The organism is Brucella tritici (assembly GCF_008932295.1).
GTDB classification, from domain to species: Bacteria; Pseudomonadota; Alphaproteobacteria; order Rhizobiales; family Rhizobiaceae; genus Brucella; species Brucella tritici.
On sequence record NZ_WBWA01000005.1, the window covers coordinates 170,938 to 222,912 of the forward strand.

Consider the following 51,975-nt stretch of genomic DNA (forward strand, 5'->3'; position numbering starts at 1 on the left):
ATGTTCCGGCCTGACTTAACAATAGGACATTTGCAAATATGCGCCGCTGGAAACAGGACGGGCGATAAAGCAAAGCACAATAGGCAATATGCGGTTCGGTTGGGATAGTCCGATATGAAGCTCTGAAAAAGCGCCGCTCTATAAGGCTAGTCCCCGGCAAGCGCCGGATGTTTCGAGATAAACCATTCAAAGAATTTTCAATGTGAAAAGGCCGGAATTGCTGAAAAAGCTTTCCGGCTTTTTCCGTTGCGACGGCTTGGCAGATAAGGCCGGGCTTTTTCAACGGAAAGGCAAGGCAATGGATTTTGAAACTGCTATGGAAAGTAACGTCTCAATCAATGCAGCAATAGCCGAATTGGCACGGCACGGACACAAGGCAATCGACTTTGACGATTGCGAGCTATTCGATTGTGTATCGGGCGAAACAATCGCCGTTATCAACGGCGGATGCATTGCAGGCAATGCCGTTCTGGCATGGCTTGGCTACTGAATTGCAGCATAAAGGGCAGGGAAAGCCTGCCTTTTGTGAAGCTATTCGGCTTCGATCCCCGCAATTATGCGACAAATGGAAAAGGAAATTCATCATGGCAAATTTCAAGGTTCTCAAAGGTAACGCGCTAGGTAAAGCTATCGAAGGCCGTGGCGAAGCCATTGCCACGTTCACGGAAAAAGAGCACCAGCTTGCCTATTCGGCTATCGCTCATTTGGAAGAACACAACGATGCAAAGTATGTGAACGCGCTTTATGCCGTCACGCCGGTTAACTACCGTGCCGGATTGCGTGCATGGGTAGGCGCTTTTGCAAAGGCGAAGTTTGAAAAGGAATCGCAGACGTTCGTCTATGCGAAGGGCAAGGAATCGAACCTTGAAAAGGCGCTGGAAATTGCTCCGGCGAACTATGCCAAGGAAGCCAACGCCGGCGCGGGCAAGGCGGCTAAGTCGCTTATGGAACGTGTGGAGTCTGCCGCGAAAAAGGTTATCGAGGATGAATCGGCAAGCCGTGACGACAAGGCTTTCGCTCGCGCCTTGAATAACTTCCTTGCCATGCACAAGCGTGCCCTGACGCAGCCAAAGGCGGAAAAGCCTGCGAAGCCTGCCCCACGCCTTATCAAGGCGAAGCCGGAAGCAACGGCGGAAGCGAAGGCCGCTTAATCTGAAAAATCGACAGGGCCGGGTCCGAATAGGGCCCGGCTTTTCCGTGAACCCCTGCAAGGGCGCTTTCGCGCGCCTTTTCACGGCTTCACGCCGAATGCAGACGCCTAGCAGTCTATGTGCCGCCCGTCATTCGCCGGAAAGGTTCGACCTCCGATATGGTGCAATCCTCTTTTGCACGGGTATGTCACGGAATGCATAGGCGCGATGATATGAGCGGAAAACAGATAGGCCATAGAGCCGATGGCACCGCAAAATGATCTAGCCGCTAGGCGTCTGCGCCCACGCAATCATGCGCTCATGGAGAAATTGTCATGCTTTCACGCCCGGAATCCGTCCGGCGGCAGGCTGATTATGCGCCTTTCCGCCACCCACATTTTGAGACTGCCAAGGCCGCACAACGTGCCGCCTTCCTGCGCGAGCTCGAAGAGTCGGTCAAGCGGTCTGACGCCATGCGCGCACGCCTTTCAACCGCTCGCGTCTTGGAGTCAATGCAATGAAAACCATTCTCGCCGCACTCGCCTTCCTGCCTGTTTCGCTCCCGCATGATACGGCGCCTATTCCGCGCCCCGACATGCCTGCGCAATATGTCGTGGTCGCGTTCGACAAGGGCTTCACAACGGCAACTGTCATCGAAGAATTTCGCGACATTGACGACCTCGAAGCATGTGTCGACGTCGCGCAGTCGTCCGGTGAAGGCCAATGGACTTCATGCGTTCCCGTAACAGGCGAGGCGGAAGCGTATGCACTCGCCGAACCCACGGACTCCATCGCCTGCCTTTTGGCCGCAATCCAGCCCACTGACGCGAACCTCGAAGCGTGCACCGGCATTCCTGTAGCGGAGTCGATCAATGAATAGCGTTTCAACCTGTCATCTCCCACTCGCCGCGCCGGGACTTATCAGCTTCCGGTGCCGGTCGCCTTTTGGCTGGATCATGATCGGCGCGCACGACCCTGACGACGCCATGTCTCAAGCCCGACGTTCCAGCGAGTCCGCAAGCCGTGACACGCTGCAAATATGGAACGGCTCCCGCTATGTGCCGGTGTAACGCCATGCCGCGCCATTGGGAAACACACCTATACACCTACGCCGTCGCCTACCAGCAAGGCGACAAGATCAAGCCTGAAAACCTTGCCGGTATGCGCCGCAAGGCGCTTTTGCACGGCCATACAGAAGGCCAATGCCTGCGAGTCGAGCAAGATCCCGGCCTTTACATTCGCACCGGACGCCTAAGCCCGGTCTAACCAGCACCCCGCACCCTGCAACTATGCACGAAAGGAAACGCGCCATGAGCAACCCCGCTCAAGCCGCCCTGTCACGCGCCGTCAACCGCGCAATCGCCAATGGCTCGCCTGTTGTCGTGAACGTCCCGCCGCGTATTGCGCCTGGATACCGCGCCTTTACCGGCCATGTTTTCACGGCAACGCAAGCGGCGGCTTACAACGCCGCGCTTGACCGATTCGAGCGGTCGCCGAATGAGGCGAACCAGAATGGCGCGCACAATCTTTTCTATTCCATCGCCTTGACCGGAAAGGAAGCATGACCGTGCGCAAACTGAAAGCATTTCTGCTTGGGATGCGGGAGTTCCGCCTGTCCATTACATGGGCTGACCCCGCTCGCACCGACGACTGCGACTATACCGGGCTTGACGAATCCTACGACAGAGGCCGGGAATTTGCGCACCGTCTGACCCTGCGCGCCTTCGACGGCTGACTACACCTTTCACCACCCGCAAACATGCGAAAAGAGGAGATCCGCGCCATGAAAGCGCCCGTTGCATACACATACGTCATATTGAACGAACGTCGCCGCTCGACGGCCCGCTGGTCGCTGGCAATCCAGTTCCCAAACGGAATCCTTGAGCGCCTCACGACATACAAAAGTCGTTACCGCGCCGTGTCCGCCGCAAAGACTCTCGCCGTCGGCTCCTGCCGCATAGAGGTGCGCGCGTGAAAGATGCACTCCGCGAACTGGCTGACTTCCTTTGTTACGACGTCATGCCTGCCGTGGTCGTTACGGCCTTCATGCTTGTTTTCTGGGCTGTCGCGATAGCGATCCTGCCACAATAGTTTGGCCTCTGCCCCCGAGGCTGACTTCCGATCCCTCAAAACCGGAGGTGTCCCATGCGCCGGGCTTTTAAAGCCGGCTGACTCAACTCGGCGGGAAATCCGCGTGACCGCCCGCCCTCGTAACCGGCGCGCACCCCCTCGCAATCATGCAACAGAGAAAATTATGTCTTTTGAGACCGTCTTTATCGCCATCGGCTTGATTTATATCGCCGCTTCGCTCGTCGCCTACCGCCTTTTGTTGCGGAGCAGGTAAAGCTTTCACCCGCAACCATGCATATGAGGAGATCAACATGAATGCCGCCCTGCCGCTCATTGTGAGCCTGAATTGCGGGTGTTTCTTCCGTGGCCGGTTCCTGATCGAGACGCCCGAATGCGAAGAGCATCGCAAGCTCGAAAGCCTCGACGACATCGACGACGAACCCGCCGAGTTCAAGTTCGACCAGTTGTCCGACCGAGCGAAAGAACGCGCTCGCGACAATTATCGCGAAGGCTACCCCGATCATGACTGGTGGGACTCCGTCTATGACGACGCGGTCACCATCGCCGAAATGATGGGCATAGAGATAGATGGCACCGCGCGGCAACCATCAATACAGTTCTCCGGCTTCTGGTCGCAAGGTGACGGCGCGTCGTTTTCAGGGCGCTGGACCCCATCGGCCGATCCGCTCGCCTCGCTCAACAAGGTGATGGAATACGCGCCACTGGACAAGGAACTGCATTCACTCGCCTTCGATCTGGCGTTGCTTTCCGAAGGATGCCGCGATCTCATTCCCAATGCCTATGTCCGCGTCACCAACTCTGGATATTATTCACACTCCGGCAGCACGCATTTCGACATTGACCTGCCGCTCCCCGACAACATCGACGAGGACAACGAACTGCAAGTCATGGTCTATGAAGCCTTGCTCAAGGCTCGCGATCTGGACTTCGACTCATTCGAGGACCGCATAAAGGCAAGCCTGCGCGGATTCATGGACTGGATATACGACCAGCTCGAAGCCGAGCACAACTATCTCACGTCCGACGAAGTGGTCGATGAGGCGCTAGCCGACAGACTATTCGACGAGGATGGCAACGAAATTTAACCCGCCAATTATGGCACCACAACGGAGACTTCCATGAACATCATGACCAATCCTCAATCCGTTTCCTCGGTCCTCGCCAGCCGCGCGATGATTGTTTCCCTGTCCATCTCGCAATGGTCAGGCCGTCGCCTTGACCGGCAGATCACCGACGAGGTCAACCAGAACCACGGCGCTGCCGCCGACGCTGGCCGGTACAACAAGCTACTCCTCCCGAAGGAAGCATTGGCGGAAATCGTATCCATCGTCGGAGAAACCCGCTCGGACTTCCTCAAGCGCACATTGCCTTGGATGGACAATGGCAGCCGCATCATGGCGAGCGATGCATACTTGCAGCATATGTCATGGGTGCGTGGTCAGGTCGCCAAGTTCGACCGGGCCGTCGACAAATTCCTCGCTGACTACCCGCAATATGTGGCCGATGCCCGTGTCCGCCTGAACGGCATGTTCAAGGACGACGACTACCCCGACGCTCACATCTTGCGCAGCAAGTTCGGCGTTGCCTGCAAGGTTCTGCCAGTCCCCACCTCGGAAGACTTCCGCGTCCAGATGTCCGAAGCCCAGGCAGACCGCATCCGCGAGGAAATCGAGCAGCAAGTCTCCGACGCCACCACGGAAGCGGTGCGCGATGTTTACCGCCGCGTGGCAGACGTCACCGGCCGCATGGTCGAACGGCTCAACGCCTACAAGCCAGCCGGTCGTCCGGGTGACAAGACGGAAGGCGTGTTTCGCGACAGCCTTGTCGAGAATGTGCGCGATCTGATTAGCATTCTGCCTGCGCTCAACATCACTGGTGACCGCGAACTGTCCGCCATGGTCGAACGGCTCAAGCCACTGGCCGAGCACGATGCGTCCACCTTGCGCGATAAGCCGGAGGTCCGCCGCGACGTGGCCGATGAGGCTCAGAAGATCCTCGACAGCGTGTCGGGCTTTCTCGCATGAGTGAACGCAATCACCCATCGCCTGTTCGATTTCTCCTCATCCCGGTACTCGGCGACATCAAAGAGGAACGGTTTACGGTTGCGCGGGCCACGGTTGTTCCTCGCGCCAAACTCTTGGAGCATGTGCGCACGTTCTTCGACGAGCCTATCGAACGCGTCAATGTTCTCTACGGCCACGAATACCGCGATATGTTTGTCGGCGAGACCAGCTCGATCAACGGCCGCCATATCCGCAACGTCAGAGCGACTGACATCTACCGCAACAATGCCTTGTCCAATGGGTGGGAGGCTTCTGAATCCAACCTGCCTTACATCTGTGGCCCGGCCGTTCTGTTCCCGGACTATCAGGTGTGGAAATAACCACCAGCAATCATGCGAGAAAGGAAATGCCATGTTCATCGTAGCGTGGTCCATCAATCACGGCGGCAATAACATCGAAGATCATTGGATCGTCGCCGAGACACGCGAGCAAGCAGACGCCGAAGCGGCAAAGCTGCAAAAGATCGACAACCTGCACTGTTGGGCCGTCTCTGAAATCAAAGCAGGCTCCGAGCCTCACTGGCTCTCGTAACTCTCAACATCCCGCCAAGCATGGCAAACACGGAGAACTTCTATGAACCTCAAGTCCGCAACGACTCTGCTCAACCACTTCATTGACGCCGACATCCCGGCATTCATGTGGGGCCCTCCCGGCGTCGGCAAGTCCGCTTCGCTGCGCCAGATTGTGACCGAGCGCAAATGGGGAATGGTAGACTTCCGCGCTTCGACCCGTGACTCGGTGGCGTTGATGGGCCTGCCTGATATTTCCGGCGAGACCACCCGCTGGAAAGTGCCGGACGAGTTCCCGCAGACCGAACGTGACGGTGAGGAAGGCATCTTGTTCCTCGACGAGCTGAACGCCGCGCCACCTTCGATGATGGCGGCAATGTTCGGTCTGGTCCTTGACCGCAAGGTCGGCGACTACGTGCTGCCCAAGGGCTGGCGCGTGGTTGCGGCTGGCAATCGTCAGGCCGACCGTGCTGCGGCACAGCGTATGCCTACCGCTCTCGCTAACCGCTTCGCTCACATCGACGTCGATGCAGATACGAGCGCCGGTCATGACAATGTCCACGTCGAATACTTCAATCAGATCGGCGTTGACCCGCAGCTCATCGCCTTCCTTCGGTTCCGTCCTGCACTGATCCATTCGATGCCGAAGAATGATGAACGTGCATTTCCGACTCCGCGGTCATGGGAACAGGCGGCGAAGATCCTGAATCTTCCGACGGCACTCCGCCTGCAGGGTGTATCCGCTATCGTCGGTGAAGGCGCTGCGGCTGAACTGGAAGGATTCCTTCGTGTTTACCAGAACTTGCCTTCGCTAGATCTGGTACTCGCCAATCCGAACAGCGCGCCTATCCCGGAAGACCCGGCGGCTCGCTTTGCAATCTCCGCTGGCCTTGCCCGTAAGGTTGATGAGCGGTCTTTCGACAACGGCATGGCTTACATGCAGCGCTTGCCTCGTGAGTTCGAGATTATGATGTGCGTCGATGCAGTGCGTCGTGAGAAGAAGCTCTCTCACACCCAAGCCTTCGTCGATTGGGCGCACCGTAATCAGGACTTGACCCTTGGCTAGGGGTGGCATTCATTGGATTGCCGGGCCTGTCTCCTACAATACGACGGATACAGGGATGCATCCTGACCGCACCTTCCAGACATTAAAGTGGGGTTTCATCGGAGGCGATGCCTCTGGTGAACTTCGCCGCTGGAATCTGCTCTTCAGCATCGAGACAAGGAAGTTCTCGAGCACATCCCTGTCGATTCCTCAGTGGGAGAAGGCGCACGCAAAAGATCTGGCGGACTTCTACCGCCCGATCGCAATCCTCCGTCACATGCTTCCGAAAGGCAGCATTGCCCTAGCCATGAAGGCGATGCTGAAACAGGAGGACATCGCCGATGCCATTGCCCTTTCAATCACGGGAGGTCAGTCTCATGGCGATCATTCGTAAGGTTTTCGGTCCTTTCAACCCAGAGCACATACATCCGGGCACGCAGGCTGAGGAGTTGCGGTGGCATTTCATCGGCATCAAGGACGACAAGACGACAGCACACTGGACATTGGTCTTTGACCCTCGCAAGCGAACTTATCGGGTCAACAACAACACCAGCAGCGGCGGCTTGATTGGCCGCAGCCGAAAGGTATTGATCGCCCAAAAGATAGATCCGGGTGTCAATTGTGAGACTGCTCACCCCGACGCCTGGCTCGACGACTCTCCAGTCATGGAGGGCACCATCACCAGCATCCTGAAATCGAAACTCTCACCAGAGGATATTGCCAGGGCGACCGCGCTGGTAATCGCAAGGAGATGAATCGTGCTGACTACCGACGTCATCATGAACAACTTCAGGAAGAGCGACCACGCTGACAATCGCTGGAGCTTTGCTCCGCTTCCCGAAACCGTTCTCAACACGCACCTTTACTACCTTTCGTTCATCAAGCAGGAGCGGCGGTTCATGCTGTCTCGAAAGCAGATCGTGCCCTTCATCCCGATCGAAGATGACGAACTCCTGCAGGCGTTCAAGGCGACACTGCATGCAGACGAAGTGGCTGCGTGCATGAGATCCACTCTCGATCAGGGCGTCGACCCGGATGACATTCCATTCTGATACACGGAGGCCAACATGAAAACCGAAGACAAGATCCTCGCCGCTCAGACGGCCCTGCTGTGGGACCACCCATTCTTTGGCGTCCTCATGCTCCAGCTCAAGAAGGTGCAGGTGGATGACCCGAAAAAGGTCGATACGATGGCGACCGATGGCCACCACCTCTACTACCACCCGCCGTTCGTCGACGAGCTGAAGAAAGACGAGCTGGTTTTCGTGCTGGCCCACGAGGTAATGCACAACGCCTTGGAGCACCACATCCGACGCCAGTCCCGTAAGCCGGGCCGCTGGAACGATGCCTGCGACTACGCCATTAACGGCGAGCTGGTCGAATGCAAGGTCGGCAAGATGCCAGAGCGCGGCCTGCTCGAGGCGCGCTTCACCGGTCTTTCAGCCGAGGAGATCTACCGTATCCTCGACGACGAGAACAACGGCGACGACTCCGCTGAAGGGCAGGGCGATACCGGTGGTTGCGGTGGAACGATGGATGGCTGCGCACAGCACGACGAGGCAGCCAAGGCCGAGCTGCGTGCCGAGATGCAAACGCAGATCAGGCAGGCTGCCATGACCGCCAAGGCTGCGCAGGCTGGTAAACTTCCGGCTGGCGTGCAGCGTATCATCGACGAGCTGCTCATGCCGAAGGTCGACTGGCGGGCTGTTCTCCGCCGCTTCATCGACGAGTCCAGCACCCGTGACTTTTCCTGGGCGAAGCCGAACCGTCGTCTTCTGCCTCTCGGTCTCGTTACGCCCGGCACTGTTGCTGATGGCGTCAGTCACATTGTGATTGCGGTCGACACTTCCGGCTCGATCGATGACGAGATCCTCCGTGACTTCGCCGCTGAGATTAACGGAGCCTTCGGAGAGGGCGCAGTTGACCGGCTCACCGTCATCTATGCAGACGCCACAGTGAACCACGTCGAAGAGTTTGAGACCGGCGACGAGCTGCGGCTGCATCCTGCAGGCGGTGGCGGTACTGCCTTTAGCGATACTTTCCGGCTCATCAATGCAGAGTACCCGGACGCAAAAGCAACGATTTACCTCACTGATTTGTACGTCGGTGATTTCGGTGAGGAGCCTCCGCACCCTGTTCTATGGGGAGTCTATGGTCGCAACCGTGACTTCGGTTCGCTGTCGGTCCCCTTCGGTGAGTGTATCAACATCAGCATCTAAACCCGACCACCCCGCCGCGCATGGCAATAAGGAGATGAAAGATGAAGTGCCCGAAATGGATGAAGCGAGCGGACTTTGTCCGTATTCGGGAAATGGACGTTGAGGACGCCGAGGCTGCGCTTGCGAAGCTTTACGACGCGGAAAGAGAGCGCAAACGAGCGTGGCGTTTAGCCAACAAGGAAAAGGCTGCGGAAATGGCCCGCAATTGGAGGAGGAATAATCCAACGAAGGCGCGAGCCGGTTACAAGCGACAGCGAGAGGCCATTAAAGCCGACCCGGAACGCCGCGCCCATTACGCCGAGGTCCGTCAAGCGTGGCTAAAGCGCGGCGGTCAAAAGAGTTACCCAAAGCAGAGAGAGCGAGAACGGCAATACGATGCCGATCGCTATCAACGTGGCAAGACGAAAAGACTTGCACAAAATAAGCCGGGCGAATTGCGGAAGCTCATACAGCAACTTTTGCCGGGTTACCTCATTCCAGCGGCCCGGATGGACGTCATTAATTCGGTGATGGAACTCGCGCTCGCTAATCGAGTGCGACACGACAGACTTGCGGAACACGTCAAGGCGTGTGTCACGGCCTACAACCGCCAGTTCGACCATTTCAAGAACGTTTCTATCGACGCCCCGATCGCTGGCACGGACAGCCTTACAAGAGCTGATATGATCGATAGCGAAGCGTTCCATTTTTAACCACCACCCGGCATGAAAGGATAATTCCGTGCCCCACACACAAGGACCGTGGGCGGTCGACGACTGCCCGCTCGACATCGAACATGCCTGCACCATGCTCAAGGTCGATGCCAATACGCCACGAGAATGGGTGGGTATCTGCACCCCTCGCGATGCGGACGGCAACTACGAGCACGTTGCTTACTGCCACATATCGAATGCTCCGGTGATCGCAGCCTCCACAGTGATGCTGGATATCCTGCGCCGCAATCTCAATGCGTGGGAAGACGAAGAGGATTCCGTGCAGGAAGAGCACGAGGAACTGATCGTCGATCTACGCAAGTTTCTGGAGGGTTTTTAACATGGCCGATATGTCTGACGTGATCAGCTTCATCGAAGGCTTCGATGGCGACGAACTTCAGCGAGGCATCCCAGAGCTGGTCGCCACCGCCAAGAAGGCTGACGAGACGCTGCGCAACATCATCGCATCGTCCGATGCTGGTGACCACGGCTCACTCATGAATGCGATCCTCGACGCTAAGAAGCTCGTTACCGACAAGGAAAAATGCCCGGACTGTAATGGCCTCGGTGCGTTTCCTGAAACGGGCTTCGATTGCGGGCGTTGCTATGGTGGCGGAACAATCAAGGCAGAGGGCCAGTGATATGCAGGAACATTCTTTCTGCGACAACTGCCTTCGCCCCACCAAGGTCGCCTGCCTCGACGGCAAGCCGACGTTGACCAGATGGCTGAGGATTATCCGGTTCTTCCGCGGTCAGGCCTTCATGCTCCGGTATGCAGCTGACCGCGGATACGACTTCGACAGGTTGGAGTGCGGGGATTGCTACGGCCCCGGCTACCTCATCGCCGAGGAGGTGTGACATGCCTAGCTATCTCGTCACATGGGAGATCGACATCGACGCCGAGACCGCACATGACGCGGCTCGGCAGGCACATGAGATCGTCCGTAGGCCGGATACATCGGCCAATGTCTACAAGGTCATCGAGCACGACGGCAACGGCGATGCAGTGACCGTCGACCTCGAAGATGAACCCGCCATTCATGGCACCACAGGAAATTGATTATGCCCGACATTACAAATGCAGACTGCGCCGCATGGGCAGCGAATGCTATCGATGCCTTTACTGCTGAATGCCGGATGGACGGCGAAGACAGCGATTAGCCGCCAAGGCTGTATGCACCAAGGACTAACCCGCAACTTTGCACCCACTGGAGAACGATATGTTCAAGCCGCTTCTCGCGGCGACGGCTGACGTCGCCCTTTTGAAATTTCCTTACTACGCCACCCCGAAGATCGACGGTATCCGCTGCCTGATTATGCGGGATGGCGCGGTGACACGTTCGCTGAAACCCATACCGAACGAGCACATCCGCACCATCTTATCCAGCCCCGTCCTCGTCGGGCTCGACGGTGAGATACTCACCTTCACTGACGGCAAGCGCGACGACTTCAACACCGTGCAATCCAAGGTGATGCGGAAGGATGGTGAGCCCGAGTTCAAATTGGTTGCCTTCGACAAATTCTCCGAGCCGGATGAAGCGTACAGCAAGCGCATCATCGACATGGCTGCGATCTATCACTCGAATATGTCTCCACTCCTGCCTGACACGATCACTTCGCTGGAGGAGCTTGACGCTTACGAGCAGCGCTGCGTTGACGAAGAGGGGTGGGAAGGCGTGATGCTTCGCAAGCCGAACAGCATCTATAAGTTCGGCCGGTCGACCACCCGTGAAGGAATCCTTCTCAAGGTCAAGCGGTTCTACGACGACGAAGCGGTCATCCTCGGCACCGTCGAGCAGATGGAGAATGGCAACGAAGCCACCGTCAACGCACTCGGCCACACCGAACGCTCCAGCCACAAGGCTGGCATGATCCCGAAGGGAACCCTTGGTGCGCTGGCCTGCGAATGGCAAGGCGTCCGCTTTGAACTCGGCACTGGCTTCAGCCAGGCACAGCGTGACCAGCTCTGGGCAGAACGTGACAGCCTCATTGGTCTGAAGGTTACCTTCAAATTTCAAGGCGTCGGAACTCACGGGGCACCACGATTTCCGGTCTTCCTCGGTATTCGCCGAGACATTTAACCTCGCAAGTATGCAAAAGGATAAGGCTATGACACCCGAGAGGCCCGACGAGCTTTTTAATTGCTGCACTGATTACAAAGAGCCGGACTGGTCGCAGTTCACTCACCTCGAACTTGCCGGCTGCGTCAATGAGAACGATCCCGATGCCGGCGAAACCTGCATCAACGGGAACCAACCTTCGCAAGAAGCGGAGTTCTTCACGGTCTACGGCCGTGACAAGGAGGGGCTGGCTGAGGCCATTACAGATATTGACGATGCCCTGTCCGCGCTTCAGGTGGCAGCCGCACTTTCTTATAAATCAAAGTTGGCATGCCATGTTGCACCGTCATTGATGTGATGCCATGCCGGATTTCATCGTTCAGATCAGCCTGAAGTGTGTCGTTGAAGCCGACAACCCTGGCCGCGCTGCATCAGATATGGCGGAGAGACTGCGAAAACTTCTTGAAACTCACGACCCTATGATGTTGAGTTCCATGCAGCGGGAAGTGATCGCGTATCAGGTTATCCAATTCCCCACGAAGTATTAGCGGGCAAGGGAGGCTCGAATGGAAGAAGGCTTTTTCAATTCATCATTCAACATCTTCGCTGTTGGAATCATTCTCTTCTTCTATTTCATGCCGACGATCTTTGCTTTTCGCCACAGACGACCAGACTCGTGGGCTATATTGATTATCAATACAGCTTTCGGGTGGACTCTTATCGGCTGGATTGGCTCGATGTTCTGGTCGTTGGCTCCTGTCCATCGGCAGTAATACACCCCTCATAAACACACCAAAGGCCGGGTCATTCGCCCGGCCTTTTCTTTTCTACCCCCTCGCAATCATGCGACCCCACGGAGATCTATATCATGAGCAATATCGACAACGTCACCGCCACTGTTTCGACCGCTTCTCTGGACTACTCGGTTTTCAGGAAGGCTATTGAGAACGCCTGCAAGATCGTCGAACGTCGCAACATCATCCCCGTTCTCGATACCGTCCTCATCAAGGCGACGACGAACGGCGTCTATGTTCTCGGCACTGACCTTGACATCTGCACCACGACCTTTGTGCCGGGCAATGTATCCAAGGATTTCACTGCTCTGGTCGATGCTCACAAGCTCAAAGCCACAATGGATAAGGTGAAGGATGCTCCGGCCATCAACTTCGCCATGTCACAGAAGAAGCTCACCGCCAACATCGGGAAGCTGAACCTGACATTGAATCAGGACATCCCGGTCGAAGATTTCCCCGAAAGCCACGCCTTCCGGGACCGATTGAACGAGTCAAACCATACGTTCACGCTGCCGTCAGCCACGCTGCTCAAAATTCTCAACAAGGTCCAGTTCGCTATCTCCACGGAAGAGACGCGGTACTATCTCAACGGCGTGTACATGCACGTCATCGAGAACTCGTACCACATCACCTTCGTCGCCACGGACGGCCACCGGCTGGCTCGATATGAGATGCCTGTGCCAGAAGGTGCAAGCGGCATCCCCGCTGTCATCATCCCTCGCAAGACAATTACTGAACTGATGCGGCTCCTCAAGCGCAAGGGCTGCCCAGAAGAAACGATGGTCACGGTTTGCAAGACCGGCGTTCGGTTCACTGTCGGCGAGGACGAGACCGTGGATAGCAAGGTCATCGACGGACAATTCCCGGATTACACCCGCGTCATCCCTATGAACAACGATCACCACGCCACGATCTATCCGGCTTCCTTCATTGACGGCGTCAAGCAGGCCAGTGCGGTTCTCCCTTCAAAGGGCGGCTCGGTCTCGGTCAACTTCTTGCCGGGGATAGCCTCTCTCACCTGTCGTGATGTCGACTTCGGTGAAGCATCCGTCGATGTCTCGATTGAGAACGAGCAGTCGCTGGAGATCGGGTTCAACGCCCAATACCTGATCGACATCCTTTCTCACGTCGATGGTGAAGCGAAGTTCATGCTCATGGGTGCTGGAGATCCTGTCGTCATTCGCAACTCGGACGATGATTGCCTGACCTTCGTTCAGATGCCGACGCGCATTTAACTATCCCGCCGAAAATGGCAACCACGGAGACAAGATATGAACGCAATCGTTCCTCGCGACACGGTCGAGCAGATTGTCAAGTACCGCAACACCGCGCTGGATATGTTCAGCGAAGCCCACAAGATCATCACAGCGGCGCACGACGCTGAGAAGGAAGCCATTGACATGGCGCGTCGGGCCTTCCCCGGCACCAATGCCTACAATGCAGCGCATGAGACGGCATCGAAGATCGCTATGCACCCTATCGCCAAGCTTCCCTTCGACGATTATATGAAGGAGAAGCGCCGGGTCATCGACCTGAATGTGTGGGCGTGGATCATCGAGCGTACCGACCTTGAGCACCTGATGGACAAGGAAGCCAAGGAGCAGCTCAAGGCTCAGATGGGCCACATCATCGAAGAGCCGACCGAGCCGGGCCAAATCCTCACCGAGGACGAGGCTGCCAAGGGTATGCCTCCCGTCACCGTCGAGAACGTGGTCGCCACGCTCGAGGGCTTTATGCTCAGCGCCGAGACAATCTTCCGGCGCGGCATGGCGAACGCCTTCGCCAAGCTAGACCGCCGCTTCCGCTCGCATGACGGGTTCAAGGTTGGTTCCCGCATGATTCTGTCCCGCTGCTTCAACGAATATGGCAGCTGGAACTGGAACCGGGACGAACGCTCCACGCTGATCGACATCGAGCGCACCTTTACCATCCTCGACGGCAAGCTGGACGAGGTGAAGAAGCAGGATGCCGAGATAGCGGAGGCACGCCGCACCCACCGGCCGATTGTCCACTTCACCAAGACCATCGGCGAGATTGATCTCGCACGGGCAGGCTCCAGCGGCGCACGCCAGACTGAAGTCGAGACCGAATACTTCAAGGTCCGGATATTCAAGAACGGCAATGCCCACCTCTGGTTCACCCGCAAGGATCTGGTGGCGAAGGTAAACAAGCTGCTGGCCGAATATTATGGCGAAGTTCTCGCCGACAGCCAGGTCAAGGAAGACGACCCGCTGGAGAATGTGAAGACATCTCCGGCGCGTTACTACGGCTTCTTCCCCACGCCTCCCGAGGCTGCAGAGAAGATGATCGGGCAGCTCGACCTGCGTGCTGGCAAGGATGGCCCGCGCCTTCGCATCCTCGAGCCATCGGCCGGCACTGGCAACCTCGCCCGGATGGCATTTACCAAGCCAGAGCCGGGTGTCCGTGCGGAATGGGACCGCCAGCGCTATCGCTTCGACAACATCGTCGACTGCATAGAGATCCAGCCGCACCTTGCCAATGAGCTGAAAGCTTCCGGCCTGTACGGCAAGGTGATCTGCGAGGACTTCCTGCACATCGACCCTGTCACGACGGGGCTTTACGACTTCGTGATCATGAACCCGCCGTTTGATCGGGAACGGGACATCGACCACGTCGTCCACGCCCTGAAATTCCTAAAGCCTGACGGAAAACTGGCCGCTATTATGTCTGCCGGGACGGAGTTCCGGCAAACAGCCAAGTCGATCGCGTTTCGCAAACTAATGGAAGACATGGGTGCGGACTGGAGAGATCTGCCACCCAATTCCTTCTCCTCCGTCGGCACTCATGTGAATACTGGCTTCATCGTGGTGCAGAAGAACCGCCGCAAGAAGGACCGATATGAATGGCCGACTTGGCCGCGGGTAGGATAACAGAGTAAGTGTGAGTTAGTAACAACGAGGGATTCCCATGTCGCAGAAACCATCATCGAAGCTTATCGCCAAGGCATTACCCAAGGGTGACCGCTTCACTGGACAGTTTTCACTGCCCGGTCTGATCCCGGATCTGGTGCGGGGTAGGGATGGTAACGTCCAGCTTTTCGACACCGAACAGCAGGCCTACGTTGCGGCAATGGAAGCGGTCCTTCGCCTCTACGACAGCAGAACAATCGACACGCGAAAGGCTGGAGGTTATCGCCGACTGACCGGTGCCGAGCTGGCTGTCTTGCTAGACGAGGTCGACGTCACACCTACCTACTTCGCTGAGATCGTTGGCGTTCCTCAGCACCGGGTCATGAAATGGCTGGACGGAGAGCAGGACATCCCGCACTCCGCCCATGTACTGGTCAAGCTTATGAAATTGAACGACGACAACTTCCGTGTCGCAGAAGAAATCACAGAAGAATATCGAGAGAGCTCATGAAAACGGCAATCAATCACTTCCGAGTCTGGGTCATTCGTATGGGCTTCAATCAGAAGCAGATAACTGCAGCAGCCAACACGATTGGCATCCAGAACTCGGTCACGGCGAGCCTTACTTTCAATGGTAAGCGCGAGCTCACCTTGACCGAGCGCCTTGCGATGTCAGCAAGGCGAGCTGGTTTGCAGCCCTGGACTCCCGACTACGACGCCGAACTGACGGAGGCATCTCCGGTACGTCACGATGCCAGCGCTGTTTGAAAGCAGCGTTGTTCATATAGCCGAGCTGCTTCCCTACCTTATCCAGACCGTAATGCAGGGCGAGAATCGTCTTCAGTCTCTGCTTCCGCTTGGTCCCTCGCTTGTCTGCCTTCCGGCTTTCCGGCCATAGATCAAGCCATTCATCCATAACGACAACCGCCTCGAGCATCTGGTAAACCCACTCGTCACCGATGGCACTCTTCAGTCGTTGCAGGATCTTGCGACAGTCCACCTGATAACTGACGATGTCCGTCGGGCCGAAGCCTCCGCCGCCTGTTCCTTCAAGGTTGGCTGACTTCAGCACCTTGACCTGTGCCCCCTGCACGAGATCCCTAAAGCGAATGGCGGTGTGAAACCGCACACCGCCCATTCCATCTTCGTCCGGTCCCAATTCCATTTCCCCATTCGATACTAGAAATTCGATGGGGCTGGCCTGCGCATTAAGAATCGTAACGGCGTCTCTTACATCGAGGAATGACCGGCGCTCCGGCATACTGGCAGCGACGTCATCTCCTATCGTGTCGGATGCCATCACCCGACCAATCATTTCATACATCCGCGAGCGCTGCTCATCGAGCTCCTCGCCTCGACCATAGAAGGCGACCAGTGGAAGGACACCTGGCTTGAGCGTTTCGCTCGCTTGTTCCTTCGCTGCCTTCAGCCGGCCCATCAGTCTCTTGCTGGCAGTCATGTCCGACTCCTTGCGCCCTTCCTCTGCGAACCACGCAGCGGGATAATCTTCATTGGTATCCGGTCGAGAAGCCCGCCATCGGTAAGCGTTCCGTCGTCCTGCTCCCGGATCTCCAGCAACTCGCTCAGTGCTTTGCTTCGCTCTGAATCTGTCATGGCTGAGCGGTTGGCGTAAGGGGAGCGGGTGACCAATCCAGATATTTGTTTCGGCCTTTTCATCAGGACGGTGGCTATGCTCCGCTCCGACATTCCGATGACCCACAGCACCCACGCCACATAAACATCGCGATCGGAGTGCTTGATAATCTTCAAGGTTTCTTCTTTGCGCATCGCTTTGCCCGTCCTTTGTAGGTTACTGAAATCGTGCGGGTCTTGCCCTTCTGCCTCACCGATTCCTTGAACGCGCCTTCCGCTTTAGCCATCTCGGCTCCGGCTATTTCACCGAACCGGTGGAGATGGCCGTTGACGTAACGGACAAGGTGCTTGTTCAATGCTTCGAGTGCGCTCTCCCTTGTCGGGAAGATCTGCGGCTTGCCTCCGACCCCGAGAATGGGCTTGGCTTCGCCGTCCATTGATGTCCGCAGGAAGGCTTTGAACCCGCCGCTGAACTGCTTCTGCGTGTACGTTTCAAACTGGTTCATGACTGACCTCACATCCCTGCCGTGTCTTCCCACAAGGTGGTCTGTGTGACCTGATCCTTGAACAGGGTAAGCTTCCCATCCCAATCGAAGATGTGCCTGTCGCGCGGCGACCCAAAGCGGTCCTTCAGTTTGTAGATTTCAATCTTCCCTCTCGAAACCTCGAGGTCTGAGTCCCACTTCTCGCGGCCTTTTCCGTTGGAAGAGGGTGGGTTTTTCTTCAGCCAGTCGTATCGGTTGAAGTTGGCGAGCATGATGTCCGCGTGTTCTTCGAGCGAGCCACCGTAGAAGTCTTCCATCTCAGGCTCCGGGTGCTCCTTCTGACGAGCTGCCTTGGTGAACTGGCAGAGGCCGATCACAACGCAGTTAAGATCCTTCGCCAATGCCTTGAGATCACGAGCGTTTTCATATGCGCGTTCGACCGGGTCCATGCGGTTCTTCGTTATGCGATCGACCAGCTTCAAGTGATCGACGCAGAGCAGATCAAGGCCGAACTTACGCTTATGAGCGAAGGCCCGGCTGCGGATCTGCTGGATGGTCATCTTCGACGGCGACACAATGGTCAGCTTGCGGTCCTGGAAATATTTCTCGGCGCTCATCAGAGAAGCCATCTGCTTCTCGTCGATGCCGCGCAGGATGTCGCGCATGGAGACGCCGGTCTGCCCGGCCACCGAGCGCGCGACCAGCGCCATGTTGTCCATCTCCAGCTCGAAGAGAGACGTTGGGTGGGAGACGGAAGAGAACAGCATTTGCTGCATCGCCGCTGCCGTCTTGCCCGAGCCGGGGTTGCCGCCCCACAAAACCAGCGATCCCTGCGGGAAGAGTCCGACCATCTGTTCCAGCCCCTTGAGGCAAGGGCGCAATGCCATGCCGCTTCCGTGCTGTGTCGCAGATGTATAGATCTGTCGGATCGTGCTCGACACGCTGGCTTCATGCTCAATGGCGGCGTTGCGCGACATATCCGCAAGGCGTTCGGATGCGCGGTCGATGATCTGATCAGGGTCGAGGTTGATGTCGTTGGCCGACTTCAGGATTCCTTCGGCCAGTGCCTTGATCTTGCGGCGGCTGGCTGTCTTGCGCAGCTCATAGGCATAGTCTGAAAGAGGCAGCTCTTCCTCACGGCTGGCAACGTGCAGGAGCATGGACAGATAAGCGTCCGGGTCTTGATCGTTGCTCAGTGAGCCGAGACGTCCGGCTACGATGGGAACGCGCACGGCTCGACCGTCACTTGCCAGTTCGTAGATCACAGCGAAGATCTTCTGATGATCGTTCGATGCGAACATCTCCATGTTCATCAGCTCTTGGATATTCCAGTAGTTGGCCTCGTCCAGGAGGATGGCGCCGAGGATAAGCTGCTCGATCTTGATGTTGCTATAGGTATTGGACGTTACGGATTCGTTGCTCATCGTTCTTCCTCAAGGTCCACACGTCGAGCCAGTCATCAGGCTCCGGGGACGCATAAATCACTGCTTCGAGGCCAGCCTCTCTGGCCCTCTTCTGAAGTTTCTTGGCCGCGGCTATGCCGGGTGGATCCACGATCTCTCCGGTCCTCTGGTGCAGGCGATGCCTGTCTCCATCCGCGTAGATCTCAAGGCGCTTCACGCCTTCGGGGATCTCCAACCCCATCATTCCCGAGGTCGACAACGTGGCCCACACAGAAGCCGGCTTGCTGGACAGGAGCGCCACCCCGAGACCTGTCTCGATGCCTTCCGTGAGGCGCAGCGTCTCCGTTACCGGCCCCAACCGCACGGCCCCACCATTTGCAGGGCCGAGACCGAGCTTGACCTTCTTGCCATCCTCATTGACGAGGGCCTTGCCATTCGGCTGAAGGAAGATTCGCCAGATGGCGATCAGCTTGCGGTCCTTGTTCTGCACGCCGCCAATCAGGGCAGGGTGCTTTGCTCCTTGAAGCGAAAGCCTCGGATGAAACCGGAGGCTTGGCATCCACTCTGTCCCTTCCGGGAAGTCTGCCAGCTCGATCGAACGAGACCGGAGGTATTCCTCAGCCAGCGTGCCGGCTATCGGCTTTGCTTCTGCCCAGATGGAGCGAACCGTTTCCGTCTTCCTCTCCATGTCTTTCTGATCTTGTCGGGCGCGCTGCTCGTCGCGCCTTTTGCGGTCTTGTTCACGCTGGAATCGCTCGCGGCGTTCCTTCTCGGTCTCTTCCCTGCCGGGGAGATTAACCCCGGCGAGAGAGGCCACCATTTCCACCGCCCGAGGGAATGAAACGCCGTCCAATTCCATGAGGAACTTGAAATGGTTGCCGGTAACGCCGCAGCCGAAGCAATGGTAGCGGCCATTGCGATCCTCACAGTGGAACGATGGGCGGTTTTCACCGTGGAAGGGGCAGCAGAACCAATAATCTCCACGGTTCGGCTTGCTCTTCTTGTTGTCGACGCTGGCGCGGGTCCGAATGACTTCCGATATTGGGATGCGTTCTCGCAGATCTTCGAGGAAGCTGTCGGTAAACCGGCCGCTACCTCTCTCACGCATTACCCTGTGCCCCCGCCATATACAGATCGAGGTTGGCAAATATCGCTGCCACCGCAGTGGAACGACGAGCATCGGCTTCCGAGCGCACGTCCTTGCTGAGCGTGTCGTCGTACATATCGGCGAGAGCGCGGAAGTAATCCACCGCAGCAGTCGCATTAACTTCGGACAGTTCCTCAAGGAACGTGCTGACGCCGACCAGAACGAAAACCATCCCAGAGATGCCGGTCTCCGCGCAGGCGCGGTTCGTGGCGTGGACCAGATGTCGGTGAACCGCATCGCGGATCGCCTGTTCCTGCTCTGGAGTGACGCGCATCACCGGCTTGATTGGATTGCTCATAGGAAATTCTCCTGCTGGAAAGACCGTCCGCGATCAAAGGCGTGGTCCGGTTCATTCATGATGCGGAGGGCGTCGAGCATGCACAGCGCTTCCGCCTCATCCTCAGTCGAGTAAGACCAGCCGTTCTTGTCGCAGTACGTTTTCGCCTGCAGCTTGAACCACTTGGATCTTTCGGCCTGCTTGGCCTTCTTCATGGCGTCAGGCACACGGAGCTTGCCGTGTGTCTTCGAGCGCCATGTCGAGATCGCTATGAACTGCGGATCCCGCAGCCCCATCGTGTGACACAGAGTCTGTGCATGGGTAGGCCAGCCCGACGAGAAGATGACCTGCTGCGCATCGATGGCTGACTTGCCACCGGGGGTGCCGTGATCGACGATGGTCATCAGCTCTATGCCAACGAGCGGGTCGGGCAGGGCGCTCAGCGTGCGCTTCAGGTACTGAACGAAGGTGGCATATGCCTCTCCCGCGCTCTTCTGATTGAACTTCCAGGTGCCGTGGCGGATGTTCTCCCCACCGGCCAGACAATAAGCAAAGCCCATTGACCGGCCCGGATCGATAACAAGGTAGCTTCCGGGTGAATCGCTCATGCCGGTCGCTCCGCATAGAGAAGACGGGCCGGGGCAGGGAACAGAGGTTTCGGCCCCCAGACGTACCAAGCATGGTCTTCGGTCCCTGTCTGGCCGTTGCCTTCCCAGCTAATGCGATCGACGAGAACGATCTTTGCGAGGAAGCGTGGGTTGTCAGCGAACAAATGTTTGCGGGTCTTGCCGCTGTCGAACTTCGCTGTCAGGAGCAGCGCCACATTGCCAGCGCAACGCGCCAGCGCCTTCTCTGCAAACTTGACCGCAGTACGGTTCTGCTTGCCGTAAGGCGGGTTGGTGACGATGGAGTCGTAGACCTCGTAATCATCCCGGTCAGACAGGAAGTCGAAGATCTCGTCGTGTTCGCGGTAGTAAGTCTCGATGTCAGAGGTGTAGACCTCCGCCCCGTTGGCCCTCAGCACGTCAGCCATCTTGTGATTTCCGGCCGCTGATTCCCAAACGTTGTATCCGCGCACGGGAAAGTATTTGAGCAGGGCTTCTGTCGCCCACGCCTCTGTTTCGTAAAGCTCGTTCTTCTTCAGGTCATATCCAGATGCGGTGACGGTCATTCTTTCCTCCCGACGGCGCGCATCACGCGCTTTTCCATCAGTGCTATTCGTTTGTTGAGCTGTCTGGAGAACCAGACGAGGCGGTACTTGATGGGTTCGCCGGACCTCGGCTCGCTGATGAGCCGCATGAATTTTCCGTATGGCGTTGAACCCTTGAGGCGGTTGCAGGGAGCACACGCTGCCGCGATGTTGTCCTTGCTATCGAGACCTCCGGCCGACCGCGGCTTGATGTGCTCGCGGGTTACCTGTTTGACTGTCAGCGGATCGAGACAGTAGATGCACTTGCCGCCCTGCTTCTTCAGCGCCGACTCCCTGTCGGCTCGGGCAAATGCTGCGTCCAGTTTGGACTGCTGGAACTTCGAAAGACGCCCCTTAGCCATGGTCTCACCATGGAATCCGAGGTCGTCCGCGTGGTGACGAAACCATCGCGAGAACCTTTCAGTATGATTGGGTGAGGTATCCGGTCTTACCGGTGAGCCGCGGCGCCGTAGCGCCGGGCTTATCTCTCAGATGGCATAAGTGCCGGGTTACACTGGCCTTAACGGACAGGCGCGGGGATGTCGCATCCAGGCGTCGAGCCGTTATCGATAACGATCTGAGCCGCCTCAGTGACATGATCGAGGCGCTGATCGTCAAACCAGCAGCCCTCGGGCTTTTTCGTGGTGTCTTCGCTAACTGGCTGAAGAAGGGTTTGAGCGCACCCGGTGATGTATTCGCAATGGCCGGTAGCCACACCTTTGAAGCCAGTGATCTTGTCTGCGTAAGTATTTCCAAGGATGATGTTCATCTCAATCTCCATATGTCTGGCATTATTGCCGGGGTGAATGCTGTAGGCTTTAGGTCAGATGGTCTTTTGGAAGTATTCTGCGCAGTCTTCGGCGTATGCCTGTCCAGTGTTGCGCCCGTTGAGTGCTGCTCGCCCCTTCGCCAAGATAGTCTGTATATCTTCGTTGCGTTTAATGGCGGCGGCCGTCTTACCTGCCTTTAAATTGCCTACCGACGCCCATTCCATATCCGTAGCGCCGACCTTCGCTACATAAACGCACATCCTCTTTTTCCTAGCGACGGTGATGAGAGTCCCGAAGGTTCTCCAGAGGGATTCGATGTCGTTGGCGCCGTGAACCGCTGCCTCCTGTGCCATCTGGCCGAGCTGGCTTGAGACGTAGCGGCGTTTCCCCTTCGGGGTGTGCAGTTCAACCATTTTCCGATCAAGGGTTCGACCCGCGCCATCGAACGCAGCTATCATGGCGTCTATAATCTCAACGCCCACATCAATATTCATTTGGCGGCTGCCAACGCCGAGAATGTGGCGGTTCTTTTTCTGTGAGAAATCGCAGACAGTTTCAGCGTGCCTGCGGAAGTCGTCGCGAAATTCCTTCTCGCTCACAATGCGATTAGTCATGGTGATAATCCTTTATGGTTGTCAGGAGCGCGAGTGAATAGTCGACCATGGACATATACTCGTCGACGGTCACTCGCGAATGGGAAGCGATGTGCTGGTAGACTGCCACGGGAGAGGCTTTCACCGTGGCGATGTTGCGGATCGCACCGAATACAGAGATAGCGCGGTCCTTATCGGACGCGGTTTCGATAAAATCCGCGTCCTGATATTCATCATGCTCGGCATCGATCTCTGCTTTCTCTTCGTCAGTAAGATCGCGAGCGAAAGGAACTATTTCGGCCGTGTGGCCTTCGACAATGGCGACAGGCTTAGGCTTGCGAAGCTCCGCGTTCTCCAGCTGGAGGCGGCGGATCTCATCTTTAAACCCGGCTTCAATCTTCTGAGCGGCTTCGCTGACTGCGATGGAAATCCGCTCATCCATCTCCTTTTCGACGGCGGAAGCTTTGCTTTCTGCGGTGTTGGCGTCCTTGCGTGCAAGGTCGCGGCCCTTCTCGAGTGCTTCAATTTGGATCTGAAGTTTGTGAATCTCTCCGGCGTTCTCGAAATCCTTGTCTTCGGATAGCTTTTGAAGGGATTCCAATTTGGCGCGGGCTTCGGCCAGTTCGTCAGCGGCTTTCGCCTCGGCCTTGAGGCGCTTGACGTCCGCCGCCGTTACCTTCTGGCCGTCGACGAGCATTTCCTCGACAGCGGACTGCACTTCTGGAGGCGTGCTCTTCCGGGCGACCTCGATAGCGACCTGCCGAGAGAGCGGAGCTTCCAAAGGTACTGAGTTCCGTACCTTTGGTGCCCAATGGTCATATATCTGGATGAACTCATTGACCTGTGTCTTTCCCCATCCGAACTCTTGGTCGACAAGGGACAAGAAGCCGCCGTGTGGCACTTCCTCACGCAGGCACTTCAATTCATGGCCGATGTCACACCACGCTTGCAGCGCGTCTTCGGCACGGATGCGGATGCGATCAACACGACCGCGCACCTTCATCTCATCTTCCCGGCTCAATGCCGCATAGGAAAACAGGTCAACAGACGTGCCCGTGAAATCCTCTAGGTCTGTTTGCTGTGGCATGGCGTTCATTCCGGCGCCTCCTCGCTCACAGCTGAGGAGAGATCCTTGTTGGCGAGCTCGGTGCCGTCATTCATGCCCTTCTGCCAGTTCTGGAACTCCTGCGAGCCCGGCTGGTACGGGTTGGTCGCGCTCTTGCGACGGCGCCCGGCTGCGAAGCCTTCGTCGTAGGCCCGGTCTTCCTGCGGTGTCCGATCCTTGTCGAGGATGTCGAGCTGGCGGCCGAGCTGGTGACCGAACATGCGGGCGATACGGAGCTTGCGTTCGAAGTCGGCAATAACTTGCCCGACGTCCTTGTCTTCGAGGGACTTGGCGAAATCGTAGTCCTTCTTGGACCAGCCGAGATCCTTCAGCCGCTTGTATTCGGCATTCATGTCGCCCTTGGTGCCGGCCATATCCGACTCCATGCTCTTCAGGTTTGCGAAGCCTTCGAGGAACTTCTGCTCTTCGTAGAGCTCCTGTTCAGTCTTGGTGTTGTGGTCTCTGGTCATCATCATGCACCTCTATTTAGATTGCTTCTTAATTTTGAGACGCTTTCGTGCCTCGTCTATCGAGACCCCTGATTTCAGGAGGTCGTAGTAAGCCGCCTCCTGATGAGGAGGTACGTAAAATCCCCTGCGGGATGTCTTGTAACTCTGGATATGAGGAGGAGCCTCGAATACTTTTTTGCCTGCATTATCAGCAGTCAGCTCAAGCTTCTTGATGCGTCGGATAACCTGTATCCGGTGCAGACCAAGGAGGTTGGCTATAGTACGAGTAGGAGTATTTTTGCGTACGAGGGACCGAAGTTCTCGATCGAGTTCAGCTGTCCAAATCAGGTTGCCTGTGCCAACCATCAGGGCTTACTCCCCAACAGCATCACGCAAAGTCTCATCACTCGGAATATCGAACCCGAGCTCCTCTGCTGCGGCAAGGCAGGTGAGGACAATGAGACCCGTGCAAAGTTTTCCGCCTTTTTCTTCTGCTCTGAAGACGGAAACCTGCGTGCTTCCAATACGCTTGGCGAATGCCATCTGGCTTTCACCAAGTTCATTGCGGACGAACTTTATCTGACGACCAGTCAGGGTAAGCTGCTCAACTTCCGCCATAACTTGTTTGTATCGGGTCAGGATGTCGTGAAATTTGGTAGTGTTATCTCGCATTGTTATTCACTCCGTGTTGGATATGTAATACAATGCGAATTGGCTATGGTAAATACGAAACGTATTTAATTTGTCAGGAGACTTCGTTATGCATCAAGAAGAGCCGTTCCATCGCCTCAAGGTGGCGCGAGTAAACGCTGGGTATAAGTCGGCAACGGATGCCGCCCGTAGTATGGGCGTGAAGGTTGTCACATACACAGCGCATGAAAATGGCACACGCGGATTTGATAAGGACGCCCTCTTATACGCAAAGCATTACGGCGTTGACCCTGCGTGGCTGCTATTCGGGACCGTCCCATTGGCCGATCCAGCTGATGACGAAGGGCAGGCCGCTCGTTTGAAGGCGAAATCCAACGCGGCAGAACTTATCAAATCCACAAACCTCGATGAGTTTTGGGTTAAGCCGAACAACTTCCTTGAAGTCAGCCTGGATATTCACAACGAATACGCGCGCGTGATGGAGATCGTCGGCGACTATATGTACGATCCGTATAATCCGACTGCTCCTGGCTCACTCTTTCCTGGCGACAGCGTCATCATCGACACCAGCGACACACGCCCCACTCCTCCCGGACCATTCGCTGTGTATGATGGTGATGCCGTTTCGGTGAAGATGGTCGAAGTCCTTCCGTCTGAAGGCCCGCCGCTCGTTCGGATCACCGGCAGGAATCCTCGATATGAAGGCTACGAACGGAGTGCCTCGGACGTGCCGATTGTCGGTCGAGTTAAGGCGAAGGTGACGATGCTGTGACGTGCCAACTTTCGTTTTTCTTCGTTTCGCCGCGCATTTTTTTGGAATGAGATTTTAGCAATAATATTAAAGGCTTGAGCATTCCATAGGCTCATACCCAGAAACCAATCTACTTTACGATTCTATATGGGTTCACCGTCTATGCTCGATTGAGAGATCGTCGTGACTCCCACAGACCAAGAACCCCGCCATGAAAAACATGGAAGGGCTCCTGGAGTAGGAGGGGTAGTCCATGCCCGACCGAGCCGACCGCCGCTTATCCCACAGGTAACGGCGCATTTGCTCGCCTTACCATCTTGGCCTCTTTTTCGTGAGCACTCACGCCGATCAGGGCAGACCACCAGCTTTCGCCGCCAGAAACCCTTTGAGCCAGATCGAATCCCGTTCCTTGCTCAATCATCTACTGCACGGCCGAACCGGTTTCCGTCATACCTTGCAGCAGACTGGACGGTTCATTCATTTTGTCTTGAGGAAATACGTGACGTATGATATTCAATCGTCACTGGATTTCCTCGTCGGCTAAACGAATAATCTCTCCAGTCGCGGCCCCGTGCATTTGCTAGATGCAGCGGGGCCTTTTCTTTATGCTCCTTTTTTTTGCGCTCCGTCAATACGTTTCGTATTTTATTTGTTGACAGATACGATGCGTATAGTATTGTGTCATTCATAGCGTAGATTTCGAGCCGACAAAATGAACACCAACATTCTGAATGCAGCACAACGTGCGTCCGACCGACGCGCGGAGATGGAAGTCGCTATTCGCGCCTGGCATCAGGGCCTCCCGCTCACGACAGAGCAGAAGGATCTGATCCACGAGGCAGGAGTGGTTTCTCTCGCCCACGACATGCGGCTTCCCGATGAATGACGAGTGGGAAATTCAGGCTGGCTTCGAGCTCTACAAGCAGTTCATCCGCGGCGGTTACGGCTCCTGCATGGAGGTCACCGTCAAGGGGAAGAAGGTCCGGGAAACACCGGAACAGGCATGCGTCCGAAGATGGCGCCGCCTCAGAGACACCGTCCGCGAAGGGTTCATTGCGGAAGGCCGGAAGCAGCAAGAAACTTGAGGTTCATATAATGAAAGTCATCTCTTTTCAGGCCGAGAACATAAAGAAGCTCGTTGCCGTTGAGATTAAGCCAGAGGGCAACCTCGTTGAAATCACCGGGAAGAACGGGCAGGGCAAGACTTCGATCCTTGACGCCATCTGGTGGGCATTGGACGGCAACAAGGTCATCCAGTCCAAGCCCGTGCGCGAGGGATCTGAGGCTGGCTTCATTCGCCTCGACCTCGGAGACTATGTCGTCACCAAAAAATTCAAGGTGAAGGCTGACGGCGATTTAACGATCTCGCTCACCGTAGAAAACCGGGACGGAGCGAAGTTTGGCAGCCCGCAGGAGCTGCTCAACCGCTTCCTCGGCGACCTTACCTTCGACCCGCTCTCTTTCTCCCGTATGCGAGCGCAGGACCAGGTCAAGGCGCTCCGGTCTCTGGTCAAGGACTACGACTTCGACGCCGCTGACAAGAAATCCAAGGAGCTCTTCACCGAGCGCACGGACGTCAACCGTTCGATCCGTGACCTGAAGGCTCGCATCGAGTCCATCGTCATCCCTGAGTGCGGAGTCTCTGAAAAGGTCAGCGTTGAAGACCTCGTGCAGGATCTTCAGAAGGCCATGGACCACAACGCCGCCGTGACCGCCGCCGAAAGCAAGGCGCAGGCCATCAACGGCGACATCGAGCGCACCCGCAACTCCATCGCCAACAAGAAACAGGCGATCAACGACCTCCAGCATGCGCTTAATCAAGAAGAGCTGCGGATCGAGGAGCTTAACGACGAGCTTGATGGCATCGAGATCGCAGACCGCATCGATACCAACCCGATCCGAGAGAAGATTTCGGAAGCGGATGAGATCAATGGCGCTCTGACCCAAATCAAGGCCCGCGAAGAGCTCGTCGACCAGATGAAGGCTCTCCAGCAGAAGAGCGACGAGCTCACCAAGGGCATCGATGCCATCAACCAGGCATCCGCAAACGCCGTCGTCGCAGCTAACCTGCCCATTGCCGGCCTTCAGCTCACGGACGAGGCTGTCATCCTTAACGGCCAGCCGTTTGAGCAGGCAAGTGATGCCGAGCAGCTCCGCGCATCTATCGCGGTGGCGGCTGCGATGAATCCGACGCTCCGGGTTATCCGTGTACGTGACGGCTCACTGCTCGACGCGGACTCGATGGCCTTGCTGACCGAGTTTGCACAGGAAAACGACACGCAGGTGTGGATCGAGACGGTTTCGTCCGGCCGCGAGACGGCTGTGGTGATCGAAGACGGGCACGTCGCCTCTGGTTTGGAGGCAGCAGAATGAAAATCAAGATCATCGCTGGCGCAGAGCCTCACCGTGAAGGCGAGTATCCTTGGTCCTATATGGTCGGATGCGACGGGGTTACCGAGATCGTCGAGGAAGACCAAAACCTCGGCACGTACGGAATCACTTGGTTCGTCGTGAAGAGTGGCGATGCCGTTATCGCAAAGATGAACGCGCTCTACGTCGCTAATATCACGCTCTTTCCTGTGGAAGGTGGTGCGAAATGACCGACCTCAACTTCATCCCGAACGCGGACGGAACTTACACGCTACCGCCCGGTATTTACTTTGATCTGCCAGAGGCGGTTTACCATGCTGATACTTCGCTCGGCTCGACGTCCATCAAGGATCTGGCGTCCAAGCCATGCAAGTGGCAGTACGACCGGCTCCGTCCTCGTCGCGAAGTCGAGCAGGAATACCTGATCTGGGGCAGCGCATGGCACTGCCGCGTTCTGGAAGGCAAGGAAGAGTTCGATAAGCGGTATGCGAAGCCGCCGCGACCGCATGACTACCCGGAAGCGTTGAACACGACCGACCAGATCAAGGACTTCCTTCGCATGCACGGCCAGAAGCTCACCGGCACCAAGCCTGAGCTGACTGCAAGGGCGCGCGAGCTTGATGAATGCCCGCCATTCTTCGACGAGATCCTTGCACGCTGGCAAACCGAGCATCCGAACCATGTCGAGCTGACTGACCGGCAGGTGGTCGAGATCGAGGACGCCGTTGCGAACATGGAGCGTGATCCGATCCTCACTTCCGTCATGACGGCTGGCTCTCTGGTCGATGGTGCCGCTGAAATGTCCATCTTCTGGGTGGATGAGCGAGGAATCCGCCGCAAGTGCCGCCTCGACTACTCGCTTGCCCCTGCTGGTGAGCGCGTCAAGTCTCTGATCGTCGACCTGAAATCGTTCAACTCGTTCAAAGGTGGCTCCGATGAAGAGGCTGCTGTGCTTAAGGTCCATGAGATGGCCTACGACGTGCAGGTCGCCGCGTATCTGGAAGGATATGTGGCCGCACGCAAGCTTCTCGAGCAGGGAATGATCTTCGGCACGCCTCCGCGAGGGGAATACCTGCATTCGTTCCTGCACTCGCAGGGGATCGATTGGGTTTGGGTGATGATGCGCCGCGACAACGGCATGGTGCCTGTCACGCTGTCCGTCGACACCGAGGACAAGATGTTTGTCCATGCGAAGAACATCGTCGGGGACGCTCTCGATACCTACCGCTTCTATCTCGACCGCTACGGGCCGGACCAGCTGTGGACCCCGCCGCCGAAGGTTCCGCTGCGCCTGAACCACTCCGTCATGCCTACCTACAACCGAGGAATACAGTATGAGCAACCTAATCACCGTTGAAGCCGGGAATGTCCTGGATAGCATGGCATCCGACATCGCGCCTTTGCTGCGTGAGAACGGGCAAAGCTTCGACCGCTTGCGTTCCGTGTTCCTGATTGCTGTCCTTCAAGAGCCGAAGATCCTGGAATGCACCCCCGACAGTCTGCGCCGCGAGATTTCAAAGTGCGCTGCGGATGGCCTCGTGCCTGACTCCAAGGAAGCCGTCCTTCTTCCCTATTGGGATAACAAAGAGAGGGTCATGCTGGCTAACTATCAGCCGATGGTGCAGGGCATCATCAAGCGGGTGAAGGAACTTGGCGGTGTATTCTCTATCGTGTGCAAATTGGTCCACGAGAATGACGAGTTCGTGCTCAACGAAGCCGACCCTGACTCGCTCGTTCACAAGTCGGACCCGTTTGCCAAGCCGGAACAGCGCGGACAAGTCACTGGCGGATATGCGGTTTTCCGAGACGATCAAAAGCGAGTGATGCACCTCGAGACCATGTCACTCGAGGACATGCAAAAAGTACGCGATGCATCCAAGGCTCCTAACAGCCCTGCTTGGAACAAGTGGACGAACGAGATGTACCGCAAGGCGGTGCTGAGACGCGGCTCGAAATACGTCCCGATCAACAACGACAAGATCCGTGCGCTGCTCGAGCGTCAGGATGAAATGTTCGATTTCAGCCAGCCACGTCAGACCGAGCGTGTGAACCCATTCACTGGCGAAGTCATCGAGCACGATCAGACCAAGGCCGTCACTGACCAAAGCCAGACTGGCGTCAAGATGGACGCCGGGGCGGCTCAGGAGCGCGAGAAGGAACCGGCAAAGCAATCGCAGCCAAAGTCGGAGCAAAGCGCTGAGCGGGCCAGCCAGACCGGACAGGGCAGCAAGCCGAAGCAGGAGGCCAAGAAGGAGGAACCGTCTGGCCCTCCGTCCGCACCTGACGACATCATGATTCAGCGTGAGGACCACGACATCATCCTCGAAGGTTGCGAAAAGCTGCTCGGTATCGCGCTCGACATGGGTATCGACGCCCGCGATCGCCGAGGTGTGCTGAAGCAGGCGGCTCAACATTGGGCATCTGCAACGCCGGACTACGCGAAGCCACTCATGAAGGCATGCATCGACATGACCGATTGGGCAATCAAGCGAGACGCCGACAAGCTGGCATGGTCAGCCGAGCACGCGATGTTCGTCCACAAGGTGAAGAGTCTTCTCGGCGTCGAGAAGCTGAACGTCGGGAAATACCCGTGACCGCATAGACCGTGGCGCCGACCTCTCGGCGTCACCCACCCTTCAAGCATGAAGTACGTAGTGAAATTGAGGAACACACCATGAAGACTTTCGGTGCTGAGGCCCGTGACCTCTCATATGAAATCTCCGAACGGGAGCTTGAGCTCCAACTGCTGACCGAGTTCCAGGAGAAGGGAGGGCAGTTTCGCCTTTCCATTACCTGCGACCACCCTGACGACTACGTCAAGAACCTCATCCAGCGAAAGGCGCGCGACGAGTTCATGCTCAGGACGGTCATGAATTACATGGTCAAGCAGGCCAAGCTGGACTTGAACGAGGCCGTGCTGAAGCTTCGCGTTCATGCCTCGTCACACAACAAGGCGAACGAAAGCGAGGCTCAGCCATGAAGATCCGCTGCATCGATTTCGAAACCACAGGGAAGATTGAAGAGCGGGAGAAGGGGAAGCCAGTTGGCATCTGCGAGTTCGGGTTCGCCGACGTCGACGGCAGCACCGGCGCTGTAAGCAAGCCAGTGTCTTCGCTCATCAACTGCGGAATCGCCATGCCGCCCGAAGCGCGCGCCATCCACCATATTTCAGACGAGGATGTTTCTGAATCACCAACGCCGGACTTCGCGTTCAAGTCTTTGATGGACGGCATGGAACCGGGCGACGTCTTCTGCGCACACAACGCAGCGTTTGAGCAGGCGATCTTCACCGGCAGCACGTTCCCCTGGATCTGCACCATGCAGTCAGCAAAGCATCTGTGGGAAGACGCACCGGGCTACAGCAACCAGACGCTGCGCTACTGGCTTGGAGTGGATGCCGATTTCGAGTGGCCTCCTCTGGCGATGCCGCCACACCGCGCCGGGCCCGACGCCTACGTTACGGCTCACATCCTGTCACGGATGGTCAAGGACAAGCATCCATCGGTCCTCATTCAGCTGACCAATACACCGGTTCTCCTGAAAACCGTGGGCTTCACAAAGGATCATTACGGCAAGCTCTGGTCCGACATGGACCGAGGATTCCTCGAGTGGTGCGTCGACCCTCGCAGGGACAACCTCAGCCCCGAGATACGGCACACCGCACGTCACTGGCTCAACAAATTGACGATGTCCGGCACTCCATTCGCATAGGCACATTCCGATGACTTACCAAGTTCTCGCCGTCTACCTGCACGGCACACATGCTGAAACCCAATATTACGTGGCAAAGGATTCCGTCACGGTGCAACAGATCCTGCGGGGCGACGATAGTGGTGTCGTCTGCCTCGTCCTTCAGCCCGAGAAGGCAGGGTTGATTGCTCACTTGCTGAACACTTCCGATGAGCAGCCAAAAGGTTCGTAAGCGGATTCCAGACCGGGTGAAGCTCGAGGCCGCGCTGCGAAGGTTCGGCCTCACGATCAAAGAAGTCGAGTTCGATCACAGCCCGGCTCTGGCGCTCAGACCAATCAATCCTCTGACCGGCGACACGATCCCGCCGGCCAACGACCCGGACCACATCGACATGCTTCTCACCCAGGAACACCGGGTCAAGACATTCGGGCGAGGGGGAGAGAAGCGGATTACCACCGCCGATGGAGACATCGGAAAGATCGCGAAGGTCCGCAGGCTCACCAAGCAGCAAGAGGCGTACCGCCAGCGCCTTATCGCGAAGGCCACCGGACAGGAACAGCCCCCACGCAAGAGCAAATGGCAAAGCCGCCCACTTGGGAAACGCAAAACAATTCAGAGGGATACATCCGAATGACGATGTTTCGCATTCACACCCGGTCATCTGGAACGTTCGACGTCGAAGCCAAAGACCCGAACCACGCCCGGAAGATCTTCCTGGCTGAGAACGAGAAGATGATCATCACCAAGATCAAAGTCGTGAAGGGATAATGAAATGAGACTGCCCGACTTTCTGCGCCGCTCCGACGATGCTTCCTTCGCAGAGGCAGAGCGCACTATAGCCAGCACACTCCTGACCGACCTCGACGTGCGGACACGCCTAGAACGTGAGCGTGACAATGCTGCGACCCGCCTGGACACGCTTCAGGCAGAGCGTCTGAGGATAGCCGAGCGGATCTCGTCCGCGACCACGGACCTCCGCGAGCTGGATCGCATCATCGCTGGCATGGAAGCGCACCTGCGCACCTTAGATGTACCGTCCATCGTTGAGTACGACCCTGATCAGATGGTCGCCGCGACCGCAATCTGTGCCGAGGAGGTGCGACAGTGATGTACGTTCTCGTCATTTGCGCTGGCATTTCAGCGATAGGCTGCGGGGTTTACGAGCGATCGGAACCGATGACTCAGACCGATTGTTACGGCGCTCTCGAAGCCCTGCGCTTTGATGTCGACGCCTCCGGGGATACCCGCCGCTCGGCTTACGCCCTTTGCAAGCCTGTCAATCCATCACCGGCACCGAAGGGAGAGGGCGAATGATCATGAGACGCCGTGTCCCACATTACGTGGCTCGCCGACTCCGCCAGCTCGTCAGCATCATTGAGGATGGCGCCAGCCATAAGGCTGACGAACTCGCGGTCATCCTCGATACGTCACCTCGCACGATCTATCGGGACATTTCCCTTCTTCGTCGTCACGGCTGGAATATCCCCGGAGAAGCTGGCGTCGGTTACATCTTCAAAGGGAAGGGGTCTTTCGACGTCCTGTCCGCTGCGGGAGGCGTGTGACAATGGCCCAACTAGTCCCCGTCCCCACGCGATAAATCTAAAGGAATCCAAGACATGAGCTCAAACAACGATGCCAGCCATACGGCCCTCGAGGTCTACGTCGTCGGAGACCGGACGATGGAGAAAGTGTTCAGACCTGCCGGGTTAACGAACGTCTCCGATCTGCAGGCAGTATTCGATGCGGTTGAGAAAGCTTTGACAGAGCCGGATCTACCGTTTCGCCACGACGATGACGAACGCCGCGCCGTGCTGGGAGGGAAGCCGTGACGGTCTGGTCACCTCAGCAGAATGAAGCACTGTCAACCGCCGGCGCTTGGCTGCGCATTCGGCATCAGCCAACGTTCTACCTTGCTGGTTTCGCCGGAGCCGGGAAGTCCACGCTCGCAATGCACCTCGCCAGTTATGCCAAGGGCGATGTTGCCTTTGCTGCTTTCACTGGCAAGGCAGCTCGGGTCATGCGCTCGAAAGGATGTCGTGGCGCCAAGACGATTCACGCATTGATCTATAACACAGAGGTCAACGAATCCACCGGCGAGGTTCGCGTCACCCTGAAAGATCCTGGCGCCCTCGATAAATACGGCCTCATCGTTATCGACGAGTGCTCGATGGTGAATGAGGAGATGGGCAAGGATCTTCTATCGTTCGGCAGGCCGGTCCTCGTGCTCGGCGATCCTGCTCAACTCCCGCCGGTCTCGGGCGGTGGTTACTTCACCGCACGCAAGCCGGACTACATGCTGACAGAGGTTCACCGACAGGCAGCTGAAAGCCCGATCCTCTGGCTTGCGACGGAGATCCGGGAAGGCCGGTACAACGGTCACGAGATGAACACCGACGGCTTGATTGTTACCAGTCGGAAGAATCTCGATGGTCAGCTGGTCACTGAAGCCGACGTAGTCATCGTCGGGCGCAATGATACCCGGCAGCAATACAACCGACGCCTGCGCGAGATTGCCGGGAAGACAGATCCGTTCCCGCTTACCGGCGAACCCCTGATCTGCCTGCGCAATGATCGGTTCGCCAAGATATTCAACGGCGACATCCTGACCGTCGGCAAAAAGAAGGTCGGCAAGAAGTCCGTCCAGCTCTGGATGGATGACCCGGAAGGCGAACGCCCAACCACGAAGGTTAGCGTTCGGAAGGAGTTCTTCGAGGACGATGTGGCTGCTGCCAAGCTTCCGTTCAAAGAGGTTCGAGGCACGCAGCAGTTCACCTTCGGCTACGCCATCACTTGCCACAAGAGTCAGGGCAGCCAGTGGGACAAGGTTTGCGTCTTCGACCAAAGCCACGCCTTCCGCGAGGATAGAGATCGCTGGTTATATACAGCCGCCACAAGGGCGTCAGAGCACCTGACGCTCGTTGTATGAAAGGATTTGGAAATGACAGTTTTATCAGCGCAATCAATTCGTAAGCGAAATATCTTCGAGCCGTTTCACGAGCGCACTGTGATGAACGGAATGACTTTCGGACTCGGCCCGGCAGGGTATGACGTCAGGATCGCTGAGGAGATCGTGCTTTACAATGGCAGGTCAGTTCTCGCCAGCACTGTCGAGCACTTCACCATGCCATTCGACTGCTTGGCTTACGTGAAGGACAAAAGCACATGGGCGCGGCGGTTCGTCCTCGTGCAGAACACAGTCATTGAGCCTGGCTGGCGTGGGTTTCTGACTCTTGAGATCACCTGCGACGGGGATCAGATGGTCACAATACCCGCCGGGTCACCCATCGCGCAGGTCGTTTTCCATAAACTGGATGAACCAACAGAAAGCCCATACGCAGGGAAATATCAGGACCAAGCAGCAGGGCCACAGCCGGCAAGACTTGAAGGGCTCTGACCCTTCGCTCCCCTCCAAGTATGGAACCCACGGAAATGAAAACATCAAATTCAGCAACAGCGAATGAAAATCATGGCGGCTCTTCGGGCCGCCGCATCCGTCCGAGTGAGCACGCTCTTCGCATTGCCCTGCGCACAGCCAAGGCTGAAGGCATGGTTGTGGATAAGCTGTGCGTGACGGGTGGGTATATCGAAATCCATTTCGGAGGCGTTGAGGTCGAGTCGTCCGATGGAAATCATGGAGACCTCGATAAATGGTAGAGGCTGCTATGAAAGTAGAGTTCCCCGGTCTTCTGAAGGAAGCCATGGCGTCCGGGCATATCCGGTATCGCGTCCGCCCGAAAGGCGACAAGACAAAGCGCATACGAATATTCTGCGAGCCGGGTGACGACGACTTTCAACGGCAGTATCTGATCGCTCGCTCAGGGGACCAGCCCAAGCCACTGCAGAAAGCTTCCGAAGTCGCGAAGCCGAAGTCAATTGGATGGCTGGTCTCCAGCTATATGGAATATCTCGAAGCGAGGGTGGTCGCTGGAACTTCCAGCGGCAAGACCCTGAAAAAGAAACGCAATCTTCTCAACCGTCTGCTGACGAATCCTGATCGCGTGATGCTAATTCCGCAGGAAAAGTTATTCGAGATGCAGGACAAGATGGGATCGACGCCAGCCCAGGCCGACGCTTTCATTGAAGCCGTCGGTGTCATGTATGATTGGGCGAAGAAGCGGAAGCTCGTAAGCAGCAACCCGGCAAGGGGCATCGATAAGGTGTACGTCAAGGGAGACGGGGCTACTCCGTGGAAGGCGGCAGATGTGAAGGCATTCTTCGCCAAGCACAAGCCGGGCAGCAAGGCGCACGTTGCCATGTCGGTCCTACTGTGGACCGGTTGTCGCGTCGAGGATCTCACCGTTCTCGGCCGGAAGAACGAATGCGTCATCGAGGGCGTGGAGGCTGTCCGTTGGCAGCCGAGCAAGAAGGGATCTTCCGAAGTGACCGTCCCGCTTCTGCCTGCCCTGAAGACGGCCACCCGCGCGCCTACGGTTCAAGGCGGCACCTATGTTCTTGGTCGTGGCGGCAAGCCCTTTGCAAGCGGTGACAGTATGTCGGCGATGTTTAAGCGGTGGTGCAAGGATGCCGACCTGCCGACGCTGTCAGCTCACGGCGTTCGCAAGGGACTCGCTGAACTGTTGGCCGAGCAGGGCTGCAGCCAATATGAGATCATGGCTATCCTCGGCCATTCCGAAGCAAAAACATCCGAGGTTTATACCCGGAGAGTCGAGCGTTGGAAGCTGGCTCTTGGCGCCATGGAACGAGTAGATGTGTCCCACGCATGGTCTTGATGTGGGACACCTCAAAAACTAAGGTGTTGATTTCTTGGGAGAAAACCACTGCATAAGAGTGGTAAATGGTGCGGTCGAGAAGACTCGAACTTCCACGGGTTGCCCCACAGCGACCTCAACGCTGCGCGTCTACCAATTCCGCCACGACCGCCCGTGGTAGGAGCCGAACTCCGTCGGCGAGTGGGCATTTAGCAAATCACTTTGGGGTGCACAAGCCCCATCTGCATCTTCCGGCAATCTTTTTGAAAAAGAATGTGAAAAAGCTGGCACTCAATCATCGAAGACATGGCCAAAACCGCGATTTTCCGGGCTTTTTCAAAGGCTTCCACAGATCGAAAAAAATTCCGAAAAACGTCATCAAGCGAGAGCGTTGCGAGGGAAGAGAGCACTGCGAGGGGCAATAAAGAGCAAATCCGACGAATCCGATTCATTCGGATTCGCTTCCAACAGCAAAAAATCAGCCGGCGATGCCCTGCAGACGCTTAATATCCTCAAGGCGCTTCATTGTTTCTGCGTAACCGGCATCGATTGCCTCGGATGCGCGATGGAAATCGGCAAGCCCGATCTGTCCCACAATCGGCATGAGCGTAACATCCGGCGGATCGCCAGCCATGCGGGCGCGCGAGATTCGGTCCTGGATGATGTTGAAGGCTTCCATCATCACGCCGGTAATACCGAGGCGTGCTTCTTTCTCGCCATGAATCGCGTCCGCAAGCCCTTCCTGGCGCGTTTGCGCATGTTTGATGACCGCAGCGCGACCATACTGGTCGTAATGCAGGTTCACGGCCAGAACCAAGCGCTGCTCATAAGCACGGCACACGGATACGGGAACGGGATTGACGAGTGCGCCATCGACCAGAACACGCTCCTGCCAGCGCACAGGCTCGAAAACGCCGGGCAGGGCATAGGAGGCGCGCATGGCATCGATAAGCGGACCTGATGACAGCCAGATTTCGTGACCGGTGCGCAGTTCCGTGCAGATGGCAACGAAGGGACGATCCAGTTCCTCGATGCGCAAGCCGTCCAGATGCTCGCGCAGACGACCATCCAGCTTCATCCCGCCGAACAGCCCGCTGCCGCGAAAGGTGATGTCGAGAAGATTGAACATGCGTCGCCGGGTGAGGCTACGGGCGAAATCTTCCAGTTCATCGAGTTTTCCAGCCAGATAACAGCCACCCACAAGCGCGCCGATAGATGTCCCGGCAATCATCTCGATATCGATATTGGCTTCGTCCAGCGCGCGCAAAACGCCGATATGCGCCCAACCGCGCGCAGCTCCACCACCCAGCGCAAGGGCTATCCGGCGCGGTTCACGCTTGATTTCAGGCTTCTCGACGATTTCTTCAGCTGGCGGTGCAAGGTCATTATTCGCAGCCTTCCGCCTCTGCCCCCATGCAAGCATCACGATGGACACCTCTTCGTCTCGATTTGGAGCATTTCCGGCAAAAGACTGAAGCGGCTTGCGTCAGGAAATGCGTAGAACAAATAGCTAAAGCGATTCCGACAGTTCCGTTTGACAGGAACCGCTTCAGACTAGCGAAACATAGTATCCAAAGAATAAATGCTGCGAATTGATGGCGCGACTCATATTCGCGCCATCACATCCTTTTGACCAAGGTTAATGCTCGTGATCGCAGGCGCCTTCAATGGCCAGCGATATATCGCCGTTCTCGGCAGTAACCTGCCGATAGAAGCAGGAGCGGCGACCCGTATGGCAGGTTGGTCCGTCACCCGCGACGCGCACTTTCAGCCAGAGCGCGTCCTGATCGCAATCTGTACGCAACTCGACCACGCTTTGCAGATTGCCCGATGTCTCGCCCTTCTTCCAGAGTGTGGAGCGCGAGCGCGACCAGTAATGCGCAATTCCCGTTTCGAGAGTAAGGCGCAGCGCTTCCTCGTTCATATGGGCGACCATCAGCAATTCGCCGTCACGCGCATCGGTAACGACGGCGGTGATAAGACCCGATGCATCGAAACGCGGCATGAATGCCGCGCCTTCTTCAATAGCCTTCTTGTCGGAAGGCTGGGCGGGAAAGAAGCTCATTGTCTGCCGCTTATCTGCGGGTCAGGGTCATGAAACGCACCTGTTCCTCCGCATTCACCTGCATTTCGCCGGTAAACGTGGTGGTGATGGTCGTCGAACCCTGCTTGCGGATACCGCGCATGGCCATGCACATGTGCTCAGCCTCGATCATGACGGCAACGCCACGCGGCTTCAAAATGCGCTGGATGCTGTCGGCGATTTGCGCGGTGATGCTTTCCTGCGTCTGCAGGCGACGCGCGAAAATATCCACGACGCGCGCAATCTTGGAAAGGCCAACCACCTTGTGATCGGGCAGATAGGCGACATGCGCCTTGCCGATAATCGGCACCATATGGTGCTCGCAATGCGAATGGAACGAAATGTCCTTCACGAGGACAAGATCATTATAGCCCCCGACTTCCTCGAACACAGTGCCGAGGACTTCTTCCGGGCTTTCCGTATAGCCTGCGAACAGTTCCTTATAGGCCTTGGCAACGCGCTTCGGCGTCTCCAGAAGACCTTCGCGCTCCGGGTCGTCTCCGGCCCAAAGCAAAAGCGTGCGTACGGCTGCTTCTGCATCGGCCTGCGTCGGCTTGCCATGCAAAAGAGTTACATCTGCCTGCTTGTTCGGCAGGCCGGATTCGTCATCTTCTTTGAGGATGCGAGCGTCCATCAGTATTCTCCAGTAGTCTCCTTCAAGGAGGAGACGAGTTAAACGGACAATACAACGATGCGCTTTGCGAGCGGGCGATGTATTGATCCGGCGCTTGAGGCCACCGGACAGGTTTTCGTGCGACTGCCCCCGGGTCTGTGCTAATGTTACCCATGGCGCAGACGCTACCTGCCTATTATATAGACATTAAATTGCAACTTCAAACCGCAGCCGGGCGACAAAATTTTGTTTTTCTCCGGCAGAGCGGAAGGTTCGCCTCCATGATTGATGATATTTATAACAAACGCATCCTGGAATTTGCCGGAAACATGGAGCGTCTGGGGCGCCTTCCAGAGCCCGATGCGGTCGCCAAGGTGCACTCCAAACTGTGCGGATCGACCGTTACCGTCTATCTGAAAATGGCTGACGGTATCGTGACGGATTTCGCGCATGAGGTGAAAGCCTGCGCACTTGGGCAGGCATCTTCCTCCGTGATGGCGCGCAATATCATCGGCTCTTCCGCAGAAGAGCTGAAAGCGGTTCGCGATGAGATGTACAAAATGCTCAAGGAAGAAGGTCCGGCGCCGGAAGGGCGTTTTGCCGACCTGAAATATTTCGAGCCTGTCCGCGAATACAGAGCCCGCCACGCTTCCACATTGCTTACTTTCGATGCGGTCGTCGATTGCATTCGGCAGATCGAGGAAAAGGCCAAAGCTGCCTGATGTGTTCTTGCGGCAAGGATCACGCCGGCGAGGGCGCGCGGAAGCGCTATAGCCGGAATTTCACTGACCCCTGGCGCAAGACACCGGGGAGGGTGATCGGCACTTCATTCGTGCGATTCTATCAGGTGACATTGTCGTCCCTTATCGGCAATTCCTGCCGCCATCTGCCAACCTGTTCCGAATATGCCTATGAAGCCATTGCCCGCCACGGCCTTTGGAGCGGCGGCTGGATGGGACTTTTTCGCGTCATGCGTTGCGGACCGTTCGGAACCCATGGTTTCGATCCGGTGCCGCAAACACTCTCCAGCGATCTCAAATGGTATCTGCCCTGGCGGTATTGGCGCTGCTCGGCATCTTAGGGCGCGATGCGCTTATCAGAAGCGTCTTTCAGTTTCCCCGAAATATCCGCAGCTGTGAATTCTGACAGTTTTTTGTTAGCTGATTATAACTCATTAAGGATATCAACGTTTCATTGAGAATTGGAATTTAAGGCAGTGCTGTGGTCTTTTTCGGGCCGCAATTTGCCTGCATGTCCCCCCGGCGTCCTTATTCCTGTGAGCTGTTATGCTGAAATCATCGCCCCGCCTTTCGCGTCTCGTTGCATCCCTTGCGCTCAGTGCGAGTGTGCTTTGTACGTCTGCGGCGATGGCGAATACGTCCTGGATCGTTTTCGATGCCGATAGCGGGCGAATCCTCGGGCAGGATGATGCCAATGTGCAGCGCGCACCGGCTTCTCTGGCCAAGATGATGACGCTCTATCTCGCCTTTGAAGGGCTCAAGACCGGCACACTGCATTGGGACGATGCAATGCCTGTATCGAAAAACGCGGCTGCAAAGGTTCGCATGAAGCTCTGGCTGAAGCCGGGTGAAACGATCACCGTCCGCGATGCGATCAATGGCATGATTATCGTTTCGGCCAATGATGCGGCGACCGTCATGGGCGAATATATCGCCGGATCGGAAGCGGCTTTTGGCCGATTGATGACGAAGCGCGCGCGCCAGATCGGCATGAAAAGCACATTCTTCGTCAATCCGTCGGGGCTGACGGCAAAGTCTACCCAGCTTACGACTGCACGCGATATGGCGGTCCTTGGTATGGCGTTGCGTCGCGATTATCCAGAACAATATGCGCTGTTCTCGCAGCGCTCCTTCACCTTCCGCGACCGTGTTCGCAACGGCCACAACAATCTGATGTATCGCTATCAGGGCGTTGACGGCATCAAGACCGGCTATACGGATGTATCCGGCTATAATCTCGTTTCCTCTGCCGTCATCAACGACAATCACCTCGTCGGCGTTGTACTGGGGGCTGGATCGGCACGAGAACGCGACGACCAGATGGCAAAACTGCTCACCCGGTTCGGTACGCAAGGCACTGAGGCCACGGGGCAGCTCGTTGCAATGGCGAAGCCGCAGCCTGTCGCGAAGCAGGCAATTCCGGCCCAGCCGAAAGCTGATGCAGTCGCCGACCTGATCGACGATTCCCGTATCGAGCAGGGAGACGGCGGCTTCCTGATCGCCTCAGCCGCTGGAACGTCGGCCTGGACGATCCAGCTAGGCGCTCCTCCGACACTTGCCGGTGCAAAGGAGCTGCTGGCCAAGTATCGCCCGGCGGTCGATAAAGTCGCGCCGGGCCTGAAAGCTGAAATTTCGCCTGCCGAAAAGCGCCGCAAGGTCTATCGTGCGCGTTTTTCCGGTTTCAAGGACTCTGCATCCGCCGAAAAGGCATGCTCGCAACTGAAGCAGCAGAAGATCGATTGCCTCCCGATTCGGAACTGATTTCATTTCAATTGCACAGATGAGCGCAACCTGACGCTGTCAGTCTGGCGCGCTTTACTGGCTGGGCAAAAAAGACTAGAACCCAACCTTCATTTTCATACGCATGAACCCACCCGCAATCGTTGGCGGGACTGGATAAGGATGATTAGAATGTCGAATACCGTTTCCATGCAATTTCCCGATGGCTCTGTGCGTGAATACGATGCGTCAATAACCGGCGCTGGCCTCGCGGAATCGATTTCCAAATCTCTCGCCAAAAAAGCTGTTGCCTATGCCGTCGATGGCACCGTGCGCGATCTTTCAGATCCTCTCGGCGCTTCCGGCAAGATTGAGATTCTGACCCGCGAAGACCCGCGCGCGCTCGAACTCATTCGTCACGATACGGCGCACGTACTGGCAGAAGCCGTGCAGGAGCTTTTTCCGGGCACGCAGGTTACCATTGGCCCCGTCATCGAGAACGGCTTCTACTACGACTTTGCGCGCAATGAACCGTTCACGCCCGACGATCTTCCGGTGATCGAAAAGAAGATGCGCGAGATCATTCAGCGCAACAAGCCCTTCACCAAGGAAGTCTGGTCGCGTGAAAAAGCCAAGCAGGTTTTTGCCGACAAGGGCGAGAACTACAAGGTCGAGTTGGTGGAAGCCATTCCGGCCGGGCAGGACCTCAAGATCTACTATCAGGGTGACTGGTTCGATTTGTGCCGTGGCCCACACATGGCCTCAACCGGTCAGATCGGCAATTCCTTCAAGCTCATGAAGGTCGCCGGTGCTTACTGGCGCGGTGATTCCAACAATCCGATGCTGACCCGCATCTACGGCACTGCTTTCGCCAACGACAACGATCTTCAGGCCTATCTCCATATGCTTGAAGAAGCGGAGAAGCGCGATCACCGCCGCCTCGGCCGTGAAATGGACCTGTTCCATTTCCAGGAAGAAGGACCAGGCGTCGTGTTCTGGCACGCCAAGGGCTGGAAGATGTTCCAGAATCTGGTGAGCTATATGCGTCGCCGCCTCGACAGCCACGGTTATCAGGAAGTGAACGCGCCGCAGGTGCTCGACAAGTCGCTCTGGGAAACTTCTGGCCACTGGGGCTGGTATCGCGACAACATGTTCAAGGTGACTGTCGCTGGTGAAGAAACCGACGACGATCGCGTCTTTGCGCTGAAGCCGATGAACTGCCCCGGCCATGTGATGATCTTCAAGCATGGCCTCAAGTCCTATCGCGACCTGCCGATCAAGCTTGCGGAATTCGGCAATGTGCACCGCTACGAGCCTTCGGGCGCGTTGCACGGCCTGATGCGCGTGCGCGGCTTTACGCAGGACGATGCGCACATCTTCTGCACCGAAGAGCAGATGGCTGCGGAATGCCTGCGCATCAATGACCTGATCCTGTCGGTCTACAAGGATTTCGGTTTTGAAGAGATCACCATCAAGCTGTCGACCCGTCCTGAAAAGCGCGTCGGCTCGGATGAACTCTGGGATCGTGCAGAAAGCGTGATGATGTCGGTGCTGCAAAAGATCCAGCAGCAGTCGAACAACATCAAGACCGGCATTCTGCCGGGCGAGGGCGCTTTCTACGGTCCGAAATTTGAGTATACGCTGAAGGACGCCATCGGCCGTGAATGGCAGTGCGGCACCACGCAGGTGGACTTCAACCTGCCGGAACGCTTTGGCGCCTTCTATATCGACAAGGATTCGGAAAAGCGCCAGCCGGTGATGATCCACCGCGCAATCTGCGGTTCGATGGAACGCTTCCTCGGCATCCTGATCGAAAATTTCGCCGGTCACATGCCTTTGTGGTTTGCTCCAGTGCAGGTTGTCGTCGCCACGATCACCTCGGATGCCGACGAATATGCAGCGCAGGCCGCAGCCAAGCTGAAAGCCGCTGGACTGCAGGTTGCGACCGATCTGCGCAACGAGAAGATCAACTACAAGGTTCGTGAGCATTCCTTGCAGAAGGTTCCGGTGATCCTCGTCTGCGGCAAGCGCGAAGCCGAAGAAAACACGGTCAATATGCGCCGTCTTGGTTCGCGGGATCAGGAATCCATGACGCTTGATGAAGCCATCGCACGGCTGGTGGAAGAGGCGACCCCGCCCGATCTGCTCCGCCTCAAGAACGGTGGCTAACACAATAAAAAGGCCGCGCAATGCGCGGCCTTTTGCTTTTGCAGATAGCTTAAGTTCAATCCATGCTGTCTTGGACAGATTCGGATTCGCCATTGGCGACGACTTCAACCTCTTCATTCTTGCCGGAAGAAACCTTGAAATCCCGCTGGTAGATGCGGTCCTTGTTCTTGGCGACAGCAACATAATCGCCTTCGATAAGTACCATCGATGAATAAGCGCCAGCGCTTTCACGCACCACATCGCCGGAAGCATTCAGGATGGACCAGGACGTATCGGCAAGTGCCTCGCCACCGCGCTCGCGCACAAGCTTCAACGTCACTTCCGCGGCGCGATGCTGGACAGTCGCTTCGGTCAGCTTTCCCGCTTCCACACGGATATCGGCCCGAATGGTGGCGTTCGCCGTGCCATAGTTGGAAACAACGTGATAAGTGCCGCTGTTGAGGCGAATGACCGTGTTCGGCTTGACGTCAGGCACGATCAGCGAACGATCACTATTGTCTTCGTCGGCATAGATAGAAAACCGCAGGAGATCGTCATTGATCTTGCCACCATCGGGCAGAATCGCGCTGAGCTTCATTCCACCTGCGTCGAGCATCATTATTTCATGACGGGTCGCATTGCCGACGGTAATCCGCTTGGTGGCTCCGGCACGCCCATAGGCCACATGCACCAGATAGCTGCCCTCCGGCAGATTGAACACGGCGCTACCGCCCTGTGCGCTTGCGATGAGCGGCAATTGACCATCAGCTCCGACGTCAGGCGAAAATACGCGCCATACGAGACCTGTCGGAATATCACCGCCACTTTCACTCAGCCGCGCCTTGAGATCGAGTTCACGCGTCTGGATAAGCGGATTGTTCTCGGGGCTGGACGGAGAGGCGTAAGTGTTCAGCGTCGGGAGATTGAGCGGCGGCGGCGGTAGGTCCGGCAGGCCGGTCGTTGCGGTCTGCAACTGTGGGATATTTGTCTGCGGATCAAGGCCCTGAGCCATGGATGGCACTGCACTGACGGCAAGCAAAATCGCTGTTACAAACGATCCGCCGCGCAGGGCATTTTTTCTCTTTGGATAAAACAGGTTCAAGCGATCCGACATGCAGTATTTTTGAGCCTATGCGGGTGGCGAATTCAAGGCCAAATTGCTTCCGGCACACGCATTTTTCGAACTTCCTGCAATTAATCCATCCCCGAATTTTGACTTTACAGTTCGGATGCAACGGGCGAGAAGAAGCAGCTCCCGAATAAGTGGAGCAAGATAAGCAGCATTTTAATAACGAGGTTACCGTGGCCCATCCGGTGTTTGATTTTCTGGCGCAGCGCAGCTCCACCCCGATTTCGGCGATTTCCGAGCCAGCACCTGAGGGCGAGGAACTTGCAGCCTTGCTGAAAGTTGCAGCACGTGTACCTGATCACGGACGCCTGACGCCCTGGCGTTTCATCCTGTATCGCGGTGATGCACGGCTGAAAGTCGGCGAGTATCTTGCTCAGCGTGCTGAAGAGATCGAAGGTCCGATGCCAGAAGGGCGGAAGGAAAAAGAGCTGACACGTTTTTCGCGCGCGCCGCTCGTTGTCGGCGTGGTGTCATCGCCCGTCGCGCACGAACGCATTCCGGAATGGGAACAGTTCCTTTCGGCGGGTGCTGTCGCGATGAACCTATGCACGGCTGCCAGCGCGCTTGGATATGCCAGCAACTGGATTACAAACTGGTATTCAGATGATGCACCCGCCCGCGCTTTTCTGGGGCTGGCACCCAATGAACGTGTTGCCGGATTCGTCCATATCGGAACGGCAGCAAACAAGATGCCGGAACGCCCGAGAGCCGATATGGACAAGATCGTGACTGAATATTCCGGTCCATGGACGCAAGCTTAGAGTCGACTCCAACAAGACTTGCTAATCAACGGATAAACATATGTTTTATGAACCAAGGGAAGGGCACCCGCTGCCCCATAATCCGTTCAAGGCAATCGTCGCCCCGCGCCCCATTGGCTGGATCGGGACGCAGTCGAAAGAGGGCGCCGTCAATCTCGCGCCCTACTCTTTCTTCAACGCGATCTGCGACACGCCGCCGATGGTTATGTTTTCATCGAGCGGCGCAAAGGACAGCGTTTCGTTCATTGAGGAAACCGGCGAGTTCACCGCAAATCTGGTGAGTGATCATCTGAGAACACAGATGAATGCCTCATCCGTCAATGCGCCTCGCGGGATCAGCGAGTTTGAATATGCCGGGCTAACCAGAGCGCCAAGCAGGCTTATTGCGGCCCCACGCGTCAGGGAAGCTTATGCCGCTCTTGAATGCGTTGCTGTGGAAATCAAGCGATTGCAGGACAAGGAGGGCAGGCCGACCGACAATTACATGGTGATCGGTGAGGTTGTCGGCGTGCATATAGATGAACAGGTCCTGACCGACGGTCTCATCGATATCGCGAAAGCCAGACCTGTCAGCAGGCTCGGTTATATGGATTTCGCAACAACGGAAAGCGTCTATCAGATGTTCCGCCCAAAATGGGAAGATGAGAAATAGGCCGATTGAGCACTCCAGCAAAAATGTGAAACAGTTTTGCGTCCGGAAATGCGTAAAAACAAATAGTTAGAGGCCCTTTTTCTTGGCTTCGCCCCAGATCGCTTCCATTTCATCGAGGGTCGCGGCATCAAGACCGCTTCCGGTTTCACCAAGCGTCTTTTCGATGAAATGAAACCGCCGCTTGAATTTCTCATTGGCGGCGACGAGTGCAGTTTCAGCATCGATTTCGAGATGGCGGCCAAGATTGACCATGGCAAACAACAGGTCGCCGTATTCTTCTTCGACATCCGCACGTTCCTTTGCCGCCATAGCTTCCTTCAGCTCTGCGGTTTCCTCGGCGATCTTATCGAGGATCGGCGCTGCCTCAGACCAGTCGAAGCCGACTTTCGCGGCTTTCTGCTGGAGCTTCAGCGCACGCAGCAGGGCAGGGAACGCTTGTGGAATATCGTCCAGAAAGCCATTCTTCTCGGTCGTTTCCAGCCCGAGTTTTGAGCGTCGTTCAGCCCGCTCGGCCTTCTCTTCCGCCTTGATGCGATTCCACGAGCCCTTGGCCATGCCGGCACTTCTGGCTTCAGCCTCGCCAAAGACATGTGGATGCCGCCTGATCATCTTATGCGTGATGGCTTCCACGACATCACCGAATGCAAAGCTGCCCTGTTCTTCGGCCATGCGTGAATGGAACACCACTTGCAACAGCAGATCGCCAAGCTCTTCGCGCAGATCGTCCATATCGTTACGCTCTATAGCATCGAGGACTTCGTAAGTTTCCTCAAGCGTATAGGGCATGATGGATTCGAAACTCTGCTCCACATCCCACGGACAGCCGGTTTCAGGATCGCGGAGCGCTGCCATGATTTCCAGAAGGCGATCAATATTGCGGGATGGTTTCATCATCGCTCCGTCAAACTTGGCTGATCTACTGCAACCATTCAAGAGAATCGCACCTGATGGCTTGAAGTCTGTTACTGATTTTGCATAGTCAGCCGGGGATCGCACATCGGGGCGGTATGTTCAACAAGCGGATACATAAACGATGACAATTCTTGTGACTGGCGGCGCTGGCTATATCGGCTCGCACACCTGTGTTCAACTCATCGAGGCAGGTCACGACGTCGTAGTAGTCGACAATTTTGACAACAGCCACCCGGAAGCCCTGCATCGCATCGAAAAGATTACCGGGCGCGCACCGCGCCGGGAAGCAGGTGATATAAGAGATCGCGCCTTTCTGGAACAGGTGATCCGGCATCACAAATGCACCGCTGTCATTCACTTTGCAGGTCTGAAAGCCGTTGGAGAATCAAGCGAAAAGCCGATGCTCTATTACGATTGCAATGTGGTCGGCACGCTCCGCCTGCTGCAAGCGATGGAAGCAACCGGCGTCAAGACTTTGGTTTTCAGCTCATCGGCCACGGTCTATGGCGATCCGCAGAAATTGCCGATCACCGAAGATCAGCCGCTAACGGCAACAAACCCCTACGGCCGCACCAAGCTTGTCATCGAGGACATGCTTCGCGATATTTATAACGGCGACAATAGCTGGAAAATCGCCATCCTGCGTTATTTCAACCCGGTCGGCGCGCATGAGAGTGGCCTGATCGGCGAAGATCCAAAGGGCATTCCGAACAATCTGATGCCAATTATCGCGCAGGTCGCCACCGGTCGTCGTGAGAAACTAAATGTCTGGGGCAATGATTATCCGACGCCTGACGGCACCGGTGTTCGCGACTATATCCATGTGGTGGATCTGGCTGCCGGTCACCTGAAAGCACTCAAGAAACTCGATGAACCGCAGTGCTTTTCGGTCAATCTCGGTACGGGGCAGGGCTATAGCGTTCTCGACGTGGTAAAGGCATTCGAGCATGTTTCGAACCGCGAGATCAAATACGAGATTGCACCGCGCCGCCCGGGTGATGTAGCGGAATGCTATGCCGATCCGAGTTTTGCCCGTGACTTCCTCGGCTGGTCTGCAGAGAAGAACCTGCGCGAAATGTGCCAGGATATGTGGCACTGGCAATCGAAAAATCCCAACGGCTACGAGTAAACCGAACCGGGCTGAAATGGCTTGCTGTTCGAGGTCTTATCTCGAAAGTGTGAGTCATTTCCCGACATCCGAGGGATTGCAACTCCTTCCGAGAGGTTTATGAACGGACATAAGCTCGGTAGCCCTATCACTCAAGCAGGCGTTGCGTTCCGCCATGCCTGCAAGATTGGACGATATAATGCGCTTTCTGCCTGACAAATTCACCAGCATGCTGATCGTGACCATCCTGATTGCATCTGTGCTTCCCGTCCGCGGTGAATTTGCAGACTGGTTTGCGATGGCGACGAAATTTGCGGTTGGGCTTTTGTTCTTCCTGCATGGCGCCCGGCTCTCGCGCGAGGCTGTGGTCGCAGGCATAACGCACTGGAGACTGCATCTGGCAGTCCTTTCGTCGACGTTCATCCTGTTTCCGATCCTCGGTCTGGCAGCAGGCTGGACCATTCCCGGCTTGTCACAGTCGGCTTTCTATACAGGCATCCTCTTTCTCTGTGTGTTGCCTTCGACGGTCCAGTCGTCCATCGCCTTCACCTCGATTGCGGGCGGCAATGTCTCAGCCGCAATCGTGTCGGCGTCAGCATCGAACATTTTCGGCATGTTTCTCACGCCGCTTCTGGTCGGCCTGTTATTCGCTGTCAAAGGCGGCGGCGGAATATCGATCGACGCACTGGAATCCATTCTGCTGCAACTGCTCGCACCATTCGTGCTCGGACAGATTCTACAGCCATGGATCGGTAATTTCATGCGCCGCCACAACAAGGGACTCGGCTTCGTTGATCGCGGCTCGATCCTGATGGTGGTCTATCTGGCCTTCAGCGAAGCTGTGGTCGAAGGCCTTTGGCGCACCGTTTCGTGGGACGATCTCGGCATGATGGTGGGCGTCAACCTCGTCCTGCTGGTCGCCGTGCTGCTCGCCACCTGGTACGGCAGCAAGTTGCTCGGTTTCAATCGCCCAGACCGCATCACGATCATGTTCTGCGGATCGAAAAAGAGCCTCGCCAGCGGTGCACCGATGGCCAGCGCGATTTTTGCCGGTGCGAATGTCGGCAGCATTGTTCTACCCTTGATGCTCTTTCACCAGATTCAGCTTATGGCCTGCGCCGTGATCGCGCGAAAGCTTGGCGATCATAGGGAACACGACGAGCGCGTTACTGCCGCTGCGGAGTAGGGGCTCTGCAAGTCTGTCCCGGTTATTTTTCGGGGAACAGGAAGGTAGTTACAAAGCGGGCTCCCCATTTGGGACCGTCCGATGGTGCTTCGGCATAATATCGCGCGGACACGCCAATGCTGACCCGTTGTTCTCCAAACTTGAAGACCTTCGATATGCCAGCGTTTATTGGCACGGTCCACTGTTCTGAAGTCCAGTCATAGGATGTTTCCGATGATAAGTTCAGTGCTGTCGTATCGGGAAATGTATAGGTAAGAAATGGCTGGAGAAAGCTCTGGCTTAGGGCATCGCGGTCGCTGTGCCCGGCATATGACCATATATGGTTGGCCAACGCGCCATAGGTCCAGCCGCCTTGTTGTTTAAGAATGACGCCGGTAGGGCCTGCGCCCCATTTTCCAGTTCCAAGCTCGCTATTGGTAGCGGTTGGCCACAAGAATACCGGACCGACACCCCAGGTTATGCCGTCTACAGACTGGGCAGGCGAAAAGAAGAAGCTCTGTTCTGTATCGCTCAGTCCGAAACGATTGTCGAAACCGGCCGCTGGAGCCTGTTGGTAAACGATCGGAACTATCGTGCGGACAATGAGGTTCCAGTCCTCATTCAGAGAAAATGGAACAACCGGCTGAATGTTGAGTGTGTATCGGTAAGAGTCCCTAGGGCCAAAACAGCAATCGTAATTACTCTGGAATGGTACGCTTATAAGGCTGGAAATGGGATTGGCCAGCTTCCTGGCCAGTTCCTGGTCCGCATCGGCATATGCGTGGGTAATGCCTGCCGCCATAGCGCCTAAAAAGACAAATGGTTTCAAATTTGAATTGCGCATCTGAGCCTCATTATGGAAAATAACACTCGAATTAAATTGCCATAAGAATCATATTAATTAATCGCCAGGACAGTTATTTTCCTTTTAATACTTTATATATTCACAGTTATAATAATAATATTAGAGATATCTACTAAAGGTACAAAAGAAATAATCGTCCCACGCGGCGCTTGCGGGAACAAGGGGATCGGCGTAGGAGAGCGAGCAGAGGACTACTCTCGTATTGCGGGTTTCTGGCCCTCATATCGAATATGTTTTAACGAGATTTGCGCGGTTGTTGCGCTGTTTTTGCACATGTGCCTGTGCAAGACCGGAAAGGCAGATATCAATGGCTGAAGACGACAAACCGGCTTTCGATCAGGAAGCGCTTGCAGAAGCCTATAACCGTGCGCTCGCGCTGGAAAAAGCCGGCGATTTCGATGCTGCTGCCAAGGCTTATGAAGATGTGCTGCGCATCGACCCCGAGGACCATGGCGGCGCTGCCGTACGGCTTGCGAGCATGGGGCGCGGTGCGGTGCCGCTGAAGGCGCCGGATGCCTATGTCTCGACGCTTTTCGATCAGCATGCCGAAATGTTCGATACGATCCTTGTTGACCAGCTCGGTTATGATGTTCCGCTGCAACTGCGGGAAATGCTCCTCGACATGGACGACGAATTTTTCGCTGAACGCATGCTCGATCTGGGCTGTGGCACTGGTTTGTCAGCCGACGCACTCGATGACATGGCCGCGCATAAGACCGGCGTCGATATTTCTGAGAACATGATCGAAGTCGCTTACGAAAAAGGCGACTATCAGGCACTGTTCGTTGGCGAAGCTGTTCGTTTTCTCGAAACGACCGGCGAACCGCAATGGGACCTGATCGTCGCTACCGACGTTTTGCCTTACATGGGTGAACTTGACAAATTCTTCGCGGGTGTGGCCGCGCATCTGTCATCCGGCGGACATTTCGGCTTCTCCAGCGAGACACTCGACGATACGCGACTGGCCGGGCGCGCATTCATGGTCGGAGACTATCAGCGCTTTGCGCATGCACAATCTTATGTACGTGCCATGCTCGACAATCACGGAATGGATTGTATGCGTTGCGACGATATTGTCGTACGCAGCGAGCAAGGAGCGCCAGTTCCAGGCCATCTCTATATCGCTCGGCGTCGTTAGAGCATGTCTCCCGAAAAGCAGGAAATGCTCTAATATTCTGGACTGACATTCAGGGCTCACATCGAGCCTTGAAGGAGCCTAGCCATTCTCGCGGCTCCCCAAATTCCGGACCGGATCAATATCGGGTGGTTCCATAATCTATCTTATGTGATCGCCATATATAACAGCAATATACAGATGCGACAGATGGGCAAGATAGAGATGCGACATTTTTAGGTCGCGTGCCCTGTTCAGATCGAACGAGGAAAGGAAGACTGGGCGGCTCTTCACACGTATCCGTTTAGAG

The 51,975-nt window shown here is 56.4% G+C and carries 78 protein-coding genes, 1 tRNA gene and 1 pseudogene; 57 read left to right on the top strand and 23 right to left on the bottom strand.

The genetic code is table 11. From position 1 onward, the window contains the following. Positions 1–298 precede the first annotated feature (298 nt). From F9K91_RS07745 to F9K91_RS07840, 21 genes are all read left to right on the top strand, one after another. Positions 299–490, top strand: a complete 192-nt coding sequence (locus F9K91_RS07745) for a hypothetical protein (RefSeq protein WP_151677565.1) — start codon at positions 299–301, stop codon at positions 488–490. A gap of 94 nt (positions 491–584) precedes the next feature. After that, positions 585–1,151, top strand: a complete 567-nt coding sequence (locus tag F9K91_RS07750) for a hypothetical protein (protein WP_151677566.1) — start codon at positions 585–587, stop codon at positions 1,149–1,151. A 314-nt stretch (positions 1,152–1,465) separates the two neighbouring features. Continuing rightward, positions 1,466–1,651: a hypothetical protein gene (locus tag F9K91_RS07755; protein WP_151677567.1), complete on the top strand. Its 186-nt coding sequence runs from the start codon at positions 1,466–1,468 to the stop codon at positions 1,649–1,651. Then, entirely contained in the window at positions 1,648–2,010 is a 363-nt protein-coding gene (locus tag F9K91_RS07760) for a hypothetical protein (RefSeq protein WP_151677568.1), read from the top strand. Before F9K91_RS07755 ends, F9K91_RS07760 begins: the two co-directional genes overlap by 4 nt. Beyond that, on the top strand, positions 2,003–2,200 hold the full coding sequence (locus F9K91_RS07765) for a hypothetical protein (RefSeq protein ID WP_109369018.1): 198 nt from the start codon (positions 2,003–2,005) through the stop codon (positions 2,198–2,200). The genes F9K91_RS07760 and F9K91_RS07765 overlap by 8 nt, the downstream gene beginning before the upstream one ends. Before the next feature lie 4 nt (positions 2,201–2,204). Then, positions 2,205–2,396, top strand: coding sequence for a hypothetical protein (locus F9K91_RS07770; RefSeq protein ID WP_109369019.1), 192 nt, complete (start codon positions 2,205–2,207; stop codon positions 2,394–2,396). Positions 2,397–2,440: 44 nt separating this feature from the next. Then, positions 2,441–2,695 (top strand): DEAD/DEAH box helicase family protein, encoded by a 255-nt coding sequence (locus tag F9K91_RS07775; RefSeq protein WP_109369020.1) that lies wholly within the window; start codon positions 2,441–2,443, stop codon positions 2,693–2,695. Beyond that, positions 2,692–2,865, top strand: coding sequence for a hypothetical protein (locus F9K91_RS25950; RefSeq protein ID WP_167522194.1), 174 nt, complete (start codon positions 2,692–2,694; stop codon positions 2,863–2,865). The genes F9K91_RS07775 and F9K91_RS25950 overlap by 4 nt, the downstream gene beginning before the upstream one ends. Before the next feature lie 48 nt (positions 2,866–2,913). Continuing rightward, complete coding sequence (locus F9K91_RS07780) at positions 2,914–3,105, top strand: hypothetical protein (protein ID WP_109369021.1); 192 nt, start codon at positions 2,914–2,916, stop codon at positions 3,103–3,105. 406 nt (positions 3,106–3,511) lie between these two features. Continuing rightward, on the top strand, positions 3,512–4,306 hold the full coding sequence (locus F9K91_RS07785; RefSeq protein ID WP_151677569.1) for a hypothetical protein: 795 nt from the start codon (positions 3,512–3,514) through the stop codon (positions 4,304–4,306). Positions 4,307–4,339: 33 nt separating this feature from the next. Next, positions 4,340–5,245, top strand: a complete 906-nt coding sequence (locus tag F9K91_RS07790) for a hypothetical protein (protein WP_151677570.1) — start codon at positions 4,340–4,342, stop codon at positions 5,243–5,245. After that, complete coding sequence (locus tag F9K91_RS07795) at positions 5,242–5,604, top strand: hypothetical protein (protein ID WP_151677571.1); 363 nt, start codon at positions 5,242–5,244, stop codon at positions 5,602–5,604. The genes F9K91_RS07790 and F9K91_RS07795 overlap by 4 nt, the downstream gene beginning before the upstream one ends. Positions 5,605–5,635: 31 nt before the next feature. Further along, a complete protein-coding gene (locus tag F9K91_RS07800) occupies positions 5,636–5,815 on the top strand; it encodes a hypothetical protein (RefSeq protein WP_151677572.1) in 180 nt (59 codons plus the stop codon). A 42-nt stretch (positions 5,816–5,857) separates the two neighbouring features. Then, positions 5,858–6,859 (top strand): AAA family ATPase, encoded by a 1,002-nt coding sequence (locus F9K91_RS07805; RefSeq protein WP_151677573.1) that lies wholly within the window; start codon positions 5,858–5,860, stop codon positions 6,857–6,859. Positions 6,860–6,914: 55 nt separating this feature from the next. Next, positions 6,915–7,232: a hypothetical protein gene (locus F9K91_RS07810; protein ID WP_151677574.1), complete on the top strand. Its 318-nt coding sequence runs from the start codon at positions 6,915–6,917 to the stop codon at positions 7,230–7,232. Then, positions 7,216–7,593 carry a hypothetical protein gene (locus tag F9K91_RS07815; RefSeq protein ID WP_151677575.1) on the top strand — a complete coding sequence of 126 codons (378 nt, stop codon included), beginning with the start codon at positions 7,216–7,218 and terminating at the stop codon, positions 7,591–7,593. Before F9K91_RS07810 ends, F9K91_RS07815 begins: the two co-directional genes overlap by 17 nt. Before the next feature lie 3 nt (positions 7,594–7,596). Further along, positions 7,597–7,890, top strand: coding sequence for a hypothetical protein (locus F9K91_RS07820; protein WP_109369032.1), 294 nt, complete (start codon positions 7,597–7,599; stop codon positions 7,888–7,890). Between the two features lie 15 nt (positions 7,891–7,905). Then, on the top strand, positions 7,906–9,057 hold the full coding sequence (locus tag F9K91_RS07825; RefSeq protein ID WP_151677576.1) for a vWA domain-containing protein: 1,152 nt from the start codon (positions 7,906–7,908) through the stop codon (positions 9,055–9,057). Positions 9,058–9,098: 41 nt separating this feature from the next. Continuing rightward, on the top strand, positions 9,099–9,749 hold the full coding sequence (locus tag F9K91_RS07830) for a hypothetical protein (protein WP_151677577.1): 651 nt from the start codon (positions 9,099–9,101) through the stop codon (positions 9,747–9,749). 28 nt (positions 9,750–9,777) lie between these two features. After that, positions 9,778–10,089: a hypothetical protein gene (locus F9K91_RS07835; protein ID WP_151677578.1), complete on the top strand. Its 312-nt coding sequence runs from the start codon at positions 9,778–9,780 to the stop codon at positions 10,087–10,089. 1 nt (position 10,090) lies between these two features. Next, complete coding sequence (locus tag F9K91_RS07840; RefSeq protein WP_151677579.1) at positions 10,091–10,390, top strand: hypothetical protein; 300 nt, start codon at positions 10,091–10,093, stop codon at positions 10,388–10,390. Here F9K91_RS07840 and F9K91_RS07845 read toward each other — a convergent pair. Then, entirely contained in the window at positions 10,371–10,610 is a 240-nt protein-coding gene (locus F9K91_RS07845; RefSeq protein WP_151677580.1) for a hypothetical protein, read from the bottom strand. The two genes, F9K91_RS07840 and F9K91_RS07845, sit on opposite strands and share 20 nt — an antisense overlap. On the opposite strand from F9K91_RS07845, the gene F9K91_RS07850 reads away from it, so the two are divergent. From F9K91_RS07850 to F9K91_RS07880, 7 genes are all read left to right on the top strand, one after another. Next, on the top strand, positions 10,609–10,809 hold the full coding sequence (locus tag F9K91_RS07850) for a hypothetical protein (protein WP_151677581.1): 201 nt from the start codon (positions 10,609–10,611) through the stop codon (positions 10,807–10,809). The two genes, F9K91_RS07845 and F9K91_RS07850, sit on opposite strands and share 2 nt — an antisense overlap. 160 nt (positions 10,810–10,969) lie before the next feature. Further along, positions 10,970–11,830, top strand: a complete 861-nt coding sequence (locus tag F9K91_RS07855; RefSeq protein WP_151677582.1) for a hypothetical protein — start codon at positions 10,970–10,972, stop codon at positions 11,828–11,830. 28 nt (positions 11,831–11,858) lie between these two features. Then, positions 11,859–12,167 carry a hypothetical protein gene (locus F9K91_RS07860; protein WP_151677583.1) on the top strand — a complete coding sequence of 103 codons (309 nt, stop codon included), beginning with the start codon at positions 11,859–11,861 and terminating at the stop codon, positions 12,165–12,167. Between the two features lie 208 nt (positions 12,168–12,375). Next, entirely contained in the window at positions 12,376–12,582 is a 207-nt protein-coding gene (locus F9K91_RS07865; RefSeq protein WP_151677584.1) for a superinfection immunity protein, read from the top strand. 95 nt (positions 12,583–12,677) lie between these two features. Continuing rightward, positions 12,678–13,838: a DNA polymerase III subunit beta gene (dnaN, locus tag F9K91_RS07870; RefSeq protein ID WP_151677585.1), complete on the top strand. Its 1,161-nt coding sequence runs from the start codon at positions 12,678–12,680 to the stop codon at positions 13,836–13,838. 36 nt (positions 13,839–13,874) lie between these two features. Continuing rightward, positions 13,875–15,494, top strand: coding sequence for a DUF4942 domain-containing protein (locus tag F9K91_RS07875; RefSeq protein ID WP_151677586.1), 1,620 nt, complete (start codon positions 13,875–13,877; stop codon positions 15,492–15,494). 37 nt (positions 15,495–15,531) lie between these two features. Then, positions 15,532–15,984, top strand: a complete 453-nt coding sequence (locus F9K91_RS07880) for a hypothetical protein (protein ID WP_151677587.1) — start codon at positions 15,532–15,534, stop codon at positions 15,982–15,984. Positions 15,985–16,119: 135 nt separating this feature from the next. On the opposite strand, the gene F9K91_RS07885 is transcribed toward F9K91_RS07880, so the two are convergent. The 15 genes and pseudogenes from F9K91_RS07885 to F9K91_RS07950 all read right to left on the bottom strand — a co-directional run bounded on the left by F9K91_RS07885 (position 16,120) and on the right by F9K91_RS07950 (position 25,156). Continuing rightward, entirely contained in the window at positions 16,120–16,932 is an 813-nt protein-coding gene (locus F9K91_RS07885; protein ID WP_151677588.1) for a hypothetical protein, read from the bottom strand. Continuing rightward, positions 16,929–17,261 carry a hypothetical protein gene (locus F9K91_RS07890; RefSeq protein WP_109369046.1) on the bottom strand — a complete coding sequence of 111 codons (333 nt, stop codon included), beginning with the start codon at positions 17,259–17,261 and terminating at the stop codon, positions 16,929–16,931. Before F9K91_RS07890 ends, F9K91_RS07885 begins: the two co-directional genes overlap by 4 nt. Beyond that, positions 17,240–17,572, bottom strand: a complete 333-nt coding sequence (locus F9K91_RS07895) for a hypothetical protein (protein ID WP_109369047.1) — start codon at positions 17,570–17,572, stop codon at positions 17,240–17,242. The genes F9K91_RS07890 and F9K91_RS07895 overlap by 22 nt, the downstream gene beginning before the upstream one ends. Positions 17,573–17,580: 8 nt before the next feature. After that, complete coding sequence (locus F9K91_RS07900) at positions 17,581–18,975, bottom strand: DnaB-like helicase C-terminal domain-containing protein (RefSeq protein ID WP_151677589.1); 1,395 nt, start codon at positions 18,973–18,975, stop codon at positions 17,581–17,583. After that, the gene (locus F9K91_RS26280) at positions 18,941–19,642 is read right to left on the bottom strand and encodes a DUF7146 domain-containing protein (RefSeq protein WP_328593050.1); all 702 of its coding nucleotides are present in this window, start codon (positions 19,640–19,642) and stop codon (positions 18,941–18,943) included. The genes F9K91_RS07900 and F9K91_RS26280 overlap by 35 nt, the downstream gene beginning before the upstream one ends. Before the next feature lie 66 nt (positions 19,643–19,708). Beyond that, positions 19,709–20,062, bottom strand: a pseudogene (locus F9K91_RS26285) (CHC2 zinc finger domain-containing protein); the annotation flags it as partial. Then, positions 20,055–20,399 (bottom strand): hypothetical protein, encoded by a 345-nt coding sequence (locus F9K91_RS07910; RefSeq protein ID WP_151677591.1) that lies wholly within the window; start codon positions 20,397–20,399, stop codon positions 20,055–20,057. The gene F9K91_RS07910 and the pseudogene F9K91_RS26285, both read right to left, overlap by 8 nt. Then, positions 20,396–20,986: a hypothetical protein gene (locus F9K91_RS07915; RefSeq protein WP_109369051.1), complete on the bottom strand. Its 591-nt coding sequence runs from the start codon at positions 20,984–20,986 to the stop codon at positions 20,396–20,398. Before F9K91_RS07915 ends, F9K91_RS07910 begins: the two co-directional genes overlap by 4 nt. Then, the gene (locus F9K91_RS07920) at positions 20,983–21,549 is read right to left on the bottom strand and encodes a TRM11 family methyltransferase (protein WP_109369052.1); all 567 of its coding nucleotides are present in this window, start codon (positions 21,547–21,549) and stop codon (positions 20,983–20,985) included. Before F9K91_RS07920 ends, F9K91_RS07915 begins: the two co-directional genes overlap by 4 nt. Then, a complete protein-coding gene (locus F9K91_RS07925) occupies positions 21,546–21,929 on the bottom strand; it encodes an HNH endonuclease (protein ID WP_109369053.1) in 384 nt (127 codons plus the stop codon). The genes F9K91_RS07920 and F9K91_RS07925 overlap by 4 nt, the downstream gene beginning before the upstream one ends. A gap of 158 nt (positions 21,930–22,087) precedes the next feature. After that, positions 22,088–22,336 carry a hypothetical protein gene (locus F9K91_RS07930; protein WP_151677592.1) on the bottom strand — a complete coding sequence of 83 codons (249 nt, stop codon included), beginning with the start codon at positions 22,334–22,336 and terminating at the stop codon, positions 22,088–22,090. A 54-nt stretch (positions 22,337–22,390) separates the two neighbouring features. Then, positions 22,391–22,951, bottom strand: coding sequence for a hypothetical protein (locus tag F9K91_RS07935; RefSeq protein WP_151677593.1), 561 nt, complete (start codon positions 22,949–22,951; stop codon positions 22,391–22,393). Further along, positions 22,944–24,026, bottom strand: a complete 1,083-nt coding sequence (locus tag F9K91_RS07940; RefSeq protein ID WP_151677594.1) for a hypothetical protein — start codon at positions 24,024–24,026, stop codon at positions 22,944–22,946. Before F9K91_RS07940 ends, F9K91_RS07935 begins: the two co-directional genes overlap by 8 nt. After that, positions 24,023–24,511: a hypothetical protein gene (locus tag F9K91_RS07945; RefSeq protein ID WP_235912818.1), complete on the bottom strand. Its 489-nt coding sequence runs from the start codon at positions 24,509–24,511 to the stop codon at positions 24,023–24,025. The genes F9K91_RS07940 and F9K91_RS07945 overlap by 4 nt, the downstream gene beginning before the upstream one ends. 345 nt (positions 24,512–24,856) lie before the next feature. Beyond that, positions 24,857–25,156 (bottom strand): hypothetical protein, encoded by a 300-nt coding sequence (locus F9K91_RS07950; RefSeq protein ID WP_151677595.1) that lies wholly within the window; start codon positions 25,154–25,156, stop codon positions 24,857–24,859. An 88-nt stretch (positions 25,157–25,244) separates the two neighbouring features. On the opposite strand from F9K91_RS07950, the gene F9K91_RS07955 reads away from it, so the two are divergent. From F9K91_RS07955 to F9K91_RS08035, 20 genes are all read left to right on the top strand, one after another. Next, a complete protein-coding gene (locus F9K91_RS07955) occupies positions 25,245–25,907 on the top strand; it encodes a LexA family transcriptional regulator (RefSeq protein ID WP_151677596.1) in 663 nt (220 codons plus the stop codon). 691 nt (positions 25,908–26,598) lie between these two features. After that, the gene (locus F9K91_RS25955) at positions 26,599–26,772 is read left to right on the top strand and encodes a hypothetical protein (protein ID WP_158295681.1); all 174 of its coding nucleotides are present in this window, start codon (positions 26,599–26,601) and stop codon (positions 26,770–26,772) included. Continuing rightward, positions 26,765–26,971, top strand: coding sequence for a hypothetical protein (locus tag F9K91_RS25960; protein ID WP_158295680.1), 207 nt, complete (start codon positions 26,765–26,767; stop codon positions 26,969–26,971). Before F9K91_RS25955 ends, F9K91_RS25960 begins: the two co-directional genes overlap by 8 nt. A 10-nt stretch (positions 26,972–26,981) precedes the next feature. Beyond that, positions 26,982–28,259, top strand: a complete 1,278-nt coding sequence (locus tag F9K91_RS07960; RefSeq protein ID WP_167522195.1) for an AAA family ATPase — start codon at positions 26,982–26,984, stop codon at positions 28,257–28,259. Continuing rightward, on the top strand, positions 28,256–28,486 hold the full coding sequence (locus F9K91_RS07965) for a hypothetical protein (protein ID WP_109369061.1): 231 nt from the start codon (positions 28,256–28,258) through the stop codon (positions 28,484–28,486). The genes F9K91_RS07960 and F9K91_RS07965 overlap by 4 nt, the downstream gene beginning before the upstream one ends. Further along, positions 28,483–29,613 carry a PD-(D/E)XK nuclease-like domain-containing protein gene (locus F9K91_RS07970; RefSeq protein WP_151677598.1) on the top strand — a complete coding sequence of 377 codons (1,131 nt, stop codon included), beginning with the start codon at positions 28,483–28,485 and terminating at the stop codon, positions 29,611–29,613. Before F9K91_RS07965 ends, F9K91_RS07970 begins: the two co-directional genes overlap by 4 nt. Further along, positions 29,591–30,850, top strand: coding sequence for a recombinase RecT (locus F9K91_RS07975; RefSeq protein ID WP_151677599.1), 1,260 nt, complete (start codon positions 29,591–29,593; stop codon positions 30,848–30,850). Before F9K91_RS07970 ends, F9K91_RS07975 begins: the two co-directional genes overlap by 23 nt. A gap of 80 nt (positions 30,851–30,930) precedes the next feature. After that, a complete protein-coding gene (locus F9K91_RS07980; protein ID WP_109369064.1) occupies positions 30,931–31,236 on the top strand; it encodes a hypothetical protein in 306 nt (101 codons plus the stop codon). Beyond that, entirely contained in the window at positions 31,233–31,967 is a 735-nt protein-coding gene (locus F9K91_RS07985) for an exonuclease domain-containing protein (RefSeq protein ID WP_109369065.1), read from the top strand. Before F9K91_RS07980 ends, F9K91_RS07985 begins: the two co-directional genes overlap by 4 nt. Before the next feature lie 10 nt (positions 31,968–31,977). Beyond that, on the top strand, positions 31,978–32,178 hold the full coding sequence (locus F9K91_RS07990) for a hypothetical protein (RefSeq protein ID WP_109369066.1): 201 nt from the start codon (positions 31,978–31,980) through the stop codon (positions 32,176–32,178). After that, on the top strand, positions 32,156–32,581 hold the full coding sequence (locus tag F9K91_RS07995) for a hypothetical protein (protein WP_235912820.1): 426 nt from the start codon (positions 32,156–32,158) through the stop codon (positions 32,579–32,581). Before F9K91_RS07990 ends, F9K91_RS07995 begins: the two co-directional genes overlap by 23 nt. Next, positions 32,578–32,715 carry a hypothetical protein gene (locus F9K91_RS25965; protein ID WP_158295707.1) on the top strand — a complete coding sequence of 46 codons (138 nt, stop codon included), beginning with the start codon at positions 32,578–32,580 and terminating at the stop codon, positions 32,713–32,715. Before F9K91_RS07995 ends, F9K91_RS25965 begins: the two co-directional genes overlap by 4 nt. A 4-nt stretch (positions 32,716–32,719) precedes the next feature. Next, the gene (locus F9K91_RS08000; protein ID WP_109369067.1) at positions 32,720–33,055 is read left to right on the top strand and encodes a hypothetical protein; all 336 of its coding nucleotides are present in this window, start codon (positions 32,720–32,722) and stop codon (positions 33,053–33,055) included. After that, positions 33,055–33,261 (top strand): hypothetical protein, encoded by a 207-nt coding sequence (locus F9K91_RS08005; protein ID WP_151677600.1) that lies wholly within the window; start codon positions 33,055–33,057, stop codon positions 33,259–33,261. The genes F9K91_RS08000 and F9K91_RS08005 overlap by 1 nt, the downstream gene beginning before the upstream one ends. After that, entirely contained in the window at positions 33,258–33,509 is a 252-nt protein-coding gene (locus tag F9K91_RS26580) for an HTH domain-containing protein (protein WP_151677601.1), read from the top strand. Before F9K91_RS08005 ends, F9K91_RS26580 begins: the two co-directional genes overlap by 4 nt. A gap of 54 nt (positions 33,510–33,563) precedes the next feature. Next, positions 33,564–33,776: a hypothetical protein gene (locus F9K91_RS08015; RefSeq protein WP_151677602.1), complete on the top strand. Its 213-nt coding sequence runs from the start codon at positions 33,564–33,566 to the stop codon at positions 33,774–33,776. Then, entirely contained in the window at positions 33,773–34,873 is a 1,101-nt protein-coding gene (locus F9K91_RS08020) for an ATP-dependent DNA helicase (protein WP_151677603.1), read from the top strand. The genes F9K91_RS08015 and F9K91_RS08020 overlap by 4 nt, the downstream gene beginning before the upstream one ends. 12 nt (positions 34,874–34,885) lie before the next feature. Next, positions 34,886–35,341, top strand: coding sequence for a dCTP deaminase (locus F9K91_RS08025; RefSeq protein WP_109369075.1), 456 nt, complete (start codon positions 34,886–34,888; stop codon positions 35,339–35,341). A 35-nt stretch (positions 35,342–35,376) separates the two neighbouring features. Further along, entirely contained in the window at positions 35,377–35,601 is a 225-nt protein-coding gene (locus tag F9K91_RS08030; RefSeq protein ID WP_146200208.1) for a hypothetical protein, read from the top strand. After that, complete coding sequence (locus F9K91_RS08035; RefSeq protein ID WP_167522196.1) at positions 35,595–36,677, top strand: tyrosine-type recombinase/integrase; 1,083 nt, start codon at positions 35,595–35,597, stop codon at positions 36,675–36,677. Before F9K91_RS08030 ends, F9K91_RS08035 begins: the two co-directional genes overlap by 7 nt. Positions 36,678–36,743: 66 nt before the next feature. Here the strand turns inward: F9K91_RS08035 and F9K91_RS08040 are convergent. From F9K91_RS08040 to folE, 4 genes are all read right to left on the bottom strand, one after another. Next, positions 36,744–36,828 (bottom strand) — tRNA-Leu (locus tag F9K91_RS08040). Between the two features lie 306 nt (positions 36,829–37,134). Then, a complete protein-coding gene (locus tag F9K91_RS08050; protein WP_151555023.1) occupies positions 37,135–38,082 on the bottom strand; it encodes a patatin-like phospholipase family protein in 948 nt (315 codons plus the stop codon). Between the two features lie 213 nt (positions 38,083–38,295). Next, on the bottom strand, positions 38,296–38,721 hold the full coding sequence (gene hisI / locus F9K91_RS08055) for a phosphoribosyl-AMP cyclohydrolase (RefSeq protein WP_151651228.1): 426 nt from the start codon (positions 38,719–38,721) through the stop codon (positions 38,296–38,298). A gap of 10 nt (positions 38,722–38,731) precedes the next feature. Beyond that, the gene (folE, locus tag F9K91_RS08060; RefSeq protein WP_006466810.1) at positions 38,732–39,373 is read right to left on the bottom strand and encodes a GTP cyclohydrolase I FolE; all 642 of its coding nucleotides are present in this window, start codon (positions 39,371–39,373) and stop codon (positions 38,732–38,734) included. Between the two features lie 260 nt (positions 39,374–39,633). On the opposite strand from folE, the gene F9K91_RS08065 reads away from it, so the two are divergent. From F9K91_RS08065 to thrS, 4 genes are all read left to right on the top strand, one after another. Beyond that, the gene (locus F9K91_RS08065) at positions 39,634–40,074 is read left to right on the top strand and encodes an iron-sulfur cluster assembly scaffold protein (RefSeq protein WP_151677604.1); all 441 of its coding nucleotides are present in this window, start codon (positions 39,634–39,636) and stop codon (positions 40,072–40,074) included. Further along, on the top strand, positions 40,074–40,433 hold the full coding sequence (yidD, locus tag F9K91_RS08070) for a membrane protein insertion efficiency factor YidD (protein WP_151651230.1): 360 nt from the start codon (positions 40,074–40,076) through the stop codon (positions 40,431–40,433). The genes F9K91_RS08065 and yidD overlap by 1 nt, the downstream gene beginning before the upstream one ends. 205 nt (positions 40,434–40,638) lie before the next feature. After that, positions 40,639–41,853 (top strand): D-alanyl-D-alanine carboxypeptidase, encoded by a 1,215-nt coding sequence (locus tag F9K91_RS08075; protein ID WP_151677605.1) that lies wholly within the window; start codon positions 40,639–40,641, stop codon positions 41,851–41,853. A gap of 150 nt (positions 41,854–42,003) precedes the next feature. Next, positions 42,004–43,980 carry a threonine--tRNA ligase gene (gene thrS / locus F9K91_RS08080; protein WP_151554938.1) on the top strand — a complete coding sequence of 659 codons (1,977 nt, stop codon included), beginning with the start codon at positions 42,004–42,006 and terminating at the stop codon, positions 43,978–43,980. Between the two features lie 55 nt (positions 43,981–44,035). On the opposite strand, the gene F9K91_RS08085 is transcribed toward thrS, so the two are convergent. Continuing rightward, positions 44,036–44,971: a hypothetical protein gene (locus F9K91_RS08085; RefSeq protein ID WP_235912829.1), complete on the bottom strand. Its 936-nt coding sequence runs from the start codon at positions 44,969–44,971 to the stop codon at positions 44,036–44,038. Between the two features lie 290 nt (positions 44,972–45,261). On the opposite strand from F9K91_RS08085, the gene F9K91_RS08090 reads away from it, so the two are divergent. Together F9K91_RS08090 and F9K91_RS08095 are read left to right on the top strand one after the other, a co-directional pair. Beyond that, positions 45,262–45,849 carry a nitroreductase family protein gene (locus F9K91_RS08090; RefSeq protein WP_061346305.1) on the top strand — a complete coding sequence of 196 codons (588 nt, stop codon included), beginning with the start codon at positions 45,262–45,264 and terminating at the stop codon, positions 45,847–45,849. Positions 45,850–45,889: 40 nt separating this feature from the next. Continuing rightward, entirely contained in the window at positions 45,890–46,501 is a 612-nt protein-coding gene (locus F9K91_RS08095; protein ID WP_151554936.1) for a flavin reductase family protein, read from the top strand. Between the two features lie 66 nt (positions 46,502–46,567). Here F9K91_RS08095 and mazG read toward each other — a convergent pair whose 3' ends face one another. Beyond that, positions 46,568–47,392 (bottom strand): nucleoside triphosphate pyrophosphohydrolase, encoded by an 825-nt coding sequence (mazG, locus tag F9K91_RS08100; protein WP_151651273.1) that lies wholly within the window; start codon positions 47,390–47,392, stop codon positions 46,568–46,570. 142 nt (positions 47,393–47,534) lie between these two features. Between mazG and galE the strand changes: the two genes are divergently transcribed. Both galE and F9K91_RS08110 read left to right on the top strand, forming a co-directional pair. Further along, positions 47,535–48,542: a UDP-glucose 4-epimerase GalE gene (galE, locus tag F9K91_RS08105; RefSeq protein WP_151554935.1), complete on the top strand. Its 1,008-nt coding sequence runs from the start codon at positions 47,535–47,537 to the stop codon at positions 48,540–48,542. 178 nt (positions 48,543–48,720) lie between these two features. Then, positions 48,721–49,707, top strand: a complete 987-nt coding sequence (locus F9K91_RS08110; protein ID WP_151677607.1) for a bile acid:sodium symporter family protein — start codon at positions 48,721–48,723, stop codon at positions 49,705–49,707. Between the two features lie 22 nt (positions 49,708–49,729). On the opposite strand, the gene F9K91_RS08115 is transcribed toward F9K91_RS08110, so the two are convergent. Next, complete coding sequence (locus F9K91_RS08115) at positions 49,730–50,530, bottom strand: hypothetical protein (RefSeq protein WP_151677608.1); 801 nt, start codon at positions 50,528–50,530, stop codon at positions 49,730–49,732. Positions 50,531–50,858: 328 nt separating this feature from the next. Here F9K91_RS08115 and F9K91_RS08120 point away from each other — a divergent pair, with 328 nt between their 5' ends. Continuing rightward, a complete protein-coding gene (locus tag F9K91_RS08120; protein ID WP_151651236.1) occupies positions 50,859–51,689 on the top strand; it encodes a class I SAM-dependent DNA methyltransferase in 831 nt (276 codons plus the stop codon). Positions 51,690–51,975 lie beyond the last annotated feature (286 nt).

Bases quoted from the DNA above. Each gene is read 5' to 3' on its own strand.
- F9K91_RS07745 (WP_151677565.1), top strand. From the start codon at position 299: ATGGATTTTGAAACTGCTATGGAAAGTAACGTCTCAATCAATGCAGCA.
- F9K91_RS07750 (WP_151677566.1), top strand. From the start codon at position 585: ATGGCAAATTTCAAGGTTCTCAAAGGTAACGCGCTAGGTAAAGCTATC.
- F9K91_RS07755 (WP_151677567.1), top strand. From the start codon at position 1,466: ATGCTTTCACGCCCGGAATCCGTCCGGCGGCAGGCTGATTATGCGCCT.
- F9K91_RS07760 (WP_151677568.1), top strand. From the start codon at position 1,648: ATGAAAACCATTCTCGCCGCACTCGCCTTCCTGCCTGTTTCGCTCCCG.
- F9K91_RS07765 (WP_109369018.1), top strand. From the start codon at position 2,003: ATGAATAGCGTTTCAACCTGTCATCTCCCACTCGCCGCGCCGGGACTT.
- F9K91_RS07770 (WP_109369019.1), top strand. From the start codon at position 2,205: ATGCCGCGCCATTGGGAAACACACCTATACACCTACGCCGTCGCCTAC.
- F9K91_RS07775 (WP_109369020.1), top strand. From the start codon at position 2,441: ATGAGCAACCCCGCTCAAGCCGCCCTGTCACGCGCCGTCAACCGCGCA.
- F9K91_RS25950 (WP_167522194.1), top strand. From the start codon at position 2,692: ATGACCGTGCGCAAACTGAAAGCATTTCTGCTTGGGATGCGGGAGTTC.
- F9K91_RS07780 (WP_109369021.1), top strand. From the start codon at position 2,914: ATGAAAGCGCCCGTTGCATACACATACGTCATATTGAACGAACGTCGC.
- F9K91_RS07785 (WP_151677569.1), top strand. From the start codon at position 3,512: ATGAATGCCGCCCTGCCGCTCATTGTGAGCCTGAATTGCGGGTGTTTC.
- F9K91_RS07790 (WP_151677570.1), top strand. From the start codon at position 4,340: ATGAACATCATGACCAATCCTCAATCCGTTTCCTCGGTCCTCGCCAGC.
- F9K91_RS07795 (WP_151677571.1), top strand. From the start codon at position 5,242: ATGAGTGAACGCAATCACCCATCGCCTGTTCGATTTCTCCTCATCCCG.
- F9K91_RS07800 (WP_151677572.1), top strand. From the start codon at position 5,636: ATGTTCATCGTAGCGTGGTCCATCAATCACGGCGGCAATAACATCGAA.
- F9K91_RS07805 (WP_151677573.1), top strand. From the start codon at position 5,858: ATGAACCTCAAGTCCGCAACGACTCTGCTCAACCACTTCATTGACGCC.
- F9K91_RS07810 (WP_151677574.1), top strand. From the start codon at position 6,915: ATGCATCCTGACCGCACCTTCCAGACATTAAAGTGGGGTTTCATCGGA.
- F9K91_RS07815 (WP_151677575.1), top strand. From the start codon at position 7,216: ATGGCGATCATTCGTAAGGTTTTCGGTCCTTTCAACCCAGAGCACATA.
- F9K91_RS07825 (WP_151677576.1), top strand. From the start codon at position 7,906: ATGAAAACCGAAGACAAGATCCTCGCCGCTCAGACGGCCCTGCTGTGG.
- F9K91_RS07830 (WP_151677577.1), top strand. From the start codon at position 9,099: ATGAAGTGCCCGAAATGGATGAAGCGAGCGGACTTTGTCCGTATTCGG.
- F9K91_RS07840 (WP_151677579.1), top strand. From the start codon at position 10,091: ATGGCCGATATGTCTGACGTGATCAGCTTCATCGAAGGCTTCGATGGC.
- F9K91_RS07850 (WP_151677581.1), top strand. From the start codon at position 10,609: ATGCCTAGCTATCTCGTCACATGGGAGATCGACATCGACGCCGAGACC.
- F9K91_RS07845 (WP_151677580.1), bottom strand. From the start codon at position 10,610: ATGTCACACCTCCTCGGCGATGAGGTAGCCGGGGCCGTAGCAATCCCC.
- F9K91_RS07855 (WP_151677582.1), top strand. From the start codon at position 10,970: ATGTTCAAGCCGCTTCTCGCGGCGACGGCTGACGTCGCCCTTTTGAAA.
- F9K91_RS07860 (WP_151677583.1), top strand. From the start codon at position 11,859: ATGACACCCGAGAGGCCCGACGAGCTTTTTAATTGCTGCACTGATTAC.
- F9K91_RS07865 (WP_151677584.1), top strand. From the start codon at position 12,376: ATGGAAGAAGGCTTTTTCAATTCATCATTCAACATCTTCGCTGTTGGA.
- dnaN (WP_151677585.1), top strand. From the start codon at position 12,678: ATGAGCAATATCGACAACGTCACCGCCACTGTTTCGACCGCTTCTCTG.
- F9K91_RS07875 (WP_151677586.1), top strand. From the start codon at position 13,875: ATGAACGCAATCGTTCCTCGCGACACGGTCGAGCAGATTGTCAAGTAC.
- F9K91_RS07880 (WP_151677587.1), top strand. From the start codon at position 15,532: ATGTCGCAGAAACCATCATCGAAGCTTATCGCCAAGGCATTACCCAAG.
- F9K91_RS07885 (WP_151677588.1), bottom strand. From the start codon at position 16,932: ATGACTGCCAGCAAGAGACTGATGGGCCGGCTGAAGGCAGCGAAGGAA.
- F9K91_RS07890 (WP_109369046.1), bottom strand. From the start codon at position 17,261: ATGCGCAAAGAAGAAACCTTGAAGATTATCAAGCACTCCGATCGCGAT.
- F9K91_RS07895 (WP_109369047.1), bottom strand. From the start codon at position 17,572: ATGAACCAGTTTGAAACGTACACGCAGAAGCAGTTCAGCGGCGGGTTC.
- F9K91_RS07900 (WP_151677589.1), bottom strand. From the start codon at position 18,975: ATGAGCAACGAATCCGTAACGTCCAATACCTATAGCAACATCAAGATC.
- F9K91_RS26280 (WP_328593050.1), bottom strand. From the start codon at position 19,642: ATGGAGAGGAAGACGGAAACGGTTCGCTCCATCTGGGCAGAAGCAAAG.
- F9K91_RS07910 (WP_151677591.1), bottom strand. From the start codon at position 20,399: ATGAGCAATCCAATCAAGCCGGTGATGCGCGTCACTCCAGAGCAGGAA.
- F9K91_RS07915 (WP_109369051.1), bottom strand. From the start codon at position 20,986: ATGAGCGATTCACCCGGAAGCTACCTTGTTATCGATCCGGGCCGGTCA.
- F9K91_RS07920 (WP_109369052.1), bottom strand. From the start codon at position 21,549: ATGACCGTCACCGCATCTGGATATGACCTGAAGAAGAACGAGCTTTAC.
- F9K91_RS07925 (WP_109369053.1), bottom strand. From the start codon at position 21,929: ATGGCTAAGGGGCGTCTTTCGAAGTTCCAGCAGTCCAAACTGGACGCA.
- F9K91_RS07930 (WP_151677592.1), bottom strand. From the start codon at position 22,336: ATGAACATCATCCTTGGAAATACTTACGCAGACAAGATCACTGGCTTC.
- F9K91_RS07935 (WP_151677593.1), bottom strand. From the start codon at position 22,951: ATGACTAATCGCATTGTGAGCGAGAAGGAATTTCGCGACGACTTCCGC.
- F9K91_RS07940 (WP_151677594.1), bottom strand. From the start codon at position 24,026: ATGAACGCCATGCCACAGCAAACAGACCTAGAGGATTTCACGGGCACG.
- F9K91_RS07945 (WP_235912818.1), bottom strand. From the start codon at position 24,511: ATGATGATGACCAGAGACCACAACACCAAGACTGAACAGGAGCTCTAC.
- F9K91_RS07950 (WP_151677595.1), bottom strand. From the start codon at position 25,156: ATGCGAGATAACACTACCAAATTTCACGACATCCTGACCCGATACAAA.
- F9K91_RS07955 (WP_151677596.1), top strand. From the start codon at position 25,245: ATGCATCAAGAAGAGCCGTTCCATCGCCTCAAGGTGGCGCGAGTAAAC.
- F9K91_RS25955 (WP_158295681.1), top strand. From the start codon at position 26,599: ATGAACACCAACATTCTGAATGCAGCACAACGTGCGTCCGACCGACGC.
- F9K91_RS25960 (WP_158295680.1), top strand. From the start codon at position 26,765: ATGAATGACGAGTGGGAAATTCAGGCTGGCTTCGAGCTCTACAAGCAG.
- F9K91_RS07960 (WP_167522195.1), top strand. From the start codon at position 26,982: ATGAAAGTCATCTCTTTTCAGGCCGAGAACATAAAGAAGCTCGTTGCC.
- F9K91_RS07965 (WP_109369061.1), top strand. From the start codon at position 28,256: ATGAAAATCAAGATCATCGCTGGCGCAGAGCCTCACCGTGAAGGCGAG.
- F9K91_RS07970 (WP_151677598.1), top strand. From the start codon at position 28,483: ATGACCGACCTCAACTTCATCCCGAACGCGGACGGAACTTACACGCTA.
- F9K91_RS07975 (WP_151677599.1), top strand. From the start codon at position 29,591: ATGAGCAACCTAATCACCGTTGAAGCCGGGAATGTCCTGGATAGCATG.
- F9K91_RS07980 (WP_109369064.1), top strand. From the start codon at position 30,931: ATGAAGACTTTCGGTGCTGAGGCCCGTGACCTCTCATATGAAATCTCC.
- F9K91_RS07985 (WP_109369065.1), top strand. From the start codon at position 31,233: ATGAAGATCCGCTGCATCGATTTCGAAACCACAGGGAAGATTGAAGAG.
- F9K91_RS07990 (WP_109369066.1), top strand. From the start codon at position 31,978: ATGACTTACCAAGTTCTCGCCGTCTACCTGCACGGCACACATGCTGAA.
- F9K91_RS07995 (WP_235912820.1), top strand. From the start codon at position 32,156: ATGAGCAGCCAAAAGGTTCGTAAGCGGATTCCAGACCGGGTGAAGCTC.
- F9K91_RS25965 (WP_158295707.1), top strand. From the start codon at position 32,578: ATGACGATGTTTCGCATTCACACCCGGTCATCTGGAACGTTCGACGTC.
- F9K91_RS08000 (WP_109369067.1), top strand. From the start codon at position 32,720: ATGAGACTGCCCGACTTTCTGCGCCGCTCCGACGATGCTTCCTTCGCA.
- F9K91_RS08005 (WP_151677600.1), top strand. From the start codon at position 33,055: ATGTACGTTCTCGTCATTTGCGCTGGCATTTCAGCGATAGGCTGCGGG.
- F9K91_RS26580 (WP_151677601.1), top strand. From the start codon at position 33,258: ATGATCATGAGACGCCGTGTCCCACATTACGTGGCTCGCCGACTCCGC.
- F9K91_RS08015 (WP_151677602.1), top strand. From the start codon at position 33,564: ATGAGCTCAAACAACGATGCCAGCCATACGGCCCTCGAGGTCTACGTC.
- F9K91_RS08025 (WP_109369075.1), top strand. From the start codon at position 34,886: ATGACAGTTTTATCAGCGCAATCAATTCGTAAGCGAAATATCTTCGAG.
- F9K91_RS08030 (WP_146200208.1), top strand. From the start codon at position 35,377: ATGAAAACATCAAATTCAGCAACAGCGAATGAAAATCATGGCGGCTCT.
- F9K91_RS08035 (WP_167522196.1), top strand. From the start codon at position 35,595: ATGGTAGAGGCTGCTATGAAAGTAGAGTTCCCCGGTCTTCTGAAGGAA.
- hisI (WP_151651228.1), bottom strand. From the start codon at position 38,721: ATGAGCTTCTTTCCCGCCCAGCCTTCCGACAAGAAGGCTATTGAAGAA.
- folE (WP_006466810.1), bottom strand. From the start codon at position 39,373: ATGGACGCTCGCATCCTCAAAGAAGATGACGAATCCGGCCTGCCGAAC.
- F9K91_RS08065 (WP_151677604.1), top strand. From the start codon at position 39,634: ATGATTGATGATATTTATAACAAACGCATCCTGGAATTTGCCGGAAAC.
- yidD (WP_151651230.1), top strand. From the start codon at position 40,074: ATGTGTTCTTGCGGCAAGGATCACGCCGGCGAGGGCGCGCGGAAGCGC.
- F9K91_RS08075 (WP_151677605.1), top strand. From the start codon at position 40,639: ATGCTGAAATCATCGCCCCGCCTTTCGCGTCTCGTTGCATCCCTTGCG.
- thrS (WP_151554938.1), top strand. From the start codon at position 42,004: ATGTCGAATACCGTTTCCATGCAATTTCCCGATGGCTCTGTGCGTGAA.
- F9K91_RS08085 (WP_235912829.1), bottom strand. From the start codon at position 44,971: ATGGCTCAGGGCCTTGATCCGCAGACAAATATCCCACAGTTGCAGACC.
- F9K91_RS08095 (WP_151554936.1), top strand. From the start codon at position 45,890: ATGTTTTATGAACCAAGGGAAGGGCACCCGCTGCCCCATAATCCGTTC.
- mazG (WP_151651273.1), bottom strand. From the start codon at position 47,392: ATGAAACCATCCCGCAATATTGATCGCCTTCTGGAAATCATGGCAGCG.
- galE (WP_151554935.1), top strand. From the start codon at position 47,535: ATGACAATTCTTGTGACTGGCGGCGCTGGCTATATCGGCTCGCACACC.
- F9K91_RS08110 (WP_151677607.1), top strand. From the start codon at position 48,721: ATGCGCTTTCTGCCTGACAAATTCACCAGCATGCTGATCGTGACCATC.
- F9K91_RS08115 (WP_151677608.1), bottom strand. From the start codon at position 50,530: ATGCGCAATTCAAATTTGAAACCATTTGTCTTTTTAGGCGCTATGGCG.
- F9K91_RS08120 (WP_151651236.1), top strand. From the start codon at position 50,859: ATGGCTGAAGACGACAAACCGGCTTTCGATCAGGAAGCGCTTGCAGAA.